Annotated in this window: 52 protein-coding genes and 1 pseudogene (1 of these 53 running past the window's edge); 30 read left to right on the plus strand and 23 right to left on the minus strand. The window is 62.7% G+C overall.

Annotated elements, in window-relative coordinates; all coding sequences use genetic code 11:
• Positions 1–66: 66 nt before the first annotated feature.
• Positions 67–159: pseudogene (locus M0D64_RS38710) on the plus strand (XRE family transcriptional regulator); the annotation flags it as partial.
• Between the two features lie 55 nt (positions 160–214).
• On the opposite strand, the gene hmpA reads toward M0D64_RS38710, so the two are convergent.
• Entirely contained in the window at positions 215–1420 is a 1206-nt protein-coding gene (gene hmpA / locus M0D64_RS38715; RefSeq protein WP_154567788.1) for an NO-inducible flavohemoprotein, read from the minus strand.
• A gap of 99 nt (positions 1421–1519) precedes the next feature.
• Positions 1520–2074, minus strand: coding sequence for a cob(I)yrinic acid a,c-diamide adenosyltransferase (locus M0D64_RS38720; RefSeq protein ID WP_171926319.1), 555 nt, complete (start codon positions 2072–2074; stop codon positions 1520–1522).
• A 239-nt stretch (positions 2075–2313) separates the two neighbouring features.
• Between M0D64_RS38720 and M0D64_RS38725 the strand changes: the two genes are divergently transcribed.
• The 6 genes from M0D64_RS38725 to proC all read left to right on the plus strand — a co-directional run bounded on the left by M0D64_RS38725 (position 2314) and on the right by proC (position 9637).
• On the plus strand, positions 2314–3729 hold the full coding sequence (locus M0D64_RS38725; protein WP_266238403.1) for an FAD-linked oxidase C-terminal domain-containing protein: 1416 nt from the start codon (positions 2314–2316) through the stop codon (positions 3727–3729).
• Between the two features lie 101 nt (positions 3730–3830).
• Positions 3831–5324: an FAD-linked oxidase C-terminal domain-containing protein gene (locus tag M0D64_RS38730; protein ID WP_266261542.1), complete on the plus strand. Its 1494-nt coding sequence runs from the start codon at positions 3831–3833 to the stop codon at positions 5322–5324.
• A 270-nt stretch (positions 5325–5594) separates the two neighbouring features.
• Complete coding sequence (gene glcE / locus M0D64_RS38735; RefSeq protein WP_154566680.1) at positions 5595–6683, plus strand: glycolate oxidase subunit GlcE; 1089 nt, start codon at positions 5595–5597, stop codon at positions 6681–6683.
• 8 nt (positions 6684–6691) lie between these two features.
• A complete protein-coding gene (glcF, locus tag M0D64_RS38740) occupies positions 6692–7918 on the plus strand; it encodes a glycolate oxidase subunit GlcF (RefSeq protein ID WP_266261543.1) in 1227 nt (408 codons plus the stop codon).
• A 151-nt stretch (positions 7919–8069) separates the two neighbouring features.
• Positions 8070–8768 (plus strand): YggS family pyridoxal phosphate-dependent enzyme, encoded by a 699-nt coding sequence (locus M0D64_RS38745; protein ID WP_200651174.1) that lies wholly within the window; start codon positions 8070–8072, stop codon positions 8766–8768.
• 53 nt (positions 8769–8821) lie between these two features.
• Complete coding sequence (gene proC, locus M0D64_RS38750) at positions 8822–9637, plus strand: pyrroline-5-carboxylate reductase (RefSeq protein WP_266261544.1); 816 nt, start codon at positions 8822–8824, stop codon at positions 9635–9637.
• 192 nt (positions 9638–9829) lie between these two features.
• Here proC and ubiA read toward each other — a convergent pair whose 3' ends face one another.
• From ubiA to recG, 7 genes are all read right to left on the minus strand, one after another.
• Entirely contained in the window at positions 9830–10693 is an 864-nt protein-coding gene (ubiA, locus tag M0D64_RS38755; RefSeq protein WP_266261545.1) for a 4-hydroxybenzoate octaprenyltransferase, read from the minus strand.
• Positions 10694–10963: 270 nt separating this feature from the next.
• Positions 10964–11452, minus strand: coding sequence for a Dps family protein (locus tag M0D64_RS38760; protein ID WP_097391341.1), 489 nt, complete (start codon positions 11450–11452; stop codon positions 10964–10966).
• Positions 11453–11606: 154 nt separating this feature from the next.
• Complete coding sequence (locus M0D64_RS38765; RefSeq protein WP_171926314.1) at positions 11607–11768, minus strand: hypothetical protein; 162 nt, start codon at positions 11766–11768, stop codon at positions 11607–11609.
• Positions 11769–11848: 80 nt separating this feature from the next.
• Positions 11849–13303, minus strand: a complete 1455-nt coding sequence (locus M0D64_RS38770) for a catalase (protein WP_266261546.1) — start codon at positions 13301–13303, stop codon at positions 11849–11851.
• 70 nt (positions 13304–13373) lie between these two features.
• Positions 13374–13523, minus strand: a complete 150-nt coding sequence (locus M0D64_RS38775; RefSeq protein ID WP_266261547.1) for a hypothetical protein — start codon at positions 13521–13523, stop codon at positions 13374–13376.
• A 182-nt stretch (positions 13524–13705) separates the two neighbouring features.
• Positions 13706–14665, minus strand: coding sequence for a hydrogen peroxide-inducible genes activator (locus M0D64_RS38780; RefSeq protein WP_054037761.1), 960 nt, complete (start codon positions 14663–14665; stop codon positions 13706–13708).
• Positions 14666–14789: 124 nt separating this feature from the next.
• Positions 14790–17096: an ATP-dependent DNA helicase RecG gene (recG, locus tag M0D64_RS38785; RefSeq protein ID WP_266261548.1), complete on the minus strand. Its 2307-nt coding sequence runs from the start codon at positions 17094–17096 to the stop codon at positions 14790–14792.
• Positions 17097–17244: 148 nt separating this feature from the next.
• Here recG and queA point away from each other — a divergent pair, with 148 nt between their 5' ends.
• The 5 genes from queA (at position 17245) to secF (ending at position 23419) form a co-directional block, all read left to right on the plus strand.
• Positions 17245–18303, plus strand: coding sequence for a tRNA preQ1(34) S-adenosylmethionine ribosyltransferase-isomerase QueA (queA, locus tag M0D64_RS38790; protein ID WP_266261549.1), 1059 nt, complete (start codon positions 17245–17247; stop codon positions 18301–18303).
• 239 nt (positions 18304–18542) lie between these two features.
• Positions 18543–19748 (plus strand): tRNA guanosine(34) transglycosylase Tgt, encoded by a 1206-nt coding sequence (gene tgt / locus M0D64_RS38795; RefSeq protein ID WP_171926310.1) that lies wholly within the window; start codon positions 18543–18545, stop codon positions 19746–19748.
• Positions 19749–19953: 205 nt separating this feature from the next.
• Entirely contained in the window at positions 19954–20283 is a 330-nt protein-coding gene (gene yajC, locus M0D64_RS38800) for a preprotein translocase subunit YajC (RefSeq protein WP_020069679.1), read from the plus strand.
• A 118-nt stretch (positions 20284–20401) separates the two neighbouring features.
• Positions 20402–22450, plus strand: a complete 2049-nt coding sequence (gene secD, locus M0D64_RS38805) for a protein translocase subunit SecD (RefSeq protein ID WP_266261550.1) — start codon at positions 20402–20404, stop codon at positions 22448–22450.
• 18 nt (positions 22451–22468) lie between these two features.
• On the plus strand, positions 22469–23419 hold the full coding sequence (gene secF, locus M0D64_RS38810) for a protein translocase subunit SecF (protein WP_154566669.1): 951 nt from the start codon (positions 22469–22471) through the stop codon (positions 23417–23419).
• 89 nt (positions 23420–23508) lie between these two features.
• Here secF and M0D64_RS38815 read toward each other — a convergent pair whose 3' ends face one another.
• The 4 genes from M0D64_RS38815 to M0D64_RS38830 form a co-directional block, all read right to left on the minus strand.
• On the minus strand, positions 23509–24786 hold the full coding sequence (locus M0D64_RS38815; RefSeq protein ID WP_171926308.1) for an MFS transporter: 1278 nt from the start codon (positions 24784–24786) through the stop codon (positions 23509–23511).
• Between the two features lie 289 nt (positions 24787–25075).
• Positions 25076–25645 (minus strand): YceI family protein, encoded by a 570-nt coding sequence (locus M0D64_RS38820; RefSeq protein WP_266261569.1) that lies wholly within the window; start codon positions 25643–25645, stop codon positions 25076–25078.
• An 84-nt stretch (positions 25646–25729) separates the two neighbouring features.
• Entirely contained in the window at positions 25730–26293 is a 564-nt protein-coding gene (locus M0D64_RS38825) for a YceI family protein (protein WP_266261551.1), read from the minus strand.
• Between the two features lie 8 nt (positions 26294–26301).
• Positions 26302–26862, minus strand: coding sequence for a cytochrome b (locus M0D64_RS38830; RefSeq protein WP_266261552.1), 561 nt, complete (start codon positions 26860–26862; stop codon positions 26302–26304).
• A gap of 449 nt (positions 26863–27311) precedes the next feature.
• On the opposite strand from M0D64_RS38830, the gene M0D64_RS38835 reads away from it, so the two are divergent.
• From M0D64_RS38835 to M0D64_RS38870, 8 genes are all read left to right on the plus strand, one after another.
• Entirely contained in the window at positions 27312–28067 is a 756-nt protein-coding gene (locus M0D64_RS38835) for a paraquat-inducible protein A (RefSeq protein WP_171926306.1), read from the plus strand.
• A gap of 7 nt (positions 28068–28074) precedes the next feature.
• Positions 28075–28725 carry a paraquat-inducible protein A gene (locus tag M0D64_RS38840; RefSeq protein WP_266261553.1) on the plus strand — a complete coding sequence of 217 codons (651 nt, stop codon included), beginning with the start codon at positions 28075–28077 and terminating at the stop codon, positions 28723–28725.
• Entirely contained in the window at positions 28718–30376 is a 1659-nt protein-coding gene (locus tag M0D64_RS38845; protein WP_266261554.1) for an intermembrane transport protein PqiB, read from the plus strand. Before M0D64_RS38840 ends, M0D64_RS38845 begins: the two co-directional genes overlap by 8 nt.
• A complete protein-coding gene (locus M0D64_RS38850; protein WP_154566662.1) occupies positions 30373–31089 on the plus strand; it encodes a membrane integrity-associated transporter subunit PqiC in 717 nt (238 codons plus the stop codon). Before M0D64_RS38845 ends, M0D64_RS38850 begins: the two co-directional genes overlap by 4 nt.
• Positions 31090–31890: 801 nt before the next feature.
• Positions 31891–34005, plus strand: coding sequence for a site-specific recombinase (locus M0D64_RS38855; protein WP_266261555.1), 2115 nt, complete (start codon positions 31891–31893; stop codon positions 34003–34005).
• 30 nt (positions 34006–34035) lie between these two features.
• Positions 34036–35331, plus strand: a complete 1296-nt coding sequence (locus tag M0D64_RS38860) for a class I SAM-dependent RNA methyltransferase (protein ID WP_266261556.1) — start codon at positions 34036–34038, stop codon at positions 35329–35331.
• Between the two features lie 332 nt (positions 35332–35663).
• Positions 35664–36047, plus strand: coding sequence for a VOC family protein (locus M0D64_RS38865; protein ID WP_266261557.1), 384 nt, complete (start codon positions 35664–35666; stop codon positions 36045–36047).
• Positions 36048–36113: 66 nt separating this feature from the next.
• Complete coding sequence (locus tag M0D64_RS38870) at positions 36114–36854, plus strand: YafY family protein (protein WP_154560587.1); 741 nt, start codon at positions 36114–36116, stop codon at positions 36852–36854.
• A 102-nt stretch (positions 36855–36956) separates the two neighbouring features.
• Here the strand turns inward: M0D64_RS38870 and M0D64_RS38875 are convergent, their stop codons facing one another.
• Genes M0D64_RS38875 through M0D64_RS38885 form a run of 3 tightly spaced genes read right to left on the minus strand, consistent with a single transcriptional unit; the run spans position 36957 to position 39892 of the window.
• Positions 36957–38411 carry an NAD(P)(+) transhydrogenase (Re/Si-specific) subunit beta gene (locus M0D64_RS38875; protein ID WP_266261558.1) on the minus strand — a complete coding sequence of 485 codons (1455 nt, stop codon included), beginning with the start codon at positions 38409–38411 and terminating at the stop codon, positions 36957–36959.
• Complete coding sequence (locus M0D64_RS38880) at positions 38411–38737, minus strand: NAD(P) transhydrogenase subunit alpha (RefSeq protein WP_097391320.1); 327 nt, start codon at positions 38735–38737, stop codon at positions 38411–38413. Before M0D64_RS38880 ends, M0D64_RS38875 begins: the two co-directional genes overlap by 1 nt.
• Before the next feature lie 12 nt (positions 38738–38749).
• Positions 38750–39892: a Re/Si-specific NAD(P)(+) transhydrogenase subunit alpha gene (locus M0D64_RS38885; protein WP_171926300.1), complete on the minus strand. Its 1143-nt coding sequence runs from the start codon at positions 39890–39892 to the stop codon at positions 38750–38752.
• 235 nt (positions 39893–40127) lie between these two features.
• Between M0D64_RS38885 and M0D64_RS38890 the strand changes: the two genes are divergently transcribed.
• The 9 genes from M0D64_RS38890 to M0D64_RS38930 all read left to right on the plus strand — a co-directional run bounded on the left by M0D64_RS38890 (position 40128) and on the right by M0D64_RS38930 (position 50348).
• Positions 40128–40610 (plus strand): NUDIX hydrolase, encoded by a 483-nt coding sequence (locus M0D64_RS38890; protein ID WP_266261559.1) that lies wholly within the window; start codon positions 40128–40130, stop codon positions 40608–40610.
• 118 nt (positions 40611–40728) lie between these two features.
• Positions 40729–41874: a tRNA 2-thiouridine(34) synthase MnmA gene (gene mnmA, locus M0D64_RS38895; RefSeq protein WP_266261560.1), complete on the plus strand. Its 1146-nt coding sequence runs from the start codon at positions 40729–40731 to the stop codon at positions 41872–41874.
• Positions 41875–42100: 226 nt separating this feature from the next.
• Positions 42101–43711 carry an FMN-binding glutamate synthase family protein gene (locus tag M0D64_RS38900; RefSeq protein ID WP_266261561.1) on the plus strand — a complete coding sequence of 537 codons (1611 nt, stop codon included), beginning with the start codon at positions 42101–42103 and terminating at the stop codon, positions 43709–43711.
• 161 nt (positions 43712–43872) lie between these two features.
• Positions 43873–44718, plus strand: a complete 846-nt coding sequence (locus M0D64_RS38905) for an FkbM family methyltransferase (protein ID WP_266261562.1) — start codon at positions 43873–43875, stop codon at positions 44716–44718.
• A 208-nt stretch (positions 44719–44926) separates the two neighbouring features.
• Entirely contained in the window at positions 44927–45934 is a 1008-nt protein-coding gene (gene glyQ / locus M0D64_RS38910; RefSeq protein WP_013088411.1) for a glycine--tRNA ligase subunit alpha, read from the plus strand.
• A 15-nt stretch (positions 45935–45949) separates the two neighbouring features.
• On the plus strand, positions 45950–48049 hold the full coding sequence (gene glyS, locus M0D64_RS38915; protein WP_266261563.1) for a glycine--tRNA ligase subunit beta: 2100 nt from the start codon (positions 45950–45952) through the stop codon (positions 48047–48049).
• Positions 48050–48059: 10 nt separating this feature from the next.
• Complete coding sequence (gene gmhB / locus M0D64_RS38920) at positions 48060–48614, plus strand: D-glycero-beta-D-manno-heptose 1,7-bisphosphate 7-phosphatase (protein ID WP_063494776.1); 555 nt, start codon at positions 48060–48062, stop codon at positions 48612–48614.
• Between the two features lie 40 nt (positions 48615–48654).
• Positions 48655–49413: a 1-acyl-sn-glycerol-3-phosphate acyltransferase gene (locus tag M0D64_RS38925; protein WP_154560580.1), complete on the plus strand. Its 759-nt coding sequence runs from the start codon at positions 48655–48657 to the stop codon at positions 49411–49413.
• 44 nt (positions 49414–49457) lie between these two features.
• Entirely contained in the window at positions 49458–50348 is an 891-nt protein-coding gene (locus M0D64_RS38930) for a M48 family metallopeptidase (protein WP_154560579.1), read from the plus strand.
• A gap of 105 nt (positions 50349–50453) precedes the next feature.
• Here the strand turns inward: M0D64_RS38930 and M0D64_RS38935 are convergent, their stop codons facing one another.
• From M0D64_RS38935 to M0D64_RS38965, 7 genes are all read right to left on the minus strand, one after another.
• Positions 50454–50852 (minus strand): hypothetical protein, encoded by a 399-nt coding sequence (locus tag M0D64_RS38935; protein ID WP_266261564.1) that lies wholly within the window; start codon positions 50850–50852, stop codon positions 50454–50456.
• Between the two features lie 26 nt (positions 50853–50878).
• A complete protein-coding gene (gene gloA, locus M0D64_RS38940; protein ID WP_097391309.1) occupies positions 50879–51265 on the minus strand; it encodes a lactoylglutathione lyase in 387 nt (128 codons plus the stop codon).
• 112 nt (positions 51266–51377) lie between these two features.
• Complete coding sequence (locus M0D64_RS38945) at positions 51378–53030, minus strand: long-chain-fatty-acid--CoA ligase (protein ID WP_266261565.1); 1653 nt, start codon at positions 53028–53030, stop codon at positions 51378–51380.
• A 78-nt stretch (positions 53031–53108) separates the two neighbouring features.
• Positions 53109–54221, minus strand: a complete 1113-nt coding sequence (locus tag M0D64_RS38950; protein ID WP_154560576.1) for an alkyl sulfatase dimerization domain-containing protein — start codon at positions 54219–54221, stop codon at positions 53109–53111.
• Between the two features lie 746 nt (positions 54222–54967).
• Positions 54968–55156 carry a CsbD family protein gene (locus M0D64_RS38955; protein WP_154560575.1) on the minus strand — a complete coding sequence of 63 codons (189 nt, stop codon included), beginning with the start codon at positions 55154–55156 and terminating at the stop codon, positions 54968–54970.
• 673 nt (positions 55157–55829) lie between these two features.
• Positions 55830–56144, minus strand: a complete 315-nt coding sequence (locus M0D64_RS38960) for a hypothetical protein (protein ID WP_233464866.1) — start codon at positions 56142–56144, stop codon at positions 55830–55832.
• Positions 56145–56554: 410 nt separating this feature from the next.
• Positions 56555–56821, minus strand: a complete 267-nt coding sequence (locus M0D64_RS38965) for a hypothetical protein (protein ID WP_154560574.1) — start codon at positions 56819–56821, stop codon at positions 56555–56557.
• A gap of 661 nt (positions 56822–57482) precedes the next feature.
• Between M0D64_RS38965 and M0D64_RS38970 the strand changes: the two genes are divergently transcribed.
• Positions 57483–57671, plus strand: partial view of a hypothetical protein gene (locus M0D64_RS38970; protein ID WP_154560573.1) — the 5' portion only. The gene runs 276 nt beyond the window's last position; the window shows 189 of its 465 coding nt (coding positions 1–189); its start codon is at positions 57483–57485; its stop codon lies beyond the right edge, outside the window.

The raw sequence follows: 57671 nt of genomic DNA on the forward strand, positions 1-57671 counted from the left end.
CTTACTGAATCCCCGGCCACTTGCTCGCGAACTATGTACCGTTAAGGTATAAGACGCTCAGGCCGGGTTTTCAACAAGAAGACCACCAAGTTCACCATCGATACCCTCGTCGAAATGATGAGCCGGATCGGCAAGCCGGTCACACTGGCTGTTGGGTAAGGTGCACGGCGCGCCCTCGCGTGCTTTCGCACTTCGCTTGCCGTGCGCCCTTGTTTCACTCCACCACGCCTGAACCGAACACTTCGGTGTGAATCCGCGCCGAATCCACGCCGAGCGAAGCCAACGCCTCGCATTGCGCGCGCATGAACGGCACCGGCCCGCAGATGTAGTAATCCGCATCGGGAACGATCACCTTGTCGGCGATTTTCGTGAGGTCGAGGCGGCCCTCGAAGTCGTAGTCGATACCAGCGCGATCGCACGCTTCAATGGCTTCGTAGAACACCGCACGCGTGACGTTGGGATGCGCTGCGACCGTATCGTTAAGCCACTGCCGGAACGCGTGCACGCGACCATTGCGGCAGGCATGCACAAAGGTCACGCTGCGCTCACTCTGGTCGGCAAGCAACGTGGACAGCATCGAAGTCATCGGGGTCACGCCCACGCCGCCACTCATCAGTACCACGGGTGTCGTCGTCTTGCGGTCCAGCGTGAAGTCGCCCGATGGTGCGCTGACATGCACCACCGCGCCCACTTCCACGCCGTCGTGCAGGAGGTTCGATACATGGCCGGGCGCCGTATCTTCGCGGCCGGCTTCGCGCTTCACCGAGATACGGAGCCACTTGCCGTTCGGCGCATCCGACAAACTGTAGTGCCGCGGCTGATCGACGCCGAGTTCATCCACGAAACGCTTCACGCTCAGATATTGGCCAGGCTCGAAGCCGCAGGCCGGTGAGCCATCGGCGGGCGAAAGATAGAACGACGTGATTTCATCGCTCTCCACCTCCTTGCGCGCAACCTTGAACGGCCGGAAGCCGCTCCACGCCGCACCTTTGTAAAGCTTGGCCTCTGTGCCGATGAAAATATCCGCGAGCTGCCCATAAGCGACTTCCCATGCGCCGAGCGTCTCCTGATCGACTGCGTCGCCGAGCACATCAACGATTGCGCCTAACAGATGGCGCCCCACGATCGGATACTGTTCCGGCCGGATATTCAGACTCACGTGCTTATGCGCGATGCGCGAGACGGTGGGACCCAGCGCGCCGAGGTTATCGATATTGGCGGCATATGCATATACCGCCTTCGCCAGCGTCTCCGGCTGATTGCCGCTCTTCTGGTGGGTCTGGTTGAACACGTTCTTCAACTCGGGATGGTGCGCGAACATGCGCTTGTAGAAGCGTTTGGTGATGGTCGTGCCGTGCACGGCAAGCACGGGAACGGTGGCTTTGACGCGGGCGATCTGGTCGGCGGTGAGTGCGGTCATAACGACTTCTCCTTAAAGATGCATTTACAATACATCTTTAAGGAGAAGTTTTGCCCCGGACAGATTGTCACAGGTGCTTAAAGGGACTGAAGCGCCGTGTTAGTCGGCGCTACGATCGTGCTGCCACAACACGTCGCTGCCACCGTCCACGCGATTGAGCACGCGTGCGAGCACGAACAGCAGGTCGGACAGCCGATTCACATACTGGCGCGGCGCCTCATTGACCGCCTCGCTTTCGCCGAGAGCGACGATCGACCGTTCGGCGCGCCGGCACACCGTGCGGCACACGTGCGCAAGTGCGGCCGCACGCGAACCGCCGGGCAGAATGAATTCCTTCAATGGCGGCAGGGTCGCGTTGTAGTCGGCCAGCCAGTCGTCGAGTTGGCCTAGATGCCTGTCGGTAATCATCGTGTGGCCGGGAATGCAGAGCTCACCGCCAAGATCGAACAGGTCGTGCTGTATCGCGACCAACGCCGCCCGCACCTTGTCGGGCAGCGTTTCGCACAGCAACACGCCGAGATTCGAATTGAGTTCATCGACGTCGCCGATTGCCGCAATGCGCGCGCTGTCTTTGCGCACGCGCCGGCCGTCGCCGAGACCGGTGCTGCCGTCGTCGCCCGTACGGGTGGCGATCTTGCTCAAGCGGTTGCCCATGATGTCTCCCATGCATGCATTCATTCAGTAACGATGCGTCTTCGCGGCGCCGGTGAATCCATCCGGTGAATCCGGTAAGTAAGCCACCAGGTTGGCCACCGGGTTATCCATATTGCGCGCATCGTGAGGTCGCCGCCATTATAGGAGCGGCAGCCGTCCGCAACGCCGACCCGCGGGTGATCGGCGTAAAATGAAGCACAAGCTGTAGAACAGCTCCGCCCCAATATCAGGAGACATGCGTGAATCATCCCGTGCCGCCGGCCCCGCTGCGCCGGCCGTTTCCCGCCGAGTTGCTGACTGCCCTCAAAGCCGTTTTCGGCGAACGCGTGTCCACCGCGGAAGCCGTGCGTACCCACCATGGCCGCGACGAATCGCCGTTCGATCCCCAACTGCCCGACGCCGTCGTATTCGCGCGCAATACGGAAGACGTGCAAACCATCGTCAGGCTGTGCGGCCAGTACAACGTACCGATCATCCCTTACGGCAACGGTTCGTCGCTCGAAGGGCATCTGCTGGCGGTTCAAGGCGGCGTGTCGATCGACCTGTCGGAAATGAACCGGGTGTTGTCGATCAACGCCGAAGACCTGACCGTCACCGTCGAACCCGGTATTTCGCGCAAGCAGTTGAACGAAGCACTCCGCGACACCGGCCTGTTTTTCCCGATTGACCCGGGTGCTGACGCGAGCATCGGCGGCATGTCGGCCACGCGCGCCTCCGGCACCAACGCCGTGCGCTACGGCACGATGCGCGAAAACGTACTCGGGCTGACGGTGGTTCTCGCCGACGGCCGCGTGATCAAAACCGGCACGCGCGCGCGCAAGTCGTCGGCGGGTTACGACCTCACGCGTCTGTTCGTCGGCTCGGAAGGCACGCTCGGCGTGATTACCGAAATCACCGTCCGGCTGTATCCGCAACCGGAAGCGGTCTCGGCGGCGGTCTGCACGTTCCCGTCGATGGGCGATGCGGTGCGCGCGGTCATCGAAACGATTCAGATGGGCGTGCCGATTGCACGCGTCGAGTTCGTCGACTCGCTCGCGATCCGCTCGATCAATCGCCATTCGAACCTGACGTTGCGTGAAGCGCCCACGCTCTTCTTCGAATTCCACGGCACCGAAGCCGGTGTGAAAGAGCAAGCCGAACTGGTGCAGGAGCTCGCCGCGCAGAATGCCGGCGAAGGCTTCGAATGGGCAACCCGCCCGGAAGACCGCAGCCGCCTGTGGAACGCGCGCCACAACGCCTATTTCGCAATGCTGCAACTGAAACCCGGCTGCCGCGCCGTCACGACCGATGTCTGCGTGCCGATCTCGCGCCTGGCGGAATGCGTGGTGGAAACCGAGCAGGATCTGAAGGCGTCGCCGCTGCCCTGCCCGATCGTCGGCCATGTCGGCGACGGCAACTTCCACGTCGCGATCCTGATCGATCCGAACAAGCCGGAAGAACTCGTCGAGGCCGAGCGCCTGAACCATCTCATCGTGCAACGCGCGCTGCGCATGGACGGCACCTGCACGGGCGAGCACGGTGTCGGTCTGCACAAGATGAACTTCCTGCTCGAAGAACACGGTGAAGTCGCCGTCGACACGATGCGCTCCATCAAACACGCGCTCGATCCGCGAAATCTGATGAACCCGGGCAAGATCTTTTCCTGGGCGGCTTGAGAGATCGTCAACGCTCAAAGGTGCGGCAGCGGCAACGCCTACTGCCGCACAACCAGGCTTGACCGGGCATGCAGCGTGAAAGACACCAGGAGACAAGTCATATGAACGCACCCGTCGAACTGACGGCCGAAGTTCTCGCCCAACGCCAGCGCGAAGTCGTGCAGGCGCTGATGGCCGTGCTGCCGAACCACTGTCTGCTGTATCGCGAAGAAGACACCGTTGCCTACGAGTGCGACGGCCTCGCCGCGTACAGGCGTCTACCGCTCGCGGTCGCATTGCCCGAGACGGAATCGCAGGTCCAGCGCATCGTGCAGATCTGTCACCGGCTCGACGTGCCGATCGTGCCGCGCGGCGCGGGCACCGGTTTGTCCGGCGGGGCAATGCCGATTCGTCACGGCGTGGTGGTGTCGCTTGCGCGCTTCCGCAAGATCGTCGAAGTCGACTCGTATGCCCGGACCGCGACCGTGCAACCGGGGGTGCGCAATCTGTCGATTTCCGAAGCCGCCGCGCCCTACGGCCTTTACTACGCGCCCGATCCGTCGTCGCAGATCGCCTGCACGATCGGCGGCAACGTCTCCGAGAATTCGGGCGGCGTGCACTGCCTCAAGTACGGCCTCACCGTGCACAACGTGCTGCGTGTTCGCGCCGTGACGATGGAAGGCGACATCGTCGAATTCGGCTCGCTCGGGCCTGACGCGCCCGGGCTCGATCTGCTCGCGGTGCTGATCGGCAGTGAAGGCATGTTCGCGATCGTCACCGAAGTCACTGTCAAGCTGATCCCGAAGCCGCAAACGGCGCAGGTCATCATGGCCAGTTTCGACGACGTCGTGAAAGGCGGCAACGCGGTCGCCGGCATCATTGCAGCAGGCATCATTCCGGCCGGTTTGGAGATGATGGACAAACCGGCTACGCGCGCCGTCGAAGAATTCGTCAACGCGGGCTACGACCTCGACGCGGCGGCGATCCTGCTGTGCGAATCCGACGGCACGGCTGAAGAGGTCGCCGACGAAATCGTGCGCATGACCGCGGTGCTGCGCGAACAGGGTGCAACCCGCATCCAGATTTCGCGCTCGGAGAACGAACGGCTGCGCTTCTGGTCCGGGCGCAAGAACGCGTTTCCCGCAGCCGGCCGCATTTCGCCTGACTACTACTGCATGGACGGCACCGTGCCGCGCCGCAGTATCGGACCGCTGCTGGCGCGCATCGAAGTCATGGAGAGGAAATACGGTCTGCGCTGCATCAATGTATTCCATGCCGGCGACGGCAACATGCATCCGCTAATCCTGTTCAACGGCAACGATATGGATGAGTGGCACCGTGCCGAAGCCTTCGGTTGTGACATTCTCGAAACCTGCGTCGAACTGGGCGGAACGGTGACCGGCGAGCACGGCGTGGGCATCGAGAAAATCAATTCGATGTGCGTGCAGTTTTCGCCCGAAGAGCGCGATGCATTCCACGCGGTCAAACGTGCCTTCGACGCGCCGGGCTTGCTCAATCCCGACAAGGGCATTCCCACCCGCGCGCGTTGCGCCGAGTACGGCAAGATGCATGTGCGCGGCGGCTTGCTGCCGCATCCGGACCTGCCGCGGTTTTAAAACGGCTTGTGACGCTGCCGGCCCAAGACGGGCCCGCAGCGTCACATGGCGCACCCGCCGCCCGGCTCTGCCCCACCTGTCCACATAGCGGGACTTCCACGCACTGCCACCCCGCTATCCTGCACGCGCGCTCCCCGCCGACGCATCCACAAGTCCCAAGCCTCAAGCGCTTCCCCGCTCCCACCCTGATTACCCGATGCGGGTCCGCTCCGGGTTGCCAGCGCGCCGCCGCCCGGTACAATCAATCGAAACACAACGAAGCAGGACACCATGGAAGAGGACGACATCGTCGCCGTTTGGTCTGAACGCGTGCGTTCAGCCAGCGCCGAAGGGCGCACACTGCGCATCCGTGGCGGCGGCACCAAAGACTGGTACGGTCAGACGCTGGAAGGTGACATCCTCGACACGCGCGCTTATCGCGGCATCATCGCCTACGACCCGGCCGAACTGGTCATCACGGCGCGCGCGGGCACGCCCCTGCTGGAGATCGAGGCCGCCCTCGCCGAACACCATCAGATGCTCGCCTTCGAGCCGCCCCACTTCGGGCCGCAGGCAACCTTCGGCGGCTGCATCGCGGCGGGCATCGCCGGCCCGCGCCGCCCGTCGGCCGGCGCGGCGCGCGACTTCGTGCTGGGCGCCGTCATCATGAACGGCCAGGGCCAGACGCTGCATTTTGGCGGCCAGGTGGTAAAGAATGTGGCCGGATACGACGTCTCCCGTTTGATGGCGGGTTCGCTGGGCACCCTTGGGCTGATCCTCGAATTGTCGGTCAAGGTACTGCCGCTGCCGCAGGCCGAAACCACGCTCAAATTCGACATGAACGGCACCGACGCGGTCCGCAAGCTCAACGAATGGGGCGGCCGCCCGCTGCCGATCACGGCGAGCGCATGGCGTCATGGCACGCTGGCCGTGCGGATGGCCGGTGCGGAAGCCGCGGTCAAATCCGCTCGCACGGCGCTCGGCGGCGAAGTCGTCGATGCCGTCGAAGCGGAGCGCTTCTGGGCCGGCCTGCGAGAACAGACCGACTCGTTCTTTGCGGCCATCCCGCCGAAGGCCGCGCTCTGGCGCCTCGCGCTGCCGTCGATCACCGAGCCGATGCAATTACCCGGTGCGCAACTGATGGAATGGGGCGGTGGCCAGCGCTGGTGGATCACCGACACCGACGCGCAAACCGTGCGCATCAGCGCCAAACAGGCCGGCGGCCACGCCACCATCTTTCGTACCGGCTATGGCTACGACCGCAGCGCCGGCGTATTCACACCGCTGCCCGCGCCGCTGATGAAAATCCATCGCGGCCTGAAAACCGCCTTCGACCCGGCCCGCATCTTCAATCGCGGCCGCCTCTACCCCGACTTCTGAGCGACGCGATGCAAACCAACCTCGCGGACTTCATTCGCAACACGCCCGATGGTGACGAAGCCGACGCCATCCTGCGTAATTGCGTGCACTGCGGCTTCTGCACCGCGACCTGCCCGACCTATCAGATACTCGGCGACGAACTTGACGGCCCACGCGGCCGCATCTATCTGATCAAACAGATGGTGGAAGGCGCGGCGGTCACGCGCAGCACCCAGGTTCACCTGGACCGCTGCCTCACTTGCCGCAACTGCGAGACGACCTGCCCCTCCGGCGTGCAATACGGCAGGCTGGTCGAGATCGGTCGCAAGATCACCGAGGAAAAGGTCACCCGCCCGTTCGGTCAGCGGATGGTGCGCCGGCTGCTCGCGAGCTTCGTGCCAAACAGCGCGCTGTTCACGCCGGCCATGCGAATCGGTCAGCATATCCGTCCGCTCCTGCCAAAGAAACTGCGCGATAAGGTGCCCGCGCGCCAACGTCCGCTCGAGTGGCCGACCGCGAAACATCCGCGCAAGATGCTGATGCTCGCGGGCTGCGTGCAACCGTCGATGATGCCGAACGTCAACGTCGCGACGGCGCGGGTGCTCGATGCGCTCGGCGTGGAAACGCTGATCGCGCCTGAAGCAGGCTGCTGCGGTGCGATCCGTCTGCACCTGGGCTACAACGACGAAGCTCTCGACGACCTGCGCGCCAACATCGACGCGTGGTGGCCGTATATCGAACAAGGTGTGGAAGCGATCGTGATGAACGCGTCCGGCTGCGGCGCGACGGTCAAGGAATACGCGCATCTGCTGCGCAACGATCCCGCGTATGCGGAGAAGGCGCGCCGCGTGACCGAACTGACGCGCGACGTCGCGGAGATCCTGCCGGAGTTCGAAGAAGCGCTCGTCGCCGTGACGCGCCGCCGCGCGATCCATACGGTGGCGTTCCATCCGCCGTGCACATTGCAGCATGGTCAGCAGATACGCGGCAAGGTCGAACATCTGCTGACGGCGCTCGGCGTGGAAGTGCGCCTGCCCGCCGACAATCATCTCTGCTGCGGCTCGGCCGGGACTTATTCGCTGACCCAGCCCAAGCTCTCGTACGCACTGCGCGACCAGAAGCTCGAGCGGTTGCAGGCGCAGGAGCCGCAGGTGATCGTATCGGCCAACGTCGGCTGCATTGCGCATCTGCAAAGCGGCACGTCCACGCCGGTCGCGCATTGGATCGAACTGGTGGAGCACATGCTGTCCGCCTGAGGCGATCGATTTTGACGAGAAGCGCGGCACGTGGCTTGCGGTACATCACCGCAAGCGCTTTCGTCTGTCCGGTGGCGGCATAAAGCGGCACGAGGTGGCGGCGTCCGTATAATTCGATCATCGCCTTTCGCCAGACTTCCGGTTCCGTTCCATGCCCGATCTGATTCACAACCTCGAAGCGGTGCAGCAGCGCATCGCCCTCGCCGCGCAGGTTGCCGGACGCGACCCGCGTTCGATCACCCTGCTCGCGGTCTCGAAGACGTTTCCGGCCGAAGACGTGCGTGCCGCCTACGCAGCCGGCCAACGCGCGTTCGGTGAGAACTACGTGCAGGAATCCATCACCAAGATCGAAGCGCTGGCCGATCTGCGGGCCGCGCTCGAATGGCATTTCATCGGACCGTTGCAATCGAACAAGACGCGCCCGGTTGCGGAAAATTTCGACTGGGTGCATTCGGTCGACCGCCTGAAGATCGCACAGCGGCTGTCGGAGCAGCGCCCGGACAACCTGCCGCCGTTGAACGTCTGCCTGCAGGTCAACATTAGCGGCGAAGCCTCGAAAAGCGGCGCGAGCATTCCCGAGGCCGTCGAGGTCGCGCAGGCAATTGCCGCGCTGCCTAAGCTGAACCTGCGCGGCCTGATGGCGATTCCGGAGCCGGCAGGCAGCATCGAAGAACAGCGCGCGCCGCATCGGCAACTGCGTGAACTGTTCGAGCGTCTGCGTAACGACGGCCTCGAACTCGATACGCTCTCGATGGGCATGTCGAGCGACCTTGAAGCCGCCGTGCTGGAAGGCGCGACGATCGTGCGCGTCGGCACCGCGATCTTCGGTGCGCGCGATTACTCTCACTGACCGTTTCAGACCTTTCCCTTCTCGACACCTCACGGCACTTCTTTCGGAACATCATGAAAATTGCTTTTATCGGCGGTGGCAATATGGCCGCCGCGTTGATCGGCGGTCTCATCAAGCGCGGCGTCGCGCCCACTGACCTGTACGCGATCGACCCCAACGGAGACGCGCGCAAACGCAATGAGCAGCAATTCGGCATCAAGACCGGCGCCGCCGCGGACGCCGCGCTCGCCTCGTACGACGCCGTCGTGCTGGCGGTGAAGCCGCAGATCCTGAAGAGCGTTGCTGAGGCACTGGCGCCGCATCTGCAGGCGTCGCAACTGGCAATCAGCATCGTCGCGGGCATTCGCATGGATGACATGTCGCGCTGGCTGAACGGCCACGCGCGCATCGTGCGCGTGATGCCGAATACGCCGGCGCTGATCGGCATGGGCGTAACAGGCCTCGTCGCGACCGGCAGCGTCGACGAAGCCGGCCGCGCGCTCGCGTCGCAGGTGCTGGGCGCAGTCGGCGAAACCGTCTGGTTCGACGACGAAGCGAAAATCGACGCTGTCACCGCGATCTCGGGCAGTGGTCCCGCGTACGTGTTTTATTTCATCGAGGCGCTGCAGGAAGCCGCGCGCCAACTCGGTATGGATGAAGCGCAAGGCCGCGCGCTGGCGGTCGCGACCTTTACCGGCGCGGCACAATTGGCCGCGAACTCGGACGAGCCGCCGAGTCTGTTGCGCGAGCGTGTGACGTCGAAGGGCGGCACGACGGCGGCCGCGCTGGCCTCGTTCGATGCGAGCGGGATCAAGGATGCGATCGTACGCGGCGCGCTTGCCGCCAATGCGCGCGCCAAGGAAATGGGCGACGAGTTCGGCAAGCTGTAAGGGCGATCAACTGGCAATTGCCAGCACGGCAGGAAAGTAGAAAGTACGCCAAAGGACGCTGCGCCTCGACTTAATCCGAGGCTGCGTCCGCGGCGCAAACAAAAACTCTGTACGAGACCAGCCGCGGCATAACAGCAACGCAAGAGAAGCGCCGTCGAATCGCAGCGGCGGCGCAACAGAACCGCAGAAGAATTAAAACGAAGCCGCCGCGTAATGCGCTGCGATACCGGCAAACAACGCACCGCCCAACCAGTTGTTATGACGGAACGCCGCGAAGCACGCCATGCGCTCGCGATTGCGGATCAGCGTGTAGTGATAGATCGCGCAGCCCACCGCCGCCGCCCATCCCAACCAATACAACACGCCGAAGCCGAGCATCACGCCGATGCCGACGTAAATCCCCAGCGTCACCGCATAGCACAGCATGATCGCCGCCACGTCGAAGCGGCCGAAGGTCAGCGCCGACGTGCGGATACCGATCTTGATGTCGTCGTCGCGATCGACCATCGCGTATTCAGTGTCGTACGCAACCGACCAGAACACGTTGGCCAACAGCATGACCCAGGCGAGCATCGGAACGTGATCCTGGATCGCGGCGAACGCCATCGGAATGCCGAAACCGAACGCGATGCCCAGATAAGCCTGAGGAATCGCAAAGAAGCGCTTCGTGAACGGATACGAACCGGCGACGAACAGTGCCGCCACCGACAACTCCTTCGTCAACGTGTTCAGCGGCAGAATCAGCAGAAACGCTAGCAGCGACAAGCTGGCCGCCAGCGCCACCGCTTCCCATGCCTTGATCTTGCCTGATGTGATCGGCCGGTTTTCCGTGCGTTTCACGTAGCGATCGAAGTCGCGATCCGCATAGTCGTTGATCGCGCAGCCCGCCGAGCGCATCAGCACGGTACCCACCGTGAAAATCACCAGCAGCGGCCACGACGGATGACCGTCGGAGGCAATCCACAGCGCATTGAGCGTCGGCCATAGCAGCAGCAGGCTGCCGATCGGCTTGTCCATGCGCACGAGGCGCAGATACAGGGGAAGTCGGGCGAACATGGGCGGATTCGGTGAAGTGCAGACGGTGCCGCTATTTTACGGGATGCGGACGGAAGGCGGCCTTCGGGCGGGCGAAGCTGACCCGCTGGGAGCCAGAACCGAGGCCACAACCGCAGTCGCGCCTTGAGCTACAGCTGAATCCGGATCCGGCACCGCAAAAAACAAAGCCTCCCGCAAAGGGAGGCTTTGATTGTTTTGTCACTCAACTCAACGCAACGGCTCAAGCGCCAAGCTGAAATCCCGGGCACAACACCCGAAACGCTAAAGCATTTAAGCCAGCATCGAGCGCAGCATCCACGCAGTCTTTTCGTGCGTTTGCATGCGTTGCGTCAGCAGGTCGGCGGTCGGCTCGTCGTTGGCGGCTTCCGTCGACGGGAAAATCGCGCGCGCGGTACGCACCACGGCTTCCTGGCCCTCCACCAACTGGCGGATCATGTCTTCCGCCGCCGGCACGCCGTCAGCTTCCGGAATCGACGACAGCTTCGCGAATTCCTTGTAGCTGCCCGGCGCATGCACGCCCAGCGCGCGAATACGTTCAGCGATCGAATCGACCGCGAGCGACAGCTCGTTGTACTGCGTTTCGAACATCAGATGCAGCGTGTTGAACATCGGACCCGTCACGTTCCAGTGAAAGTTGTGGGTCTTCAGATAGAGCGTGTAAGTGTCGGCGAGCAAGCGCGACAGACCTTCTGCAATCTTCTTGCGATCTTTGTCGCTGATTCCGATATTGACGTGCTGTACGGCTTCTTTCTTGGCCATGATGACTCCTTTGAAGAGTGATACGAACCGGTCGGTAGAGTGACGGCGTGCGGATAGCAAACCCGGCACGTCGAACGCCCGCCAGTTTAGCTTAGAAAGCCGCTGCGTTCGTGTGACGCGTGGTCGCTTGCCGCACCCGCAGCCTCGCGTTCAATCACGCACCCAATGCATGTTGCACGGCTTGCGCAACGATCACCACGAGTCCGCTCGAGACGATCGCGAACCCCACTGCCTTGCGCAGCATCGACGCGTACTGCCGTTGCTTGCCGCGAGCGGCCGGCGAGCCGCCAATGGTGGACATCATCATCTGGATCATGATCGTGCTTCCTCGGTTCGTATCAATACCGGCGGGGCGCCGATGCGCCCCGCCCTGCTGCATCAACTCATTTCAACTGCTTACTTCTTGCCGCCTTCGGCGAGCTCGGCCATTGCGGCGATCACGCCTTGCGCATAGGCCGGATCGGCGCGGCGGAAATGCTCGATCTGACGTGCGACGATCTCCTGCGGCACACCGTTGATATGGCGTGCGATGTTGCCGAACAGACGCTGGCGCTGTGCCGTATCGAAGAGCGCAAACAACATGCCCGGCTGGGTGTAGTAGTCCTCGTCCTCGCGATGGTCGTAACGATCGACCGTCCCCGCTGCGAGCGGCGGCTCCGCCGCGTTGGTGTCCTGCGCGAAATCACCGAAGCGATTCGGCTCGTAGTTCACGTTGCCGCCGAGGTTGCCGTCCGTGCGCATCGCGCCGTCGCGATGGAACGAATGGTGGACCGGGCAGCGCGGGGCATTCACCGGAATCTGATGGTGATTGATACCGAGGCGATAGCGCTGCGTGTCGCCATACGAGAACAAACGGCCTTGCAACAGACGATCCGGCGAGAAGCCAATACCCGGCACCACGTTGGCGGGCGTGAACGCTGCCTGCTCCACATCCGCGAAATAGTTCGCCGCGTTGCGATTCAACTCGATCGTGCCGACGTCGATCAACGGGTAGTCCTTTTGCGACCACACCTTGGTGATGTCGAACGGATTGAAGCGGTACTTCGCGGCCTCCGCTTCCGGCATCACCTGAATCGCAAAACGCCATTTCGGGAAGTTGCCTGCGTCAATGCTCGTGAGCAGATCCTGTTGCGCGCTTTCACGGTTCTGTGCGACCACTTGTGCCGCTTCGGCATCGGTAAAGTTCTCAATGCCTTGCATCGACTTGAAGTGGAACTTCACCCAGAAACGCTCATTGTTCGCGTTGATGAACGAGTACGTGTGCGAGCCGAAGCCGTGCATCTGGCGGAAGTTCTGCGGAATGCCACGATCGCTCATCAGGATGGTGACCTGATGCAACGACTCCGGATGACGCGACCAGAAATCCCATGCCGCGATATTGCTGCGCATATTGGTGTACGGGTCGCGCTTTTGCGTGTGGATGAAATCCGGGAACTTCAGCGGATCGCGGATGAAGAACACCGGCGTGTTGTTGCCAACCACGTCCCAGTTGCCTTCTTCCGTGTAGAACTTGATCGAGAAACCGCGCACGTCGCGTTCCGCGTCGGCGGCGCCGCGTTCGCCCGCCACCGTCGAGAAGCGCATGAAGAGCGGCGTGTCCTTGCCGACCTGGGCGAACACTTTCGCCTTCGTGAAACGCGAGATGTCGTGCGTGACTTTCAGCGTGCCGAATGCGCCCGAACCTTTGGCGTGAACGCGGCGCTCCGGAATCACTTCGCGGTCGAAGTGGGCGAGTTTTTCGAGCAGCCAGACGTCTTGCAGGACGACCGGACCGCGCGCGCCGGCGGTCATCGAGTTCTGGTTGTCGGCGATGGGTGCGCCGGCTGCATTGGTGAGCTTACGTTCGGACATGCGGGACTCCTGAGTGGCTTTGATCGGAAACGGAATGCGGGGAGAGGTGCGGCGCGCTGATGCCTACGGCTTATGCGGACAGGGCCCGATCGACCAGCAAGGACAATGCAACCGTGCCCATGCCGCGCACCGACGCGGCGAAGGTGCCGGTGCTGCCAGTGGTCATGCGGGCGGCTTGAACGGCGACGGTTTGGACTTGCTGCGAGTTCGGCTGCGTCATGATTTCCTCCGGGTCTGATGGGATCGGGCGATCCATGGAGGAAACTATAACAATGCTATCGAATTAACGTGTTTGATTAATTATATCTATTCGATAGGGAGTGCAACTATCGGCGCCTTAAGTGCCGCCGGGCCGGCCGCACAGGGTGCGCGGCGGGCCGGCTTGGGCGCAGGCGTCGCCGCTCAGTTGACGGCGACAGGCAGATCGAGCTTTTTGACGCCCGTCAGATCGCAGGCGTTGATGGCGTCGCAGATGGCGTCGATCGCGGGCGTCCGCGTGAAGCTCTTGCGCCAGGCAAGCACGACACGGCGATCCGGCACAGGTTCGTCGAAGGCGACGTAGCTGAGCAGACCGGCGTCGATACCGCCGGCGTGCGGCTTGACCTCCTGCACCGACATGCGCGGCAGCACGGTAATGCCGACGCCGCTCGCCACCATATGACGGATGGTTTCCAGCGACGAACCTTCGAAGGTCTTCTGGATGCCGTCCGCGTTCTGCGAGAAGCGCATCAGTTCCGGGCAGACGCCCAGCACATGGTCGCGGAAGCAGTGGCCGCTACCGAGCAGCAACATGGTTTCCTGCTTCAGATCCTCGGCGTCGATCTTCGCGCGGTTTTCCCACGCGTGACCTGACGGCAGTGCGACGACAAACGGCTCGTCATAGAGCGGACGTTGCATGAGACCCGTTTCCGGGAACGGCAGCGCCATGATGGCGACGTCGATTTCACCCTGCTTGAGCAGCTCGATCAGCTTGACCGTGTAATTTTCCTGCAGCATCAGCGGCATCTGCGGAACGCGCTTGATCATCTGTTTGACGAGCGTAGGCAGCAGATACGGCCCGATCGTATAGATGACGCCGAGGCGCAGCGGCCCGACCAGCGGGTCTTTGCCCTGTTTCGCGATCTCTTTGATGGCGAGCGTTTGTTCGAGGACGCGCTGCGCCTGCGTGACAATCTGTTCGCCGATCGGCGTGACACTGACTTCGCTGGTGCCGCGCTCGAAGATCTGCACGTTGAGCTCGTCTTCGAGCTTTTTGATGGCCACCGACAGGGTCGGCTGGCTAACGAAACACGCTTCGGCGGCCCGGCCGAAGTGCCGTTCGCGGGCAACCGCGACGATGTATTTCAATTCGGTGAGCGTCATTGGGGGACCAATCAGTGCGATGAGTTCGATAGGTTCTAGTTATACACCTATAGGGTCGGTTCGCCAACTTTTTGGTCCTTTGCCGGCCTGGCTGATGGACGTCCCTGCCGTCAAGAACCCGTCCTCAAGCCTTCAGATACTGCTCCCGCGCTCCGAGCCAGCGGGCCAGATGCTGCAGCACCACCTCCGGATACGTCGCGAGCAAAGCCGCGGCGGCCTCTCTGGCCGGCTCGATGAGCCACTGGTCATTCTGGAGATCGGCAAACCTCAACATGGCCGCGCCGGACTGCCGGGCGCCCAGAAACTCTCCCGGACCGCGAATCTCGAGGTCGCGCCGGGCGATTTCGAAGCCGTCAGTCGTCTCCCGCATGGTCTGCAAACGCGCCCGCGCCGTCATCGACAGCGGTCCGGTATAGAGCAACACGCAGACCGAAGCCGCACTCCCACGCCCCACCCGCCCGCGCAACTGATGCAACTGCGCGAGACCGAAGCGCTCGGCATGCTCAATCACCATCAGCGACGCATTCGGCACATCGACACCCACTTCGATCACCGTCGTCGCCACCAGAAGCTGCACTTCGTTGCGCGTGAACGCATCCATTACCGCGGCCTTCTCCGCCGGCGCGAGACGTCCGTGCACCAGCCCGACGTTCAATTCGGGCAACGCGGCCACCAGCGTCTCGTAGGTCTCCACCGCGGTCTGCAACTGCAAGGTCTCGCTTTCCTCGATCAGCGGACACACCCAGTACACCTGGCGACCCGTCAACGCAGCCTCGCGCACGCGGCCGATCACCTCTTCGCGCCGCGCGTCGGAAACGAGTTTGGTCAGAATCGGCGTGCGCCCAGGCGGCAATTCGTCGATGGTCGAGACGTCGAGGTCGGCGTAATAGGTCATCGCCAGCGTGCGTGGAATCGGCGTCGCCGACATCATCAATTGGTGCGGCTGGAAATCGCGCGCCCCGTCGGCGGCGTTCTGCGCCTTGGCGCGCAAGGCGAGGCGCTGCGCCACGCCGAAGCGATGCTGTTCGTCGACGATCACCAACCCCAGCCGCGCAAACTCGACCGCGTCCTGGATGATCGCGTGCGTGCCGATGACGAGTTGCGCCGTACCAAGCGCCGCTGCTTCGATCGCGGCGCGCTTTTCCTTCGTCTTCAGACTGCCGGCGAGCCACGTGACGCTTACTCCGAGCGGCTCCAGCCAGCCGCGCAATTTGCGCGCGTGCTGTTCAGCGAGGATTTCGGTCGGCGCCATCAGCGCGGCCTGGTAGCCGGCGTCGATCGCTTGCGCGGCGGCCAAAGCGGCCACGATCGTCTTACCACTGCCGACGTCGCCCTGCAGCAACCGCTGCATCGGATGAGGCTGCGTCAAATCGAGCGCGATCTCGCCGCCCACGCGCTCCTGCGCCGCGGTCAACGAAAACGGCAGCGCCTTTAGCAAACGCGCCACCAGCGCCGCTTCGTCGCCCAGCTTGCGGCGCGGCATGGCCGGCGCCGCACGCGTGCGGCGCTCGTCATGGGCGCGCTTCAACGACATCTGCTGCGCCAGCAATTCTTCGAACTTGATCCGCACCCACGCCGGATGCGTGCCATCCATCAGCGCGGTTTCATCGGCCTGCACGCCCGGGTGATGCAGCGTGCGCACAGCCTCCATCAGCGCCGGCACGCCGAGTGGCTGCAAATAAGCTTGCGCGATCGGCTCGGGCAGCAACTCCGGCAACGAGGTGCGCGACAACGCGTTGTCGATCGATTTGCGCAGATACGCCTGCGTCACGCCCGCAGTGCTCGGATAGACCGGTGTCAGCGCCTGCGGCAGCGGCGTGTCTTCGTCGACCACGCGCACCGCCGGGTGCACCATCTCCATGCCGAAGAAACCGCCGCGGACATCGCCGCGCACGCGCAGCCGCGCGCCGATCGCCATCTGCTTGACCTGCGAGCCGTAGAAATTCAGAAAGCGGAGGACGAGTTCGTCGCCGGCGTCGTCGCGCAGTTTCACCAGCAACTGGCGGCGCGGACGATAGGCAATTTCGTTGTCGAACACCACGCCTTCCGTTTGCGAGATACCACCCGGCAGCAGATGCCCGATCGGCGTCAGCGAGGTCTCGTCTTCGTAGCGCATCGGCAGATGCAACACCAGATCGATGTCGCGCGTGAGACCGAGTTTGGCGAGCTTGTCGACGGGTTTGGCCGCGGGCTTGGCGCCGGCTTCGGCAGCAGGCTTCCTGGCGGCTTTGCCCGCGGGTTTGCCGGCAGGCTTGTCACCGAATGGGTCAACCATTTCACCTTCACGCGCGGCCTTGTCGCTCTCCGGCGCGACACCCCCGCCAAGGTCGTTCTGGTCGGCCGCCGCTGCTTTGCCCCGCGAGATGCGGCGCTTCGGCTCGGCGCTCACTTCATCGGTAGCGGAGGGCAATCGGCGTTCGGACAAAGGCATGGGTTGCTTCGCAAGTACAATATCGGCTGTCAAAGGTGTCGCCGCCAAGCAGCGCGCGGGCTCGCGGGCCGCTCCGGCGTCCCGCAATCATAGCCGCCCGGCTCCGGCTTCGGCTCAATTCAGTCCCAATTCGCTTCCAGTCGTCCGCATGTTTACGCTTTCCGATTTCGATTTCGATCTGCCGCCCGAGCTGATCGCGCAAGTCGCGCTGCCCGAGCGCAGCGCCAGCCGTCTGCTCGAAGTGGCCAACACGGCCGACGCAACCGACGCCGCGCGCCTGATCGACCGCCGCTTTGCTGAATTACCCGAGTGCATCGCGCCCGGCGATCTGCTGGTCTTCAACGATACCAAAGTCCTGAAGGCGCGCTTCCTCGGCCAGAAGGCCAGTGGCGGCAAGATCGAAGTGCTGGTAGAGCGCCTCACGGGCGAGCGCACGGCGCTTGCGCAGATCCGCGCGAGCAAGAGCCCGCAGCCGGGCACCACAATTCGCCTCGCCGACGCGTTCGATGTGACGGTCGGCGAACGCGTCGAGCCGTTCTACACGCTGCATTTCCCCGACGACTGTCTGACGCTCATCGAGCAATTCGGCCGCCTGCCGCTGCCGCCATACATCGAGCACGACCCCGACGCGACCGACGAAACCCGCTACCAGACGGTGTTCGCGCAAAACCCGGGCGCGGTGGCCGCACCCACGGCCGGCCTGCATTTCGACGACGCGCTGCTCGCGCGGCTCGACGCCCGCGGCGTAGAGCGCGCGACGCTGACGCTGCATGTCGGCGCCGGTACTTTCCAGCCGGTGCGGGTGGAGAATCTGGCCGAGCACAAGATGCACAGCGAGTGGTACCACCTGCCGCAATCGCTCGCCGACAAGATCGCGGCAACGCGTGCGCGCGGCAACCGCGTGATCGCCGTGGGCACGACGTCGATGCGCGCGCTCGAAGCCGCCGCGCGCGATGCGGATGCTGCCGGACGCCCGCTCGGCGCGGCCAGCACGGAAACCGACATCTTCATCACGCCGGGCTATAAATTCCGCGTGGTCGACCGGCTTGTGACCAACTTCCATTTGCCGAAGTCGACATTGCTGATGCTGGTGTCGGCGTTCGCGGGCGTCGAAACGATTCGCGAGGCTTACCGCCACGCGATCGAACAGCGTTACCGCTTCTTTAGCTATGGCGACGCGATGCTGCTCACGCGCCGCGACGCTTGAGCCGTTTCATGTCGCACGGCGATATCCCGTGCGATGGCGTTGCGCGCCAGCAGCGCGCGCGGTAGTCTGCCGCTCCTTGCTACGTTGATGTAGCGGCAGGTGTTGCTGACCTCTCCTGCACCCACGTGCAGCGGCAGATCGGCGCCGCATCTCAAGTTTTCTTTACCCAGCCGCCGTGGCCTACCCGGCGGCGTTCATCATTTGCGCCGGACTGTTTTCCGGTAGCACAGGAGTCCCCCATGACCGACGGTCATACCCACGATACAAGCGGTACCTGCACTACCTGCGCGAGCCACGGCGAGCGCCCTGACAACGGCCTCAAATTCGAACTGCTCGGCACCGACGGCCAGGCACGCCGCGGCCGCGTCACGCTCAATCACGGCGTGGTCGAAACGCCGATCTTCATGCCGGTCGGCACCTACGGCACGGTGAAGGCGGTCCAGCCGCGTGAACTCGAAGAAATGCACGCGCAGATCATCCTCGGCAATACCTTCCACCTGTGGCTGCGCCCGGGCCTGGAGACGATCGAGGCGCACGGCGGCCTGCACGGCTTCATGGGCTGGAAGAAGCCGATCCTGACGGACTCGGGTGGTTTTCAGGTGTTTTCGCTCGGCGATCTGCGCAAAATCACCGAAGATGGCGTCACGTTCGCATCACCCATCAACGGCGACAAGCTCTTCCTGTCGCCGGAAGTGTCGATGCAGATCCAGAAGGTGCTGAACTCGGACATCGTCATGCAGTTCGACGAATGCACGCCGTACGCGACCAACAACGTGCCGACTTCGCATCAGGAAGCCGCCGATTCGATGCGCATGTCGATGCGCTGGGCCAAACGGTCGATCGACGAATTCAACCGCCTCGGCAACCCGAACGCGTTGTTCGGCATCGTCCAGGGTGGCATGTTCGAAGACCTGCGCGACGAATCGCTGGCGGGTCTCGCGGAGATGGATTTCCACGGTCTCGCAATCGGCGGCCTGTCAGTCGGCGAGCCGAAAGAAGACATGATGCGCGTGCTGAACCATATCGGCCCCAAGCTGCCGGCCGACAAGCCGCACTACCTGATGGGCGTCGGCACGCCGGAAGACCTGGTGGCAGGCGTGGCGGCCGGCGTCGACATGTTCGACTGCGTGATGCCGACCCGCAACGCGCGCAACGGCTGGCTCTTCACCCGTTTCGGCGACATCAAGATCCGCAACGCCGCGCACAAGAACTCGCTGCGCCCGCTCGACGAGCAGTGCGGCTGCTACACCTGCCGAAATTTCACCCGCGGCTACCTGCATCATCTGCATCGTGTAGGGGAAATCCTCGGTGCACAGTTGAACACGATCCACAACCTGCACTACTACCTCGAGTTGATGCAGGAAATGCGCGACGCGATCGACGCAAAACTGTTCGAGCCTTTCCGCAAGCGCTTCCACGAGGACCGCGCACGCGGCATCGATTAGCCCGCATTTGGGAATCAACTGACGAATTTGCCGGAGGAATCCGTTGGCGTCCCGCGGAAAACCTTACAATTAACTTTCGCGCACGGTAAAAAGGCTTTAAACGTTTGATCGGAAAGCCGATTCGCCGCGCCGACCCCTATCAGGCCAGTGGTAGAATAACCGGCTGATTTTTTCGATCGTTTTGACTTATAACGGAGAGACCAACGTGTCGTTCATTTCCAATGCCTTCGCCCAAGGCACAGCAGCAGGTGGCATTGAATCGAACTTGATGAGCTTCCTGCCGCTGATCCTGATGTTCGGCGTGCTGTACTTCATCATGATTCGCCCGCAAATGAAGCGCCAGAAGGAACATCGCAACATGCTCGCCGCCATGGCCAAGGGCGATGAAGTGGTGACGAATGGCGGCATCGTCGGCAAGGTGACCAAGGTGGGTGAGGCTTACGTCGGCGTCGAAATCTCGGAAGGCACGGAAATCACCGTGCAAAAGGCGTCGGTTACGACGATTCTCCCGAAGGGCACGATCAAGTCGCTGTAAGGCCTGCTCTCTCGCGTCCGGCGCGGCCTCGCCGGCAGTTCTCGCAGCACAACGCTGAACTGCCCGCGCTCATCGCCGGACGCATCGCTTCCAAGCCAACCTTCCCGTTGGACCACTCATGAATCGCTACCCCCTCTGGAAATACGCCGTGATGCTGGTGGCTCTGGTCATCGGCCTCGTCTACACGCTGCCCAATCTGTTCGGCGAAGCGCCGGCGGTGCAGGTGTCGAGCGGCAAGGCAACGGTCAAGCTCGACTCGACCACGCTGTCGGCAGTCGAAACGGCGCTTGCCGCCAATCAGATCAAGCCTGACGAAGTCACGTTCGACAACTCGTCGACCAACGCGAACATCCGCGTGCGGCTCCTCGACACCGACACGCAATTGCGCGTGAAGGACCTGCTGCAGAAGTCGCTGAACAGCGACCCGACCGACCCGCAATTCATCGTTGCGCTGAACCTGCAAAGCGCGTCGCCGCGCTGGCTGACCGCCCTGCATGCGCTGCCGATGTACCTCGGTCTGGACTTGCGCGGTGGCGTGCACTTCCTGCTGCAGGTCGACATGGCCGGCGCGCTCAACAAGAAGCTCGACTCCGACGCCTCGGATGCACGCACCATGCTGCGTGACAACAACATCCGCGACGGCGGCGTGAACCGCGTCAACCAGACGGTGGTGATCAATTTCGCCGACCAGGCCACGGCAGACGCGGCATCCAAGCAACTGGGCCGCGGCATCGGCGAACTCCAGTGGGCCTCGCAAGCGAACCCGGACGGCAGTGTGCAACTGGTCGGCACGTTCACGCCGGCGGTGCAGAAAGCCGTGCAGGACGCCGCGCTCAAGCAGAACATCACCACGCTGCATAACCGCGTGAACGAACTCGGCGTGGCCGAGCCGGTGATCCAGCAGCAAGGCTCGGACCGTATCGTCGTCGAACTGCCGGGTGTGCAGGACACGGCGAAGGCAAAGGACATCATCGGCCGTACAGCAACGCTCGAAGCGCGCCTCGCCGACCCGGTCAATACGCATCCGAATCCGTCCGATCCGGTGCCGCCGGGTGACGAACTGTTCACGCAAGGCAACCAGACGCCGGTGCTGCTGCGCAAGCAGATCATCTTCACGGGTGACCGCATCATCGACGCGTCGGCAGGCTTCGACGAACATCAGCGTCCGTCGGTCAACATCCGCCTCGACTCGGCCGGTGGCCGCGCGGTGCGCAGTGTCTCGCGCGACAACATCGGCAAGCCGATGGCCATGGTGCTGTTCGAAAAGGGCAAGGGCGAAGTGCTGACGGTGGCGACCATCCAGTCGGAACTGGGCGACCGTTTCCAGATCACCGGCCAGGCTACGCCGCAAGGCGCCGCCGACCTCGCGCTGCTGTTGCGCGCCGGTTCGCTCGCCGCACCGATGGACATCATCGAAGAACGCACGATCGGCCCGAGCCTCGGCGCGGACAACATCAAGAAGGGCTTCCACTCGGTGGTGTGGGGCTTCGTGGCAATCGCCGTCTTCATGATCGCGTACTACATGCTGTTCGGCGTGATCTCGATGATCGGCCTGTCGGTCAACCTGCTGCTGCTGATCGCCGTGCTGTCCATGTTGCAGGCCACGCTCACCTTGCCGGGTATCGCCGCTATCGCGCTCGCGCTCGGTATGGCGATCGACGCAAACGTGCTGATCAATGAGCGCGTGCGCGAAGAACTGCGCCACGGCGCGCCGCCGCAACTGGCGATCCAGAACGGCTACGCGCATGCATGGGCGACGATTCTCGACTCGAACGTCACCACGCTGATCGCCGGCCTCGCGCTGCTCGCCTTCGGCTCCGGCCCGGTGCGCGGCTTCGCGATGGTCCACTGTATCGGCATCTTGACTTCGATGTTCTCGGCTGTGTTCTTCTCGCGCGGTATCGTCAACCTCTGGTACGGCGGCAAGAAGAAGCTCAAGTCGCTGGCTATTGGCCAGGTGTGGCGTCCGCAACCGGAAGGTATCGACGGCGCCGCCGCTTACCTCGGTAACGAAGATGCTGCGACCGACACGGCACGTGCCGTCGCCGCGGCAAGCGCCAAGCCCAAGGCCAAAGCTGCGGCCCAGACGCGTACCAAGCCGACCGTGCGCCGCCGCGATGCGTCGGGTTCGTCGAACACGCCGCAGAAACCGGGTTCATCCCGCTGAGTCCCGGAGAACAAGACCATGGAATTTTTCCGTTTTCGCAAAGACATTCCGTTCATGCAGCGTGCGTTGCTGTTCAACGCAATCTCGCTGCTGACGTTCGTCGCTGCTGTGTTTTTCCTGCTGCATCGCGGGCTGCATCTGTCGGTGGAATTCACCGGCGGTACCGTCATCGAAGTGCAGTATCCGGGTGCCGCGCCGCTCGAACCAGTGCGCGGCACGCTCAACAAGCTCGGCTATCCCGATGCGCAAGTGCAGAACTTCGGCACCTCGCGCGACGTGCTGATCCGTCTGCCGCTCAAGCAGGGCTACACGTCGGCGCAACAGAGCGACCAGGTGATGGGCGCGCTGAAGGGCGAGGACCCGCAGGTGCAATTGCAGCGTGTCGAGTTCGTCGGCCCGCAGGTCGGCAAGGAACTCGCGACCGACGGCCTGCTCGCGCTGGCCTGTGTGGTGGTCGGCATCGTGATCTACCTGTCGTTCCGCTTTGAGTGGAAATACGCAGTAGCCGGCGTGATCGCTAACTTGCACGACGTGATCATCATTCTCGGCTTCTTCGCGTTCTTCCAGTGGGAGTTCTCGCTGTCGGTGCTGGCCGCGGTGCTCGCGGTGCTCGGCTACTCGGTGAACGAATCCGTCGTTATCTTCGACCGGATTCGTGAGACCTTCCGCCGCGAACGCAAGCTGACCGTGATCGAGGTGATCAACCACGCAATCACCAGCACGATGTCGCGCACGATCATCACCCACGGCTGTACGCAGATGATGGTGCTGTCGATGTTCCTGTTTGGCGGTCCCACGCTGCACTACTTCGCCCTGGCACTGACGGTCGGTATTCTGTTCGGTATCTACTCGTCGGTGTTCGTGGCCGCGGCGCTCGCCATGTGGCTCGGCGTGAAGCGCGAAGATCTGGTGAAGGACAAGAAGGAACGTACCGATCCGGACGATCCAAACGCAGGCGCGCAAGTTTGAGCTTGCTGTAGGCAGACCTCGCAATAAGAAAGGCCGGTTCTCTCGAACCGGCCTTTTGCGTTTACCGCATTTACCGCCTTTACCGCGCGTTAGCGAAACCCGAGCTTGCGCCGCGCCGCCATCAGTGCCACCAGGCTCACGGCCGCAGCAAAAATCATGTAATAGCTCGGCGCGGCCTTCGACCCCGTGAAGCTGATCAGCCACGCGATGATGAACGGCCCAAAGCCGCCGAAGATCGTCACGGCAATGTTATAGGCCAGCGACATACCGGTCGTACGCGTCTGCACCGGGAACATCTCCGAGAGCAAACCCGGCAGCGCCGCAAAGTAGCCCGTCATCAGAAAGCCGAACACGACCTGCAGCGCGATTAGCGTGCCGAAGGTCGGATGCGCGACCAGATACACGAACGCCGGATTGATCAGCACGAGAAGCAACAGCGCCGAGATCAGCATGATCGTGGTGCGTCCGTGACGGTCCGACAGATGGCCGACCAGTGGCGAAAACACCATCTGGATCACACCGGTCAGCGCAATCGCCGCGAACGCGACCGAAGGCGCCAGCCCCAATTGCTTCACGCCATAAGTCGGCATGAACAGCACCAGATAGGTCGACACGGTACCGAGCACCACCACGCCGATCGCAATCACGAGGCGCAGCTTCTGGCTCGCGAACGTGTCGCGCAGCGGCGTCGTGGTGGTTTCCGCCGCGAGGAACTCAGGCGTTTCGTCGAGTTTGGTCCGGATGTACCACGCGACCGGCCCGATCAGGAGACCAAAGAAGAACGGCACGCGCCAGCCCCACGAGGCCATCTGCTCAGGCGACAGCTTGCCGGTCAACAGCACGCCGAAACCGGCGGCGAGCAACGTGGTGAGCCCCTGGCTCGCAACCTGCCAGCTCGCGAAGAAACCGCGCCGCCCCGGCACGTGTTCCGCGAGAAAAGCCGTGGCGCTGCCGAACTCGCCGCCCGCCGAAAAGCCTTGCATCAGGCGCGCCACCACGAGAATCACGGGCGCGGCAATGCCGATGCTCTGATACGTCGGCAGAAGCGCGATGATCAACGTGCCGCACATCATCAGCAGGATCGACAGCGTAAGCGCCGCTTTGCGTCCGGCGCGGTCGGCGTAAGCACCGATCACGATCGCGCCGAGCGGCCGCATGAAGAACGACACGCCGAAGGTGCCGAGCGTCAGCAGCAGCGAGACCGTGTCGTTACCCGCCGGGAAAAACAGCTTCGCGATGGTGACCGCGAAAAAGCCGTACACCACCAGATCGAACCATTCCAGCGCGTTGCCGATCGAGGCGGCGACCACCGCGCGCCACGAATTCCGCCGGCTCCCCGCCAGGCTTGCCGCTGTCGTTGCATTCATGCAGATCTCCAATGCGCGCGAAATATTATTAACGTAGGTTTTACGCCGGATCTTGCCGAACTGGGTGCGCGCACAACCAATGCGGTGTCAGCGCTCTATGTACCTGAAAAATTAAAACGGCGCGAGCGGCAATTCGCTCGTGGCCATTGCACAAGGCTTCCGGCGTTTCAGGCAGGCAATAAAAAACCGCTTCATCGCAAAAGCGAACGAAGCGGTTTTTTTGTTGCGGCGCAACGGCGACGACGCCTGTGTCATTCAATACGAACAGGCGAAAGGCTCGCTAAAGCGCTTATTGCTTGATGCCTTCGGCCTGAATATGCAGCTTGGTATCCATGCTGAAGCCGTACTTGGCGCCGAAATCCAAGCCGTAATCGCTACGGTTGAAATGGGCGCTCGCTTCCACGCCGCACACTTCGCGCTTGAGCACCGGATGCGGCATGCACTTGAACGATTCGATCGTCAGATTCAGCGGCTTGGTCACGCCGTGGATCGTCAGGCTGCCGACCACCTGGACCGGCTTGTCGCCGTCGAACTTGATATCGGTACCCTTGTAGGTCACCGACGGATACTTGGTCACATCGAAAAATTCGTCCGTCTTCAGATGCTCGTCGAGCTTGGTGTTGCCGGTTTCGACCGAAGCCGGGTCAACCGTGACGTCCACCGTGCCGGTCTTGGCTGCGCGGTCGAGCGTGACCGTGCCCGAGCTCTTGATGAACTTGCCGCGCCACACCGAGAGGCCACCGAAGTGATCCGCCTCGAAGCTCGGAAACGTGTGGGTCGGGTCGAGCTGATAGGTGTCCGCTGCAGCAAACGCGCCGAGCGAGAAAGAAGAAGCCAGTGCGCCGACGGCGATCAACAGGGATGTTTTCAATTCATGCTCCTTATGTTTTTCGGAATTCCTGACTTGAAGGAAAGCGGCCGCGCCCGGAGAGCGCGGCGAACGTCACTTGTGTGCTGCAACGAGATGAAACTTGATCACCACGTCATCGGCCACTACCGAGGTGTCTTTCCATTCGCCGGTACCGATGTCGAATTGCGAGCGTTTGATCGGCAGAGCGCCGTCGAACGTCTGGGTTGCGCCCTGCTGGGTGACCGCGACCGGCACCACGACGGTCTGCGATTTACCCTTGATGGTCAGCTTGCCGGTGACCTTGAACTGATTGCCGCCGGCCGGCGCAATCGCGCTCGACACGAAGGTAGCAGTCGGATATGTCTTCGCGTCGAACCAGTCCTTGCCGCGCACCTGGTCGTTGTAGCTTTCGTCGCCGAGATCGTAGCTGGCCACGTCGATGCTGAACTGCGCACTGCCGTCGGCCGGTTTTGCCGGGTCGAACTTGACTTGCGCGGTGAACTTGCCGAATTTGCCTTCCACCGGCACGTTCATCTGCTTCGAAGTTGCCGTCACCGAACTCTTCGTGACGTCGACCTGGGCGAGCGCACTGCCGGCCGCGGTCAGCGAGGCCGCAGCAAACGCGGCGAGCATGTAGCGATAAAACGAAACTTTCATGGTTATCCTTATTTGATGAAAGGGAGCATGCGCGACAGCAGGCCGTCGCGGTCCAACCATTGATGCTTGAGCGCCGCCGCGACGTGCAACGCGACCAGCACGAGCAACGTGTAATTCAGCGCGATATGCACGTTCTTCAGCAGTTCCTTGAGATGCGGGTCCGGTGCGATCAGGCGCGGCAGCGGAATCAGGCCGAGGTACACCACCGGTATGTTGGCCGCCGAGCTATACAGATAGCCGGAGGCGGGAATCGCGATCATCAGCACGTACAGCAGCAGATGCGTGAGATGCGCGGCGCCGCGCTGCCAGGCCGGCATGCGCCGCGGCATCGGCGGGGCAGCATGGGTGGCGCGCCACAGAATGCGCGGCACGGCGATCGCGAACACCGTCACGCCGATCCATTTGTGCCAGGAGAAGTAGCGCAGCTTGGTGGGCGTGAAGCCGGGGATGTCGGTCATCACCCAACCAAGCGCGAAGCCGCACACGATCAGTAGCGCGATCAGCCAGTGAAAGGCAATGGCCGTCCGCGTGTACGACTCCCGGCCACCGAAAGAAGGATTGAGTGCCATGACAGGTCAACGCAAGCTAAGAAAGGTTAACGGAGCAGCCGGCCCTGCTATTCCACGCCGCCAATGCATGCAGCATCGTGCGGCGCGATAGAAAACATGGCGGCTGCGGCACAGGCCAAGGCCGCCATGCTACCGCAAGCGGAAAAAGCTGGCTGTGTCGACCGGAGTTAGCGCTTCAGCGCTTACTCCGGTCCCATGCAAAGCCGGCACCCGGAAGTTTTCCCGCGTGCAGAACGGCATTGAACAATTGGGGCCGGACAATGTCAGAAGCAGGTATTTTTGTGTAAGACTATTCCTGATTCCGACGCCACCGGGTTCACTGCTTGCATAGGGTGCAATGGCCTGCCCCGCGGCGAAGCGCGTTTGGTACTATTGCTCCACGCTTTCTGCAGCCCCGCCCTGAAACGGGCATTGCACGCCTCCCATCACGTCGTTAGCCCTTCTGCCGTATGGACCATGACAACCTGATCGCGTGCCATGAATGCGATACGCTGTTCCGCAAGCCCCCGCTTGTGGGGCGCGTGGTCGCGCGCTGTCCGCGCTGCGGCGCGACGCTCTATCGCGGCGTCTCCCGCAAACTCGACAGCATCTGTGCGATGACGCTGGCCGCGCTGATCACCTTCGTCATCGCCCAGGCCTTCCCGATCGTCGAACTCGATGCCAACGGCATCACCTCGCAAACCACGCTGTTCGGCGCGCTCGTCGCGCTATGGGGCGAGGACATGCAGATCGTCGCGGTCATGGTGTTCTGCTCGACCATCCTGTTCCCGCTGACCGAGCTGGTCGCGCTGCTCTACGTGCTGATCCCGCTGCGCGCCGGCTATGTGCCGCCCGCCTTCAACCGCGTGTTGCGCGCCATTCAATTCGTGCGGCCGTGGGGCATGATCGAAGTGTTCATGCTCGGGGTGCTGATCACCATCGTGAAGATGGTGAGTCTCGCGCGCGTGATTCCCGAAGCGGCGCTATTCGCGTTCGGCGTGCTGACGCTGATGATCGCGGTAGTCCTCACGTTCGATCCGCGCGTGCTGTGGGATGTTGCCGACGAAATGGACGACCGCGGCCCGCGGCCGTTGCCGCGCACCTCCGCCGACAGCGCGGCGGCTGCCGTCAGTTCGGTCGCCGGGCCGCCCGCGCCACCGGAGGTGCAAGCCGGGTCGCAATCCACATTGCCGCCAGGCGTGCCGCCGGCCCCGCATCAGGGATGAGCGCACGATGAAATACGTCACCGCGAAGCGCGCGGGTCTGGTCTCCTGCCATGCATGCGGACGCGTCGAGCCGCGCATCCGCTCCGTCACGCCGCAGCACTGCAGCCGTTGCGGCGCGGTGCTGCACCGGCGCAACCCCGACAGCCTGATGCGCACGTGGGCGCTGCTGATCGCCGCCGCCTTGCTGTATATTCCCGCGAATCTGCTGCCGGTGATGCATACCTCGTCGCTCCTCGGTTCGGAGGACGACACCATCATGAGCGGTGTCGTGTATTTCTGGACCTCAGGCGACTGGCCGCTGGCCGTGATCGTGTTCATCGCCAGCATCATGGTGCCGATGCTCAAGCTCAGTGTGCTGGTGCTGCTCACCGCCACCGCGCAGCGCCGCTCGCGCTGGCGGCCGGAGCAACGCACCACGTTGTACCGCATGGTCGAACGGATCGGGCGCTGGTCGATGCTCGACGTCTTCGTCGTCACGCTGACCGTCGCGCTGGTCCGTTTCAAGTCGCTTGCTGTGATCACGGCCGGCCCGGGCGCGATCGCCTTCGGTTCGGTGGTGATTCTGACGATGATGGCATCCATGCAATTCGATCCACGGCTCATCTGGGACAACGTGGAAGGCAGTACTCCAAAACCTCAGGACATCGACCATGACTAGCCCGCAAGGACCGACGCCCGCCTCCGATGCGCCGCGCAACGATTCGAACGGACCGAAGCTGCCACCCCAACTGCCAGACCCCGACATCGAGCCGAAGAGCCGCTGGCTGCCCTCGCTCGTCTGGGTGATTCCGCTGATCGCCGCGCTGATCGGCGTCGCGCTCGTGATCAAGTCGGTAACCGAAAGAGGCCCGACCATCACGATCACGTTCACCAGCGCCGAAGGCCTCGAGCCCGGCAAGACCAAGGTCAAGTACAAGGACGTCGACGTCGGCTCGGTGAAGACCATCACGCTCTCGAAAGATCTGTCGCACGTGCTGGTTCAGGTGCAACTCACCAAGGAAGGCGAAGACTTCGCGGTCAAGGATTCGCGCTTCTGGGTGGTGCGCCCTCGCGTCGGCGCGAGCGGCGTGTCCGGACTGACCACGTTGCTCTCGGGTGCGTACATCGGCGCGGACGCCGGCCATTCGCCGGACACCGAAAGAGACTTCGTCGGCCTCGAAACGCCGCCACCTATTACAGGCGACCAGAAGGGCCACCAGTTCATTCTGCACGGCGACTCGCTCGGCTCGATCGACATCGGCTCGCCGATTTTCTACCGGCGCGTGCAGGTCGGCCAGGTGGTCGGCTTTTCGCTCGACAAGGACGGCACCGGTGTGACGATGCAGGTGTTCGTGTCGGCGCCGTTCGACCAGTACGTCGGCACCAATTCGCGCTGGTGGCATGCGAGCGGCGTCGATCTGCGGCTCGACTCGAGCGGCTTCAAGCTGAATACGCAGTCGCTTGCGACGGTGATCGTCGGCGGCTTGTCGTTCCAGTCGCCGACGGGCCAGGGCGTGGGCGCGCAGGCGCCGAACAACATGACGTTCCGCCTCGGTTCGGATGAACAGGACGCGATGCGCGAGCCGGACGGCGTGCCGTTGCGCGTGGTGATGAACTTCAATCAGTCGCTGCGTGGGCTGTCGGTCGGCGCGACGGTCGACTTCCGCGGCATCGTGCTGGGCCAGGTGACCAACATCGGCATCGACTACGATCCGAAGACCCGTAGCTTCACGATGCCGGTGACGATGAACCTGTACCCGGACCGCCTCGGCAAGCGCTTCCGCGAAACTGCACCGACACCGGGAACCCTCGCAGGTCAGGCCTTGCTGCAACAGCTCGTCAAGCATGGCCTGCGCGGCCAGTTGCGCACCGGCAATCTGATTACGAGCCAGTTGTACGTGGCGCTCGATATCTTCCCGAAAGCGCCGCCGGCCACGGTCGACGTCACAGGCGATCCGCTCGAGTTGCCGACCATCCCGAATTCGCTCGACGAGCTGCAGGTGCAAGTTGCCGACATTGCGAAGAAGCTCGACAAGGTGCCGTTCGACCAGATCGGTTCGAACCTGAACAGCGCGTTGAAGAATGCCGACCAGCTATTCACGCGACTCGACAAGGAAGTCGTGCCGGAGGCACGCGACACGCTGGCCGCGGCGAAGCAGACCTTCGGTTCGGCCGAGGCGACGTTGCAGCAGGACTCGCCGTTGCAGTCGGATGTTCATCAGGCGTTGCAGGAACTGACGCGCACGTTGCAGTCGCTGAATGCGTTGTCGGATTATCTGGAGCGTCATCCGGAATCGCTGTTGCGCGGTAAAACAGGAGATAAACCATGATGTTTGCCCGGCTCCCCCGCCCGCCGCGCGGGCTCGTGCGCGGCGCTGTTTATATCGGCGCTCTGGCCGGACTGGTGGCGATGGCGGCGTGTTCGTCGCCGAGCAGCCGCTTTTATACGCTCGGCGCGGAGGGTACGCCTGCCGGCTCCGCGGCGCCGGTTAGCGCCAGGACTTCGGCTGCGCCAGCGTGGCTGATTGAAGTCGCGCCAATCGATGTGCCGCCGCAAGTGGCGAAGAATCAGCTTGTGGTGCAGACGGGACCGACGCAGGTCCAGGTGCTCGAGCAGGAGCGTTGGGCTTCGTTGCCGGGTGACGAGATTCGTCGAGCTTTGTCGACTAGTCTTACGCAGCAGCTGGGCACAATCGATGTGTATGGCACTGCTTATCCGGATACGACGCCGGTGTATCGGGTCAGCATGAATGTGCAGCGGTTCGAGTCGTGGCCGGGGTCGCATGCGTTGATCGATGCGGTTTGGAGTGTGCGGGCTGTACGTGGTGCTGCGGTGATGACCTGTCGGAGTGTGGTGAGTGAGCCGGTGAGCGGCGGCTACGATGCGCTTGTTAATGGGCATCGCGTCGCGTTGCAGCGGATTGCTGTGCAGGTGGCTGCTGCTGTGCAGGGGATGGCGGCTGCTTATCCTAAGGGGGGCTCCGCCGGGAAGGGGGTTGCTATTGCTGTGCCGGCTTGTCCTTCTGCTGTTGTGAGTAGTTGAGGGAGGTTTTTGCCTGCGCGGCGCTTTTGTCAGTGTTCTTGTGGTGTTGGCCTTTCCTTGAATTGTTAGTGGTCTATTAGCGTTGCCCCTGTGCGGGGCGGCACCTACTTTTCTTTGCATGCCGCAAAGAAAAGTAGGCAAAAGAAAGCGGCTCAAACCGCTCATGCTAAGTGGGCACCGTGGTTTGCAACGGGTAGTGGTGCATCTGGAATCTGTGTTCTCGCACATTCCGCGTTAGTGACAAAGGACTCATCAGCTCCCACTCCGCACTACGTGCGTCGCGGACGGGTCTGCTTGGGAAACCAGCGGCTTCGGTTGAGCACGGTGGGGGCCGTCGGCTTCGCCTCGGCGACGCACCTCAACACTCGTCCGGGAACACCAACTTCATAATGATTTGTCGGTGTACTGCAATCACAGGCACAGTTGCAGTCACAATCGCGATGGCGGTGCAAAGGCAAGCCACGGTTCGGTGGCGAGACGCGAGCGTCAAAACGTAGCGGGTGGTTTTCTGAAGTACTCTTCGGCGCGCGCAGCGCCGCCGGAAGTATGACGCCCTTGTCACAAGCCTATGCAGGTGCACGAACCCAGATTCCAGATGCACCACTATCCGTTGCAAACCACGGTGCCCACTTAGCAGTAGCGGTTTGAGCTGCTTTCTCTTGCCTACTTCTCTTTGCAGCCGGCAAAGAGAAGTAGGTGCCGCCCCGCACAGGGGCAACGCTAATAGACCACTAACAATTCAAGGAAAGGCCAAAGCCCTAAGAACACTGACAATAAGCGCCGCAGGCAAAAAAACCCCAAATGCTCACCTCAATCAAAAGACTCCTAAAGAAATGGCGCGCCTCCCGCGACAGCGGCCACCAGCTCGACGCGCTGCTAGCGATCGCCGACAAGACGGCACCGTATCCAGACCGTAGCGAATGGCTGATCGAACTCGCCCATTGGATCCACCGCGACCGCGCAGTCCACCCCGAGCAACCAGGCACCGCCAGCCCCACCCCAGCACACACAAGAATCCGCTACATGCTCAACGTGCTGGACCGCAACCCAGCCTGGAAGAGCAACGTCGCCGGCATTCTCCGTGCGCTACTGCGCGAAAGCGACGGCCTTTCGCTTCTCTGCGATGCAGGCATGCCCGTGCACTCAGGCTTCTTCGGCGCACTCTTCGAGCGCCTCGAAGCCTCCCTGATCCCGCCCGCGCCAAACCGCCGCGATCTGCGAGCAATCGTCACGCTGATGTTCAGCCAGGACCGCGACGCCGATTGGATCGCCAATCTGCCCACCGATCTGCTCACCCGCATCCGCGCGCTCTTCGATTACGAACAGGACGACAGCAAACAACGCGACACCACCCCGTTTTCGCTCGACCTGCTGGCCGCCCTGCACAACCTCACCTGCCAGATCAGCTCGACCGGTCTGTCGCAAACCGTTCGCAGTCGCCTCGGTGAAGTCGACCTCGGCGATGCCGGCGGCGTGCGCGTCGCCATGGAAAAGCAGCCGTTCTACCGGCTCACGCGCGCCATGCTCGCCGTCGAAGCGGCCCATCAGGCAGTCAGCGAAGGCGCCCCGCAGGAGAAGCTGCTGCATGAGGTCAACTATCTGCGCCTGCTGCTCGACGAATGCCGCAGCGCCACCGACAACGTCTTCGCCCATCTCTATCGCAACGGCGTCAGTGTCGATATCGTGTTCCAGGTCGAACGGATGCGCATGCGCATCGTGCGCGCGGAACACCTGCTGAACGCCTGGATGGCGCAGGACGATCCGCATGCCGGCGCACGTCTCACCGCCGAACTGGTGGACGCGAATCACGCGAGCCAGAGCGTGGCGCATCTCGTGCGCAGCAATTTCTCGTTGCTGGCGCGCAAGGTCGTCGAATACAGCGCCGATACCGGCGAACACTACATCGCCCGCGATCGCGTCGAATACCTGAAGATGCTGCGCATGGCGGCCGGCGGCGGGCTCGTGACCGTCGTCACGGTCTGCGTGAAATTCGCCATCACCGGCGCGCATCTGCAATCGATGTTCGAAGGCCTGCTCGCCGGCATCAACTACGCGGCCAGCTTCCTGCTGATGCACTTCCTGCACTTCTCGCTCGCCACCAAACAACCGGCGATGACCGCGCCTACGCTCGCCCGCGAACTCGACGGCACCGGTACGCCGGCAGGCGTCGACAGCTTCGTGAGTTCGGTGACCGCGTTGATGCGCACGCAGGCAGCCGCGGTGCTCGGCAACGTGCTGCTGGTGTTTCCAGTGTGCTTCGGCGTGCAATGGGTGTGGCACGCGCTCTTCAACGCCAACATCATTTCGCCCGAGAAGGCCCACGCCACGCTGCACTCGTTCTCGCTCTTGGGACCGACGCCGTTCTACGCCGCGCTGACCGGCGTGCTGCTATGGTCGTCGAGCTTGCTGTCAGGATGGGCGGACAACTGGTTCGTCCTGCATCGCGTGGCGGATGCGCTCGCCTACAACCGGCGCCTGCGCATGACGCTCGGCGCGGCCGGCACCGCCCGGCTCGCTGCCTTCTGCCGCTCGAATGTGGCGGGCGTCGTGGGCAACATCACGCTCGGCCTGATGCTCGGGCTCGTGCCGGCGATCCTCACCGCCTTCGCCTTCACTTTCGAGGTGCGTCACGTGACACTGAGCGCCGGCTCGATCGGCATCGCGCTCGGTGTGCTCGGCAAGGACGCGTTGAAGTTGCCGGAGCTGTGGTGGGCGGTTGCGGGTGTCGGCAGCATGGCGATCCTCAACGTGGCCGTGAGTTTCGCGCTCGCCTTCTACATGGCGGTGAAATCGCGCGATTTGCGGCGCAATGCGGTGCGCTCGCTGCGCGGCGCGATCTGGCAGCGGGTGTTCAGGCATCCGCTGGAGCTGGTATGGCCGGCCAAAGCGGCGCCGCACCCCGACCGCGTACAATAGCGCCTTATCTAACGCCTTCCGGCAACCTCAATGTCCTTCGATTTCTTCCTTCCCTGTCCGCGTGGCCTTGAAGCCTCGCTCGCCGCCGAACTCGCGGAAATTGCCGCGAAGCACCTGAACGGCGCGCCGTTCACGGCCGGCGCGCAAGTGCCCGGCGGTGTGCATTTCCGCGGCGGCTGGGCCGCCGGCATGGCCGCCAACCTGCACTCGCGCCTCGCGAGCCGCGTGCTGCTGAAAATCGCGCATCGGCCGTATCGCAGTGAACAGGACGTTTACGCGCTCGCGGTCGAACAGCGTTGGGAGCAGTGGTTCTCGGCAAACGAAACGCTGCGCGTGGATGTCACCGCCATCAAGTCGCCGCTGCGCAGCCTCGAATTCACGACGCTGCGTGTCAAGGACGCGATCTGCGACCGTCTTCGTGAAGTGAGCGGCGCGCGTCCGAACATCGATACCGCCGCGCCCGACGTGCGCGTGTTCGCGTTCCTCACCGCCACCGAATGCACGCTCTACCTCGACACGTCCGGTGATCCGCTCTTCAAGCGCGGCTGGCGGCTGGACAAGGGCGCGGCGCCGCTCCGCGAGAACCTCGCGGCGGGCATCCTGCGTCTGACCGGCTGGACCGCCGGCACGCCGCTGTACGACCCGATGTGCGGCAGCGGCACCTTCCTCGCGGAAGCCGCGCAAGTGGCGCTGAATATCGCGCCGGGCGCGGAGCGCCGCTTCGGCTTCGAGAAGCTCAAGCAATTCGACGCCAAGACCTGGCAAACGCTGAAGGCCACCGCGCTCGACGCCAAGCACGCCGCCCGCACCTCGCGCGTCGATCTGCAGATCTTCGGCAGCGATATTTCCGGCGACATGCTCGACAAGGCGCGTGCGAACTTCCAGCGCGCCGGTCTGCCGTCGATTCCGCTCAAGCAGGTCGATGCGCGCGGCATGACGGCGCCGTCGGCTGAGCCTGGCATCCTCGTCGCGAATCCGCCGTATGGCGAGCGGATCGAAGTGCGCGGCCGCAACGCGCGTGGTGAAATCCGCGAAGGCCGCGCTACGCGCGAAGGTCGCGACGACGACAGCTTCCACCGCGCCCAGGAAGAGGCACCGGACAGCGAGTTTTTCCAGTCGCTCGGCGATGCGCTGAAGCAGCGCTTCACCGGCTGGCATGCGTTCATCCTGACGTCGGATCGCAAACTGCCGGGCCAACTGCGCCTGCGTGAATCGACCAAGACCCCGCTCTTCAACGGCGCGCTCGAATGCCGGTTGTTCCGTTTCGATCTGATCGCGGGCAGCGTTCGCCAGCGGCCGCAGAACAACGACACACCGGCAGCGTAAGCCGGAGCAGAGCAACATCGAAAAAACCGCGGATTCTGGTCCGCGGTTTTTTTTTCGCCGGTAGCTCGGCGATCGGCCGGGGTTGGGTCCCACCTGTTGTCACACCAGCTTCTCCGTTCATCCGTTCGCGGCCGCCTCGCCCCGCCATTCGGCCATCCCGCGCGCTCTGCCGCTTTACCATCCCGCCACGGCTGCCGGCTCATCGACCACTGCGTCCTTTTGCTACGCCCGCCACTCCCTACTGACACTACGCTGTCAGTAGCCCCCCCGCACACTCCTTCTCACGCCATCTGGCGCTTTGCACGGCTTACCGCCATCCCCAGGAGAGTGTCATGTCCGCATCATCCAAAGTTGTTGCATGGTTTGAGATTCCGTCCGTCGATTTCGAGCGCGCCGTTCGCTTTTACGAAGCCGGGCTCGACGTCAAACTGACTCGCGAGGAAATCGGCGGCCAGCCGATCGCCATCTTCGGCTACGAGGAACCGGCCACCGGCGGTGCGATCATCCATAGCCCGTCGATGACGCCCTCCGACGACGGCGTGCTCGTCTATCTGAACGCCCGGCCGACCGTCGACGCCACCCTCGCCCGCATCGAAAAGGTCGGTGGCAAGACCGATGGTCCGGTGATCAAGTTGCCGCAGGACATCGGCTACATCGCGTTCTTCACCGACACGGAGGGCAACCGCCTCGGCCTGCATTCGCTGACCAACGGCTAACAGCCGACGCGGCGCACAAGCGCGGCGGCCAGCAGGCGCCGCGCAGAACGCCGACCGGAGCGCGGCATGCGGCGCTATCATCGCGGGACTGTTCCTGTCCTTTTCTACAAGACGCCCACGATGACGCGCCGCGCCGACCGTCTGTTCCAGATCGCCGAACTGTTGCGCGGACGGCGTCTGACCACCGCGCAACAACTCGCCGACTGGCTGCATATCTCGCTGCGCACGGTCTATCGCGACGTGCGCGATCTGCAACTGTCAGGCGTGCCAATCGAAGGCGAAGCGGGCATCGGCTACCGGTTGAGCCGCGCGGCGAGCCTGCCGCCGCTCACCTTCACCGCCGATGAACTGGCCGCGCTCGCCGCAGGCGCGCGGATGCTCGAATCGTGGGGCGGCGCCGGCTTCGCGAGCGGCGCACGCGGGGCGTTGGCGAAGATTGCCTCGGCGATGCCGGCCGACAAGCGCGCAACGATCGAACGTCTGGCGATCTTCGCGCCGTCGTTTCACATCAAGGCGGAGTTTTCAGCGAAGGTGGATGTGCTGCATCGGGCGATCGATGCACGTCAGGTGGTGAGTTTTGCCTATACCGATGCGAATAGCGCAGAGACCGAGCGGCGCGTGTGGCCGCTGTCGCTGGCTTATTGGGGCGCGCGCTGGACGCTCGGCGCGTGGTGCGAATTGCGCAGCGATTTCCGCAATTTCGGGTTGGAGCGGATCCGGGATCTTGAGGTGCTCGAAACGTATCCGGATCAGGAAGGACGACGATTGGCGGATTGGCTGCGGCATGTGAATGCGAAGCCGCGGTGAATCACGAAGCGCTTTGCCTCGGCCCGATTTCGCGCACGCGTCAGCCGCGTGTCTGGCGGTTCGCGGCCTGCCGCGAGGCAGGCCGCGTAGCACAGTGGCGCGTTATTCCACCGCCTTCACCATATCCTCAATCACCTTCTTCGCGTCGCCGAACACCATCATCGTCTTGTCCATGTAGAACAGGTCGTTGTCGAGGCCGGCGTAACCCGCCGCCATCGAACGCTTGTTCACGATCACCGTGCGCGCCTTGTACGCCTCGATGATCGGCATGCCCGCGATCGGCGACTTCGGATCGTTCTTCGCGGCCGGGTTCACCACGTCGTTCGCGCCAAGCACCAGCACCACGTCGACCTGACCGAACTCACCGTTGATATCGTCCATTTCGTAGACCATGTCGTACGGCACTTCGGCTTCGGCGAGCAGCACGTTCATGTGTCCTGGCATCCGTCCGGCCACAGGGTGAATCGCGTACTTCACCTCGATGCCCTTCTCCACCAGCTTGTCGGTGAGTTCCTTCAACGCATGCTGGGCGCGAGCCACTGCAAGACCATAACCCGGCACGATCACCACGGTTTCAGCATTGCCGAGCATGAACGAAGCATCGTCAGCCGAACCGGATTTCACCGGACGCTGCTCCGCAGACCCACCTGCCGCCGCCGCACCCGCCTCGTTACCGAAGCCGCCGAGAATCACGTTGAAGAACGAGCGGTTCATCGCACGACACATGATGTACGACAGGATCGCACCCGACGAGCCCACCAGCGAGCCCGCGATGATCAGCATCGGATTGTTCAGCGAGAAGCCGATGCCCGCCGCCGCCCAGCCCGAGTACGAGTTCAGCATCGACACGACCACCGGCATATCCGCGCCGCCGATCGGGATGATGATCAGCACGCCGAGCACGAAGGCGATGATCGTCATGATGATGAACGGCAACCACGACTGCGTGAGGAAGAAAATCACGCCGAAGCCGAGCATCCCGATCGCAAGGAACAGGTTGATCAGGTGCTGCCCTGCATAGACCACCGGTGCGCCCTGAAACAGCCGGAACTTGTACTTGCCCGACAGCTTGCCGAACGCGATCACCGACCCGGAGAACGTAATCGCGCCGACGAACGTACCGATGAACAGCTCGACGCGATTGCCGTACGGCAGGAAGCCCGGCACCGGATTCTCCGGATCAACCAGACCAAAAGCCGACGGCTCCGACACCACCGCATACGCGATACACACGGCCGCAAGACCGATCAGCGAGTGCATCGCCGCGACCAGTTCCGGCATCTTGGTCATCTCGACGCGCGCCGCGACGAACGCGCCGATCGCGCCGCCGATCACCAGCGCGACCAGCAGCAGGCCGAGCCCTAGCCCGAGGTTCGAGCCGAGCGCATTCGCCTGTTTGACGATCAGCGCGATGGTGGTGAGGATCGCAATCGCCATCCCGACCATGCCGAAGGTGTTGCCGGTGCGCGCCGTCTTCGGATTCGACAGCCCTTTGAGCGCCTGGATGAAGCAGACCGACGCAACCAGATAAAGCAGCGTGACGACGTTCAGACTCATTACGCGTTCTCCTTGGCAGCTGCGGGGAGCTTCTTCGGCTCTTTCTTCCTGAACATCTCCAGCATTCGCCTTGTCACCAGGAATCCGCCGAACACGTTCACCGCCGCGAGCGCGACGGCCAGCGTGCCGAAGAACTTGCCGGTGTCGCCCACGGTGAGGCCAGCTGCAAGCATCGCGCCGACGATCACGATCGCCGAAATCGCGTTGGTCACGGCCATCAGCGGCGTGTGCAGCGCGGGCGTGACGTTCCAGACGACGTGGTAGCCGACGTAGATCGCCAGCACGAAGATGATCAGGTTGATGACGGTGTGGTTGATGACTTCCATCGCCGTTCTCCTCTATGCCTTGCGCGTGACTTCGCCGTCACGGGCCAGCAGCGTGGCCGCGACGATGTCGTCTGCGAGATCGATGTTCAGGGCGCCTTCCTTGGTGATGATCAGCTTGAGGAAGTCGAGCAGGTTGCGTGCGTAGAGCGATGACGCGTCGGCGGGCACCATCGAGGCCAGATTCGTATAACCGACGATCTGCACGCCATGTTTCAGGACGACCTGATCCGCTTCGGTGAGCGGGCAGTTGCCACCGCGCCGGCCTTCGTATTCGGCGCCGCGGCCTGCCGCGAGGTCGACCAGCACGGAGCCGGGTTTCATTGCCTGCACGGTCTCCACCGAGATCAGCGTCGGTGCGGCCCGGCCCGGGATCAGGGCGGTCGAGATCACCACGTCAGCCTGCTTCGCGCGTTCGTGAACCAATGCCGACTGGCGCGCAAGCCAGGAAGGCGGCATCGGCCGCGCATAGCCGCCAACGCCCTGCGCGGCTTCGCGTTCCTCATCGGTTTCGTAAGGCACGTCGAGAAACTTGGCGCCGAGCGATTCGATCTGCTCTTTCACCGCCGGACGCACGTCCGAGGCTTCGATCACGGCGCCAAGGCGCTTGGCGGTCGCGATGGCCTGCAGACCCGCCACACCGGCGCCGAGAATCAGCACGCGGGCCGCCTTCACGGTGCCGGCCGCGGTCATCAGCATCGGCATGAACCGCGGGTAGAGCGTGGCCGCAAGCAGCACCGCCTTGTACCCGGCGATGTTCGCCTGCGATGACAGCACGTCAAGGCTCTGCGCGCGGGTGGTTCTTGGCGCGGCTTCCAGAGCGAACGCAGTTATGCCCGCGGCCGCCAGCTTTGATGAGTTTTCGGTATTAAACGGATCAAGCATGCCGACCAGCGTCGCGCCGCGCTTCAGAAGCGGCAACTCGGCATCGGTCGGCGACTGGACCTTGAGGACCAGATCAGCCCCAAAAGCAGTAGCCGCGTCGACGATTTCAGCGCCGGCGGCTGTAAAAGCTTCGTCAGGAAAGCTTGCGCCGGTGCCGGCGCCGCTCTGGATCGTGACCCGGTGGCCCTGGGTCACATACTTCTTGACCGTTTCGGGCGTCGCGGCGACGCGGGTTTCGTGCGCGCGCGTCTCGGCTGGCACTCCGATGTGCATCTTTTCTCCTCCTCGACTTCCTGTTTTACGACAGAGCTGCCGACGAGGCACGCCGGCTTGCAAGTGCAACGGCTAACGGCGTCACTTTAACCGAAACCTGGGGGTGCGCAGAAATCGGGGACAATCCGGGGGTGCCCGGCGGGCGACGCGGCTCGTTGGCTGGGGCTGAGCGGCCCTCGCAGCCGCCCGCCCGCTTCCAGGCAGCCCAGGCCCATAAACGGTAAAATGCGCACCCATGAAACCGGAAACCTGGCTGCCGCACGTCACCGTTGCGGCCATCGTCGAGCGTGACGGGCGTTTTCTCGTGGTCGAGGAACATACCGCCGACGGCCTGCGCCTGAATCAGCCCGCCGGCCATCTGGAAGCGGGCGAAACGCTTCTGGAAGCGGTCATCCGCGAAACGCTCGAGGAAACCGCGCAACCGTTCACGCCCGAGGCGCTGGTCGGCATGTATATGACGCATTTCGAGCGGCCCGGCAGTGAGGGCGTGACGTATCTGCGCTTCACCTATTGCGGCACGAGCGGCAAAGCGGATATCGAGCGCGCGCTCGATCCCGACATCGTCCGCACACTGTGGATGAGCGCCGACGAACTACGCGCCTGCCCCGAACGGCATCGCACGCCGCTTGTCATGCAATGTCTCGACGATTACCTCGCGGGACGGCGTTTCCCGCTCGACTTCGTGCACACGCATTCGGTCGGGCGAAAACAGGCGTAAATAGACGTACGTAACCCGTCACAAGCGGACCTGATCCGTCACGAGCGGCCAGGCAGACGACAGGGCAACACGGTCAACCCACGATCAACGAAGTCACGCAGTACCCAGTGAGCACCTTATGAGCAAGCAGAAAGTCGTAGTAGGCATGTCGGGCGGCGTCGATTCGTCGGTCACCGCGTGGCTGCTGAAGGAACAGGGCTACGACGTAGTCGGCCTGTTCATGAAAAACTGGGAAGACGATGACGACAGCGAGTACTGCTCGACGCGGCAGGACTGGATCGACGTCGTCTCGGTGGCGGACTTGATCGGCATCGACGTGGAAGCGGTCAACTTCGCCGCCGAATACAAAGACCGCGTGTTCGCCGAATTCCTGCGTGAATATTCGGCTGGCCGCACGCCGAATCCGGACGTGCTGTGCAACGCCGAAATCAAGTTCAAGGCCTTCCTCGATCACGCGATGTCGCTCGGCGCGGAAACCATCGCGACCGGCCACTATGCGCGCGTGCGCGAGAACAACGGCCGCTTCGAACTGCTGAAGGCCTTCGATCATACGAAGGACCAGTCGTACTTCCTGCATCGGCTGAACCAGGCGCAGTTGTCGAAAACGCTGTTTCCGCTCGGCGAGATTCCGAAAACCAAAGTCCGCGAGATCGCCGAACAGATCGCGCTGCCCAATGCGAAGAAGAAAGATTCGACCGGCATCTGCTTCATCGGCGAACGACCGTTCCGCGACTTCCTGAACCGCTATCTGCCGACCAAACCCGGTCCGATGAAAACCACCGACGGCAAAGTGGTCGGCGAACACATCGGCCTCGCGTTTTACACCTTCGGGCAGCGCAAGGGCATCGGCCTCGGCGGCAGCAAGGAAGGCAGCGGCGAGCCGTGGTTCGTCGCCGGCAAGGATATTGCGTCGAACACGCTGTATGTCGCGCAAGGCCATGACCATCCGTGGCTGCTGAGCCATACGCTTTCCGCAGGCAATACGAGCTGGGTCGCGGGCGAACCGCCGGCTGACGGTTTCGCGTGCGGCGCGAAAACCCGCTACCGGCAAGCGGACGCACCGTGCTCCTTCAGCGCGGCAGGTGCCAGCGAAGGCCTTTTCGAGCTGAATTTCGACGCCGCGCAATGGGCTGTCACACCGGGGCAATCTGCGGTGCTCTACGATGGCGACGTGTGTCTCGGCGGCGGCATCATCGAACACGCTGTGACCGGGCAGCCAACGGCACGCCAGCCGCAACAGGCAGCCCTGCTCACCGCCCGTTGAACCATGAGTTCAATCGTGCGGCAACGCTTCGGCACCGCCGCACGCGCTTAACCTGCATGCCTTATCTTCAAGCTTCAGACTTCACGCTTCACCCATACGTTTCACCTTCGAGCCGCAGCTAGCTTCACCATAACAAACAGGTGTTCGTTCCCCTCGCGGCAGACTCCGTCTGCGCCGACAGCGTTGACGATCCCTCCGCGACGATCCTCACTGCACTGGAGTCCCCATGTTTTCTCGACGTTATCTGGCGATGTGGTGCGCAGTCGTGCTGTTCGCAGCCTGCGCTCTGCTTGGCGCGACGCAGCACATTTCGTGGTTCTGGATCATCGTGCCGGTGGCGCTCGTCGCGCTCGGCCTGTTCGATCTGACGCAGCAGCATCACGCAATTCTGCGTAACTATCCGCTGTGGGGCCACTTCCGTTTCCTGTTCGAATTCATCCGCCCGGAGATCCGCCAGTATTTCGTCGAGGACGACACCGACGAGAAACCGTTCTCGCGCGCGCAACGCAGCATCGTCTATCAGCGCGCGAAGAACGACGTGGATAGCCGTCCTTACGGCACCGAGCTCGACGTCAAAGCCATTGCGCACGAATGGATCAGCCACTCGCTCGCGCCGACCACGCTCGATAACCACGACTTCCGTATCGTCGTCGGCCCGGACCGCGCACAGCCCTACTCGATGTCGATCTTCAATGTCTCCGCGATGAGCTTCGGCTCGTTGTCGGCGAACGCGATCATGGCGCTGAACCTCGGCGCGAAGAAAGGCAATTTCGCGCACGACACCGGCGAAGGTTCGATGTCGAAATACCACCGCGAGCATGGCGGCGACATCATCTGGGAAATCGCTTCGGGCTACTTCGGTTGCCGTAACGACGACGGTACCTTCAGCGCGGAGAAGTTCGCGAAGCAGGCCGCCGAGCCGCAAGTGAAGATGATCGAGGTGAAGCTCTCGCAAGGCGCGAAGCCCGGTCACGGCGGCGTGCTGCCGGCGGCGAAAATCACGCCCGAGATTGCGGAAACGCGCGGCGTGCCGATGGGCCGCGATTGCATCTCGCCCGCCACCCACTCCGAATTCTCGTCGCCGCGCGGTCTGCTCGAATTCGTCGACCGTTTGCGCACGCTGTCCGGCGGCAAGCCGACCGGGTTCAAGCTGTGCATCGGGCATCCGTGGGAATTTTTTGGCATTGCCAAGGCGATGCTGGAGACGGGGATTCTGCCGGACTTTATCGTGGTCGACGGTGCGGAAGGCGGCACGGGCGCAGCGCCATTGGAGTTCACCGATCACGTCGGCGTGCCGTTGCAGGAAGGGTTGCTGCTGGTACACAACACGCTGGTCGGCATCGGCTTGCGTCAGCGCATCCGCATCGGCGCGAGCGGCAAGATGATTACCGCATTCGATATCACCAAGACTTTGGCGATTGGCGCGGATTGGGTCAACGCGGCGCGTGGCTTCATGTTCGCGGTCGGTTGCATTCAGGCCCAGACCTGCCACACCGGCCGCTGCCCAACGGGCGTCGCGACGCAGGACCCGGTGCGTCAGCGTGCTTTGGTGGTGCCGGACAAGGCCGAGCGCGTGTTCAACTTCCATCACAACACGCTGCATGCCCTGAAGGAAATCATTCAGGCGGCGGGGCTCAAGCATCCGGCGGAACTGCGCGCGCATCACATCGTGCGGCGCGTGTCGTCGCATGAAGTGCGGTTGATGTCCGACCTGTTGAAGTATCTCGATCCGAACGATCTGCTGAAGGGCAACTATCGCTACACGTTGTACGAGAAATATTGGCCGATGGCGCAAAGCGATTCGTTTGCGCCGAAAGTTGAACTGGCCGCGACGTAAGGCTGTTGTGGCGGCGATTGGCTCGTGAGCCGATCGCTGCGTAGGTCTTAGATTTTGACGGCGAGTTCTTGCAGAAAGATAAGAATCCTTGAAAGCTCGTCTCATATACAAGGACAGCGGCGAATCGTACATTTGCGTGATCTATTTCCCGCTCAATGTCCATGGTTACGCGCCCTCCTGCTCCGCTGCCGCTCAGCGAACACACGCAACTCGTCCAGACCCGTCATGGCTGGATGCTCGCCAATCCGAACGACTTCTATCTCGGCCGCGCGCTCATCGAATACGGTGAATGCAGCGAACTCGAATCTGCCGTGTTGCGGCAGTTGCTGGTGCAGCCGGGCATCGTCGTGGAAGTGGGTGCGAATATCGGCGTGCATACGATCATGCTGGCGCGTGAGTCGCAGGCGCGTCGCCAGGTGCTCGTCGCGTTCGAGCCTCAGCCGGTGATCTTTCAGAACCTCTGTGCGAATCTCGCGGCCAACAGCATGCGCAATGTGCTCGCGTGGCCGTATGCGTGCGGGGCCACAGCCGGGACGCTGTATTTCGCGCAGCCGGACTACGATGCGCTGGGCAACTTTGGCGGCGTGTCGATGCAGACCGAGGCTGCGGCGAATACGCTCCCGGTTCCGTGCGTGCGGCTGGACGATGCGCTGCGCTCACATACCGTGGGACTGCTGAAGCTCGACGTGGAAGGGTTCGAGTTGAACGCGCTGCTGGGCGCGCAGGAAACCATCGCCCGCTCGCGACCGGTGATTTATGTGGAGAACGACCGGTTCGATCGGTCGCAGGCGTTGATTGAGTGGTTGTGGTCGAAGGAATATCGGTTGTGGTGGCACTTGCCGCTTTTGTTCAATCCGGCCAATTTCTTTGGACGAACGGAGAATATCTACGGCCGCGTGGTGTCGTGCAATATGCTGGCGCTTCCGCGGGAACTGGCGATGGAGATTGACGGGTTCGTCGAAGTGACGGATTCCGCCGCGCATGCGTTGATGAGTTTGAGCAGGTAGCGGACGGGACACGTTCCGACAAAACAAACGACCATCGGCCGCCTGAAGCGGCCTTTTTTCGTTTGAAGAACACTTCAGTCCCCGTCCGACCCCGCAAAACGGACACCCCCCTCCCTTTCCGTTAAAATCTACGGTTTAGCACTTCGCTCCACGGCCAGCTCGCGCGCTCCGGCGTTTGCGGCGCGGCCCTATGCCCGAAAGGCACTTCATGCTCACGTTTCAGCAAATCATCCTGACACTGCAGTCCTACTGGGACAAGCAGGGTTGCGCGTTGCTCCAGCCGATCGACATGGAAGTCGGCGCGGGCACGTCCCACGTCCATACTTTCCTGCGCGCAATCGGTCCGGAACCGTGGCGAGCCGCCTATGTGCAGCCGTCGCGCCGCCCGAAAGACGGCCGCTACGGCGAGAACCCGAACCGCCTGCAGCATTACTACCAGTATCAGGTCGTGCTGAAGCCGGCGCCGGAAAACATCCTCGACCTGTACCTCGGCTCGCTCGAAGCCCTCGGTTTCGACCTGAAGCAGAACGACGTGCGCTTCGTCGAAGACGACTGGGAAAACCCCACGCTCGGCGCCTGGGGTCTCGGCTGGGAAGTGTGGCTGAACGGCATGGAAGTCACCCAGTTCACCTACTTCCAGCAAGTCGGCGGTCTGGATTGCAAGCCGGTGCTGGGCGAAATCACCTACGGTCTCGAACGTCTCGCGATGTATCTGCAGAAGGTCGAGAACGTCTACGACCTCGTCTGGACCGAGTGGGAAGAGCAAGGCCCGAACGGCCCGGAACTTCGTCGCCTGACGTACGGCGACGTGTACCACCAGAACGAAGTCGAACAGTCGACCTACAACTTCGAGCATGCAAACGTCGATCTGCTGTTCACGTTCTTCAACAGCTACGAAGCGGAAGCCAAGCGCATGATCGACGCACAGATCGCGCTGCCTGCTTATGAACTGGTGCTGAAGGCCGGCCACACGTTCAACCTGCTGGACGCCCGCGGGGCGATCTCGGTCACGGAACGTGCCGCGTATATCGGCCGGATTCGCGCGCTGTCGCGTCTGGTCGCCCAGGCTTACTACGACTCGCGCGAAAAGCTCGGTTTCCCGATGCTCGGCAATCCGGTGCACGGCGTGCCCGGCCTCACGACCGACGAACAGGATGCCGCCATGCCCGCGTGGGCGCCGCCGCTGAAAGTCGAACGCAAGATCGACCAGGACTGACGAGAACATCAAGAAATGACTCAACCCCATCAAGCTACCCTGCTCGTCGAGCTGCTGACCGAAGAACTGCCGCCGAAAGCGCTCGCGCGTCTGGGCGACGCCTTCGCCGAAGGCATTGCGCAGCGCCTCGCGGCGCGCGACCTGGTCGAAGGCGAACTGTCGTTCGAACGTTATGCGACGCCGCGCCGTCTCGCCGTCACGATCAAGAACGTGCGTTCGGTCGCGCCGGAAAAACACGTGCGAGAAAAAGTGCTGCCGGTTTCCGTCGCGCTGGATAAAGACGGCCAGCCCACCGCGCCGCTCGCCAAGAAACTGGCCGCGCTCGGCTTCCCCGATTTTTCGGTGAACGACCTGGAGCGCGCACAGGACGGTAAGGCCGAAGCCTTCTTCCTGCTCTACGCCGCGCCGGGCGCCACGCTCGCCGAAGGCCTGCAAAGCGCGCTCGACGAAACGATCGCCAAGTTGCCGATTCCGAAGCCGATGACGTATCAGCGCCCGGACGGCACCAGTGTGCAGTTCGTGCGCCCGGCGCACCGTCTGACCACGTTGCACGGCGAACAGGTCGTGCCTGTCACGGCACTGGGCGTCGATGCCGACGACACCACGCTCGGCCACCGCTTCCTGTCTGAAGGTTTCGTGCAGATCCAGCACGCGGATTCGTACGCCGATACGCTGATGCACAAGGGCCGTGTGGTCGCGAATTTCGCCGACCGCAAGGAAACCATCCGCACTCATCTGCTCGCGCAAGCCGATGGCGATCAGGTCGTGATGCCGGAATCGCTGCTGGATGAAGTGAATTCGCTGGTCGAATGGCCCGTGGTCTACGCCTGCCGTTTCGAGGACGAATTCCTGCAAGTGCCGCAGGAATGCCTGATCCTGACAATGCAGACGAACCAGAAATACTTCGCGTTGACGGATGCGAACGGCAAGCTGCGCTCGCGCTTCCTGATCGTGTCGAACATCGAAACGAAGACGCCTGGCGATATCGTCGAAGGCAACGAACGCGTGGTGCGTCCGCGTCTGGCCGATGCGAAGTTCTTCTTCGAGCAGGACAAGAAGAAGCCGCTCGCCGAGCGCGTACCGCTGCTCGCGAACGTCGTGTATCACAACAAGCTGGGGTCGGCGCTGCAACGCGTCGAGCGCGTCGAAGCCCTGGCGGGTGCAATTGCCTCGCTGATCGGTGCAGATGTCGCGCTCGCCAAGCGCGCTGCACGTCTGGCCAAGGCCGACCTGATCACCGACATGGTCGGCGAATTCCCCGAGCTGCAAGGCACGATGGGCACGTACTACGCGCGCCACGACGGCGAGCCGGAAGAAGTCGCGCTGGCATGCTCGGAACACTATCAGCCGCGTTTCTCCGGCGATGCCTTGCCGGCCACGGCAACCGGCACCGTCGTCGCGCTGGCCGACAAGCTCGAAACGCTGGTCGGCATCTGGGGCATCGGCCTGCAACCCACCGGCGAGAAAGACCCGTTCGCGCTGCGCCGTCATGCGCTTGGCGTGCTGCGGATTCTGGTCGAGAAGCAATTGCCGGTCGACCTGATCGAACTGTTGCGCACTGCTTACGCGCAATTCGCCGCCGTGCCGGGCGTCGCCGATTCGACGCAAGCGATCTACGAATTCAGCATGGACCGCCTGCGTGGTCTGCTGCGCGAACGCGGCTACGCGCCGGGTGAAATCGACGCGGTGCTGGCACTGAACCCGACGCGCCTCGACGACATCGTCGCGCGCCTGGATGCAGTCCGCGAGTTCGCTGCACTGCCTGAAGCAGCATCGCTCGCAGCGGCCAACAAGCGGATTTCGAACATCCTGAAGAAATCGGAAGGTTCGACGACCGGCGGCGTGCAGGTTGCACTGCTGACCGAAGTTGCCGAAAAAGCCTTGCACGCGCAACTCGAACAGGTTGCACCGCGCGTGCAATCGCAACTCGCCGTACGCGACTACACGGGCGCACTCACCGCGCTCGCCGCGCTACGCGAACCGGTCGACACGTTCTTCAACGACGTGATGGTCAACGCCGAAGATCCGGCGTTGCGCGCCAACCGTCTGGCCTTGCTCGGCGCACTGCATCAGCAGATGAATTGCGTCGCCGACATTTCCCGACTCGCCGCCTGAGCCCCGCGCCATGCCAACCAAAAAGGTGGTGATTCTCGACCGCGACGGCGTGATCAACGTCGATTCCGACGCGTTCATCAAGTCGCCGGACGAATGGGTTGCCCTGCCCGGTTCGCTCGAAGCGATCGCGCGGCTGAACCAGGCGGGTTATCGCGTGGCAATCGCAACCAACCAGTCGGGCATCGGCCGCGGTCTCTTCGACATGAACGCGCTCAACGCCATGCATCTGAAAATGCATCGCATGGCGGCGGCGGTCGGTGGGCGCATCGACGCCGTGTTCTTCTGCCCGCACACGGCGCAAGATCAATGCGAATGCCGCAAACCGAAGCCCGGCATGCTGAAGATGATCGCCGAACGTTTCGAAGTCGATCCGCACCATACGCCGGTGGTCGGCGACGCGATGCGTGATCTGCAAGCGGGCGCCTCGCTCGGCCATCCGACGCATCTGGTGCTGACCGGCAAGGGCCGCAAGACGCTCGCAGCCGGCGGCCTGCCCGAGGGCACCCGTGTGCACGACGACCTGCGCGCGTTCGCACTCGACTTCCTTTCCGACGCTCACGAGTGACGCGCACCACGCGCGTCCTCAACCCTCACTGACCACGCCGATGCGCTTCATTCGTTCTTTGCTGCTGCTGATCTACTTCGTGCTCTTCACGGTGCCGTACGCAACCGCGTGCTTCATCGCGTTTCCGTTCATGCGCGCCGACAATCGCTACTGGATGGCGGCCGGCTGGTGCCGCGCCACGCTTCACACGGTGCGTTGGCTGAATGGCATCCGCTACAAGATCGAGGGCTATGAGAACCTGCCTAACGGTCCGGCCGTGCTGCTGTCGAAGCATCAATCGGCATGGGAAACGCTGGCGTTTCCGGCGCTGATGCCGCGGCCGCTGTGCTACGTGTTCAAGCGCGAGCTGCTGTACGTGCCGTTCTTCGGCTGGGCATTGGGCATGCTGAAGATGGTCCACATCGACCGCAAGGAAGGCAAGTACGCGTTCGAATCCGTCATCAAGCAAGGCAAGCAGCGCATGGCGGAAGGCGCGTGGGTCATCATGTTTCCGGAAGGCACACGTACGCCGACCGGCAAGCAAGGCAAGTACAAAACCGGCGGCGCGCGTTTTGCGATTGCTACCGGCGCGCCGGTCGTGCCGATCGCACACAACGCCGGACGTGTGTGGCCGCGCAACTCGTTTCTCAAATATGCGGGTATAGTCACAGTGTCGATCGGCAAGCCGATCGACACGACGGGGCTCACGCCCGATGAAGTGAACACGCGCGTCGAAAAGTGGATCGAAGCTGAAATGCGTCGCATCGATCCTACCGCGTACCGCGCGGCGGAAAGCAGCTCCGCCGCCGCACCAATCTGACGCGCCCGCGCCCTCGAAGGCGCATTTGCGCGAAGCCGAATCCGATGCAGAAGTCTCCTACGTCGCAGCCCGCTGCGGCGCTCGATAACCGGCAGCTCGATCTCCCGCTCTTCGCCGAGCCGGGGTCGACGTCGTCGTCCCCAACACCCTCCGCACCAACGGCGGGCTCGCAGAGCGGGCAGCAGCCGGCCGTGCCGCTCGCACCGGACGGCACCAAGCTGCGCAGCCTCACCATTGGTTCGCGCACGCTGCACTATGCGCTCAAGCGCTCGGCACGCCGCTCGATCGGCTTTGCGATCGACAGCACCGGCCTGATGATTACCGCACCACGTTGGGTCACGCTCGCGGATATCGAAACCGCGATCACCGAAAAGCAGCGCTGGATTTTTACGAAGCTGATCGAATGGCAAACGCGGGTCGAACAGCGCGCGTTGCCCAAGGTCGACTGGAAAGATGGTGCGGAAGTGCCGTATCTCGGCCAGCCGGTGCGCGTGAAACTCGGCTCGCCGCAAGGCACGCTCGCGTTCAACGCGGATGAAGCCGCACTGCAAGTGCCGCTGCCGTTGCAAGCGGACCCGCAGCAGATCAAGGATCGCGTGCAAGGCTGGCTGCAAGGCGAAGCAAAGCGCCTGTTCGGCGAACGCCTCGCAATCTACGCGGAGAAGCTGGGCGTCAACTATCGCGCGTATGCACTCTCTTCGGCGGCCACGCGTTGGGGCAGTTGTTCGAGCGATGGAAAAATCCGCCTGAACTGGCGGCTGATTCACTTCCCGCTGTCGATTATCGATTACGTCGTGGCGCACGAACTCGCGCATCTGCGCGAGATGAATCACAGTCCGCGCTTCTGGGAGACTGTTGAATCGATTTTTCCGGAATTCCGCGAGGCGCGGCAGACGTTGAAGTCGCATCCGCCGGAATTGCTGCCGACGCTTTAAGGCCTTCAGATCCTCTTTGGCCTTCTTCGGCCCTTCAGGACTTCGGCCATGCAGACTTAAAGCCGGCGCCTCAGCGCGAAGCGCCAGCCTTCTAAAACCCGCCACTCACTCCGTACAGAAAGTTTCCTGCAAGTGACGCCAAGTCACCTTGCCGTGCGCGTCCAGGTCCATCACCGCTGTCGAGCGCCGCACGTTCGCATTGCCCGCGTTGTCGCGCTGATACTCCCGATATTTCACCACCGCACCCGACGGATACTCAGACACGATCTCCATATCGCGAATCGTGATCTGCGAGCCGGGGCGCGCACCGTTCAGCTTCGCAAAAATCTCGCGCAGGCCCGCGTGGTCCAGTGCGAGACCGGACGGCATGACCAGCGTGAATTGCGGAGCGAAGCGCGCCATGATGCGATCCAGCGCGCCGTGGTCCGCGGAGCCGTCGAACAAAGTCTGGATTTCGACGTGGATGTCATCGAGTTCTTTGAAGTAGGGATTGCTGTCATTCATAGCTTGTCCTCACCCCGCCGCTTACGTCACTTTTTCTTCTGGATGAATTCGATCTTGTAGCCGTCCGGATCTTCGACGAAAGCGATCACGGTGGTGCCGTGTTTCATCGGGCCGGCTTCGCGCACAACCTTGCCGCCCTGGGCCTTGATCTTGTCGCACGCCGCATACGCGTCTGCGACTTCGACGGCGAGGTGCCCAAAACCGGTGCCGAGGTCGTACGACGGCGTGTCCCAGTTGTGCGTGAGTTCGAGAACGGTGCCGTCACGTTCGTCTTCATAGCCCACGAAAGCCAGCGTGAATTTACCGTCCGGATAGTCATCGCGGCGCAGCAATTTCATCCCGAGCAGCTCGGTGTAGAAGGCAATCGAACGGTCCAGGTCGCCGACCCGGAGCATGGTGTGAAGCAGGCGCATCGTGTACTCCCTAGTGCGTGATGTCGAGAACGACAATGTACCCGGAATCACGCCGCGCTGCAGGGCGCGCCACACGTGCCGACATGTTGCAAAACACGTGGCGCGCCCGCTTTCAGCCCGCGCTTTTCACCTCGTCGCGCAATGCGCGCCGCAGAATCTTGCCGACATTGGTCTTCGGCAGCTCATTGCGGAACTCGATGATCTTGGGACGCTTGTAACCCGTCAGTTGCTCCTTGCAGAATGCAAGAATGTCCGTGTCGGTGAGCGCCGGGTCCTTCTTCACGACGTAAAGCTTCACCACTTCACCCGCCTCCGCGTCCGGCACGCCCACCGCCACCACTTCGAACACGCCCGGGTGCTTGGCCACCACGTCCTCGATTTCGTTCGGATAGACGTTGAAACCCGACACCAGAATCATGTCCTTCTTGCGATCGACGATCTTCACGAAACCTTCTTCCGTCATCACGCCGATGTCGCCGGATTTGAAGAAGCCGTCCGGCGTCATCACCTTCGCGGTTTCGTCGGGACGGTTCCAGTAGCCGGCCATCACCTGCGGCCCGCGAATGCAGATTTCGCCGCGCTCGCCGAGCGGCACGTCATTGCCGGCGTCGTCGCGAATCGTAATTTCCGTGGACGGCAACGGCAAGCCGACGGTCCCGGTGAACGCGGTGGACGTCGGCAGATTGGTTGTGGCGCACGGCGAGGTTTCCGAGAGCCCATAGCCTTCGACGATCGGCACACCGGTCAGCGCCTGCCAGCGTTGCGCGACGGCTTGCTGTACCGCCATGCCGCCGCCGTTCGATTGCACCAGCTTCGAGAAGTCGAGCGTCTTGAAGTCCGGCTCGTTCAGCAGCGCGTTGTACATCGTGTTCACGCCGGGGAACGAGTTGATCGCGTAGCCTCGCAAGGCGTTGATCAGCCCCGGCAGATCGCGCGGATTCGGAATCAGGATGCCCATGCCGCCACAACGCATCGTCAGCAAACCGCAGACCGTCAGCCCGAAGATGTGATACAGCGGCAGCGCGACGACCGTGATGTACTGCTTGATGTCGGTGCGCCCACGATAAACCGGTTCGCGCCACAACTCCGATTGCAGGACGTTGGCGATCAGGTTGCCGTGCAGCAAGGTGGCGCCCTTCGAGACGCCGGTGGTGCCACCGGTATATTGCAGCACCGCCACATCGCTTTGCGTGAGCGTGACGGGTGTAAAGCCCGCGTCCGAACCGCGTGCGATCGCATCGTTCAGCGCAATACACGAAGTCGGCGGCACATTCTCTGCAACCTCTGGACTACCCGCGCCGAGCATCTCGCCGATCGACGTCAGCACGACATGCCTGATCGACGTTTGCGCTTGCACCGTCTCGAGCGTCTTCGCGAACGGTTCGAGCAGCACGATCGCTTCCGCGCCGCTGTCGTTCAACTGATGCTCGAGTTCTCGCGGCGTGTACAGCGGATTGACGTTCACCACCACGTAACCGGCACGCAGGATGGCCGCCATGACCACCGGATACTGCAATACGTTCGGCAGCATCACGGCGATGCGCGCGCCGCGCGCGAGGCCTAGCCATTGAAACCACGCCGCAAGGTGACGCGACTTCGCATCGAGTTCGCCGTAGGTCAACTCGTGTCCCATGCAAACGAACGCGCGCTCTGCGGCGTGCGCCTGGAAACTCTGCTCCAGCAAGTCGCCGACAGAACTGAACTGCGTAGTGTCGATCTCCGCCGGCACGCCTGGCGGATAGGACTTCAACCAGATTTTTTCCATGTCTCCTCCTTGGGTTTCGCATCGCGATGCGCCAATACACGATGTGCCGCTGCGCCAACACACCGATGCGAGTCGCTTCTATCGCGTAGTAAGTGCGGGCATACGCCGCGCGGGCCGGTCGAAGCAATCGAAGAATCTGCGCAACTGCTCGGCCGTGCCACGCTCCAGCACTACTGTGCCGTTCTCGAGGCACGCCGGCAACTGCGACACCATGTCGCGCAACATGCCGTACAGGGTGCTGGTTTCCAGCGCGAGTTGAACATCGATCGCCGACGGAGTGCGCTCGTGAATCTGCAACACGCCACGCCGCAATTCGAGCGCATGCGTTTCATTGCGATCCGTCACGCGGAATGCGAGTGTCATCTGCACATCGGCGCAACGTTCCGGATCGACGTTCACGCTAAAGCGCTGAAACACATTGCGCAACGGTTGGGCGCGCAATACATCCGTCGAGGCGAGGCTCGAGCTGCCGGCGAACGGCAGTTCGTCGTAGGCGTGTTCGAGTTCGCGCGCCGCGCTCAGGTACCAATTGCGCCAGTTGGTGTTCACCGTGCGGTAGCCCAGCTCGCGCAACACGCTCGCCTTGATGTTGCGGGCTTCGACGTCGCTTGTATCGAGGCGCACCAGCAGCGTGGCCAGTTCCGCAGCCCAACGCCAGTCGCCGTCACCCAGCGCGATACGCGCAGCGGCACGCACCGCCTCCACGCCGCCCATCATCTTGACCATGCGCTGCGAACGTTCAGCACGCGGCAACGGATCGAGCGATGCCGGATCGCCATCGAACCAGCCGAGCTGACCGCTGTACACCTGCCGCACCGAATGCTTGACCGTGCCGTAGTACTCGCCGAGCCACGCGTGCTCCGCGAGGTGCGGCGGCAACGCGGGAATGGCCTCAGCGAGTTCGTCCGGGCTCAGGCCGAAGTTCATGTGGCGAATGGTCTGATCGTGGATGAACTGGATGGCGTCGCGATACACGCACAGCACCTCGGCGACATACTGCGCGCCCGATACCGGACGGCCATGCGCCGGCACCATGTGCGCCGCGTTGAAGCCGCGCATCATGTCGATGGTCTGATACCAGCGCACCATCCATGGCGGATGCGCAATGGGGCGCCACGGTCCATCACTACTACAACCGGGACCGTACTCGTCTCCTACCCGTGCTGCTAGCGAAGGAAACGTGACTGACATTTAAAAGTTGTGTCCCTGACAGGCGCAAACGAAGCGGCCGCCGCCCGCCGGATAGCAGCACACGCAGCACCCAGTCCGTCTGGGTCGCTGCTTCCCTCACGGAGGAAACCATGACGAATCATCGAAAGAGAAAGACACGCGACACGGGCCGCGATGATGGTAAAGATGAGCGACCAGGAGACACCCCGAACTCGTCTGGCCCGCCAGTGCCCGACAGCGCTGCTCCGGTCTTGCAGTCAGAGGACGAAGACGCATTGGTCGACGAAGACGCGCCGGGATGAGATGCGACGGAGCGAGGCGTTGCGCCGAAAGGGAACATTTCCAGGAGGGACGCAGCGAGTGGAGATTGCTGCGATGGACAACTGATTTGACGGACAAGAACTGCTGCTTCACCTCGCGAACATGCTCGAACTTTTGAGCTGTTTGGGCCCGGACAGGTTCGCCAGACGCGCTGGTGGTCCAGCTTGCGAAGGACCAGGATTTGTTACAGGACTTCGAGTTTCTCCAGGCGCGTGCCGCCAAGATGACTGTGGCCGATTTCAGTGCACGCGTCACCAGCGCGTTCTTCCTGTGGCCAAAGGAACTGCTCGAGACGGAGGGATGCGGGGGCCGAGCCGTTGCACGATGTCGCGCAGGAAGTGAATCAGGTCGGGGTCGCGCCGGGCGCGATGAGGCACCCAATCACCGCCGGCACCGGCGACCAACTTCCCGAGTCGGCCGCCTGATAAGGCCCCAGAGGCATGCGGTTAATGGTGACGCGTCGTGCGGTCCTTCGCCGCTTCCCTGGCGTCCCCGACGTCTTTCCTGGCTTGTCCCGCGGCTTGCTCAACATCGCCTTTCAGTTCCCGGGCCGGCCTGCCCGTGACCTTGCCCATGGCCTCGTTAAACTTGCCCTTCATCTTTTGAGCAACGCCTTTGACCTGGTCCTTGTTCATGATGTCTTCCTCCAAGTATGCGACCGACGTCGCGTTACCAGATTGCGACAAAAACAGTATAGGAAAAGCGGGGCGTTCGTGAAGCAGAGGGCGCGAACGAACCAGGTTGCACGATTCGCGTATGGTAAATCGCCGGGGACAAGACGCCCGGGAGCTAGCGCTCGCGATATGCATCCTGCGGCCGCCGGACGGTTGAAGCAATATGACGTTCCAGGTGCGCTCGACAAACGCGATGCTCGCCAACCCCTGCCTTCGCGCGGCGTGCCCCCTTCACCAACACAACGCCTGCGTTGTTCTGCCGACGCAACGAACAGTGAGCTCCGTGGGAACTTGTTCTGAAATCAGGCGGAACCGCAATCACTACGGCCCCCTACAGCAGAGCCGCCCGGTAACCCTCGTCCCGCTTCGTTCGGCCAGACGGGAAACGGGTCGAGAGGTCTCCTGATAGCAGGACATCGAGCCCTTCGCCCGGTCCTCAGTTCCAGCATTGCGCAACGAATCGCGAGTTGCACGAGTCGAAAATTGTCGATTTCATGTCTCCGCGCGGTAAGCGATGACGAAGCCGTGTGCAACCCGCTGTTATCGCGTCGGTGGCAATTCAAGACGTAGCCTATACACGATTACCGAGTCAGCAAGTGGGATACCACTGGCATCGTGACGAGGAAGCTGCGTACTACTGGCCCTTTTGCCTTGAGCCGCCAGGTCCGCTTTTGACGTCGCTGTTCGCGCCGCTATTTGTACCCTTATTCAGACCGTTGGTCTTGCCCCTATTGGAACGCTCCGTCCTGGGGATACTGCGCGCCGCGCCGACGCCACTGCCCGTAACGTCGGGAGAACCGTAGCCGGTCTCGTTCGGGGTCTTCATCGAACCGGCACCGGCGCCGGGTGTTGGGACCCCGCCAGCGCTGCCGCCGGCCTGTGCGTATGTTATTGCCGACAGTGCCATCGCGAGAGCCGAAGCGAAAAACGTCCTGGTTATATTTTTCATGGCTCACCTCCGGAGAAGATATCTCATGCAAGCGTCTGCCGCTCACGAATGAAGTGCAGCAAGGTGCGTGCCTCGTGTCGCTCATTCGTCTCCTTTGTAGCGGCAGGTAGGCGACAAAATCGACAACGGAGGCTCCCGCAACGCAGTCATGTCCGAAAAATGCCGCGCTCACGGCGGTCCTTCGCAATGCCTGGCGCTCCGCCGCGCCCTGCAGTGCAGCGGGCTGTTCGTGCGCTCTCGACTCTCGTCGATTTCTGGTATGGATTCGCGCGTGCTTCGTAGGAATCGGCCCGTCATTTCGGCGGGCCGATTCCTATGTACAACACGAGAAGAATCGCGACAGAGATTTCCGGTTTAGTCGTTGACGAGAAAGTTGGCCGCGTTCACACGCTCTCAATCGGGAGTTCAAACTAGGGCCCGCTCAGCTCGCCTTCCAGAATCCATTGACGCTCGCTTTCCGACAACCGGTCAATCCGGAGTGTGCCGGAATCCGGGAGCCCGTTGAATTTTTCTGTCGCTCCGCTGACTTCCCACAGGCCGTTGAAAGCAGAAGGTGACTCGCCGCGTTTGCCTGGCAAGGTTGTCTGTCGCAGTTGCGTTTTCAGATAGAGTATGCCGCCGGGGCCACAAGTGATGACAAGATAGCGGGTTCCTCGACCATTGGTTTCGGGTCTCAATGTCACCTCGTGGAATCTCCACTCCTGCCCCCGTCGCGGCGCGAAGCATGCCCTCGCTCATCACCTTGCCTGAGCGACGCACAAGCGCGGCATCTCGATTGTTGCCGTCTGCAAACACCAGTTTCGTGTATTCATTGGGCGACCCGGGTTCACCGTTCTTGATGTCAAACCGGATTTCGGCTGTAAACGGCTTTGCTTCAGTCAATGATTGGGTCCCGGCCACGCCGCCTGCGGACGACCCCTGAGTCAACTGGCTCAATTGCAACTGAATTTGCTATTGCTCGTCTTCCGTCGCCTGCGCGCGCACAGCGCCCAGCGAAAAGCGCGCCGACGATGAACACCGGACGGCCTGGCGAGTCCAATCAAATACCGACGAAAACACCTCCTATTCCGAAGAAAGAAGACCACTGAAGAGGACCAGAAACCAATTTCCGGGCATCTCAAATTTGCGGACGAGCCGTGCGACGTGGGGTTTCTCCTCCCTTCTCTGCTCGGATTCTCAAAGGTGTACGCGCCAACGGATATGCGTGCGCAGGGACCAATTTGAGGGTTGGCACCGTTCGCTGATTGCGCAGACAGGGGCTGCCGCCTACGCTTGAGCGCGTCAGCAAACTGGCGGTCCTCGAGGTTCGTGGCTGCGGGACAGACCAAGGAGCGGCAGATGGACGTTGCTCAATATCTGCAGGCGATGAAGCAACTTGAACGCGCGACGGAAAGCATCTGGAAGAATGCGCCGGAGCCATTCAAAACCCAGGCATTCAAGTGCGGCTGGGCGCTCGACGATACGAAGAAGCGCCTTCGCTCATGGGGTTACGATTTGCTTCGAGACCGCGACCGAATGTTGCTGGCT

This window comes from Paraburkholderia sp. WS6 (assembly GCF_030464835.1).
Taxonomy (GTDB): domain Bacteria; phylum Pseudomonadota; class Gammaproteobacteria; order Burkholderiales; family Burkholderiaceae; genus Paraburkholderia; species Paraburkholderia madseniana.

What these genes read in the sequence shown, in the direction of transcription:
- M0D64_RS38950 (WP_154560576.1), bottom strand. Translation starts at nt 54,221, where the DNA reads ATGTCAGTCACGTTTCCTTCGCTAGCAGCACGGGTAGGAGACGAGTAC.
- M0D64_RS38825 (WP_266261551.1), bottom strand. Translation starts at nt 26,293, where the DNA reads ATGAAAGTTTCGTTTTATCGCTACATGCTCGCCGCGTTTGCTGCGGCC.
- M0D64_RS38830 (WP_266261552.1), bottom strand. Translation starts at nt 26,862, where the DNA reads ATGGCACTCAATCCTTCTTTCGGTGGCCGGGAGTCGTACACGCGGACG.
- M0D64_RS38885 (WP_171926300.1), bottom strand. Translation starts at nt 39,892, where the DNA reads ATGCACATCGGAGTGCCAGCCGAGACGCGCGCGCACGAAACCCGCGTC.
- gmhB (WP_063494776.1), top strand. Translation starts at nt 48,060, where the DNA reads ATGCCAACCAAAAAGGTGGTGATTCTCGACCGCGACGGCGTGATCAAC.
- gloA (WP_097391309.1), bottom strand. Translation starts at nt 51,265, where the DNA reads ATGCGCCTGCTTCACACCATGCTCCGGGTCGGCGACCTGGACCGTTCG.
- M0D64_RS38730 (WP_266261542.1), top strand. Translation starts at nt 3,831, where the DNA reads ATGAACGCACCCGTCGAACTGACGGCCGAAGTTCTCGCCCAACGCCAG.
- M0D64_RS38945 (WP_266261565.1), bottom strand. Translation starts at nt 53,030, where the DNA reads ATGGAAAAAATCTGGTTGAAGTCCTATCCGCCAGGCGTGCCGGCGGAG.
- M0D64_RS38865 (WP_266261557.1), top strand. Translation starts at nt 35,664, where the DNA reads ATGTCCGCATCATCCAAAGTTGTTGCATGGTTTGAGATTCCGTCCGTC.
- M0D64_RS38855 (WP_266261555.1), top strand. Translation starts at nt 31,891, where the DNA reads ATGCTCACCTCAATCAAAAGACTCCTAAAGAAATGGCGCGCCTCCCGC.
- M0D64_RS38780 (WP_054037761.1), bottom strand. Translation starts at nt 14,665, where the DNA reads ATGACGCTCACCGAATTGAAATACATCGTCGCGGTTGCCCGCGAACGG.
- M0D64_RS38935 (WP_266261564.1), bottom strand. Translation starts at nt 50,852, where the DNA reads ATGAATGACAGCAATCCCTACTTCAAAGAACTCGATGACATCCACGTC.
- glcE (WP_154566680.1), top strand. Translation starts at nt 5,595, where the DNA reads ATGGAAGAGGACGACATCGTCGCCGTTTGGTCTGAACGCGTGCGTTCA.
- M0D64_RS38890 (WP_266261559.1), top strand. Translation starts at nt 40,128, where the DNA reads ATGAAACCGGAAACCTGGCTGCCGCACGTCACCGTTGCGGCCATCGTC.
- proC (WP_266261544.1), top strand. Translation starts at nt 8,822, where the DNA reads ATGAAAATTGCTTTTATCGGCGGTGGCAATATGGCCGCCGCGTTGATC.
- M0D64_RS38930 (WP_154560579.1), top strand. Translation starts at nt 49,458, where the DNA reads ATGCAGAAGTCTCCTACGTCGCAGCCCGCTGCGGCGCTCGATAACCGG.
- M0D64_RS38905 (WP_266261562.1), top strand. Translation starts at nt 43,873, where the DNA reads ATGGTTACGCGCCCTCCTGCTCCGCTGCCGCTCAGCGAACACACGCAA.
- M0D64_RS38765 (WP_171926314.1), bottom strand. Translation starts at nt 11,768, where the DNA reads ATGATCCAGATGATGATGTCCACCATTGGCGGCTCGCCGGCCGCTCGC.
- M0D64_RS38880 (WP_097391320.1), bottom strand. Translation starts at nt 38,737, where the DNA reads ATGGAAGTCATCAACCACACCGTCATCAACCTGATCATCTTCGTGCTG.
- M0D64_RS38760 (WP_097391341.1), bottom strand. Translation starts at nt 11,452, where the DNA reads ATGGCCAAGAAAGAAGCCGTACAGCACGTCAATATCGGAATCAGCGAC.
- hmpA (WP_154567788.1), bottom strand. Translation starts at nt 1,420, where the DNA reads ATGACCGCACTCACCGCCGACCAGATCGCCCGCGTCAAAGCCACCGTT.
- glcF (WP_266261543.1), top strand. Translation starts at nt 6,692, where the DNA reads ATGCAAACCAACCTCGCGGACTTCATTCGCAACACGCCCGATGGTGAC.
- M0D64_RS38870 (WP_154560587.1), top strand. Translation starts at nt 36,114, where the DNA reads ATGCGGCGCTATCATCGCGGGACTGTTCCTGTCCTTTTCTACAAGACG.
- M0D64_RS38925 (WP_154560580.1), top strand. Translation starts at nt 48,655, where the DNA reads ATGCGCTTCATTCGTTCTTTGCTGCTGCTGATCTACTTCGTGCTCTTC.
- tgt (WP_171926310.1), top strand. Translation starts at nt 18,543, where the DNA reads ATGACCGACGGTCATACCCACGATACAAGCGGTACCTGCACTACCTGC.
- glyQ (WP_013088411.1), top strand. Translation starts at nt 44,927, where the DNA reads ATGCTCACGTTTCAGCAAATCATCCTGACACTGCAGTCCTACTGGGAC.
- glyS (WP_266261563.1), top strand. Translation starts at nt 45,950, where the DNA reads ATGACTCAACCCCATCAAGCTACCCTGCTCGTCGAGCTGCTGACCGAA.
- mnmA (WP_266261560.1), top strand. Translation starts at nt 40,729, where the DNA reads ATGAGCAAGCAGAAAGTCGTAGTAGGCATGTCGGGCGGCGTCGATTCG.
- secD (WP_266261550.1), top strand. Translation starts at nt 20,402, where the DNA reads ATGAATCGCTACCCCCTCTGGAAATACGCCGTGATGCTGGTGGCTCTG.
- secF (WP_154566669.1), top strand. Translation starts at nt 22,469, where the DNA reads ATGGAATTTTTCCGTTTTCGCAAAGACATTCCGTTCATGCAGCGTGCG.
- M0D64_RS38875 (WP_266261558.1), bottom strand. Translation starts at nt 38,411, where the DNA reads ATGAGTCTGAACGTCGTCACGCTGCTTTATCTGGTTGCGTCGGTCTGC.
- M0D64_RS38720 (WP_171926319.1), bottom strand. Translation starts at nt 2,074, where the DNA reads ATGGGCAACCGCTTGAGCAAGATCGCCACCCGTACGGGCGACGACGGC.
- M0D64_RS38775 (WP_266261547.1), bottom strand. Translation starts at nt 13,523, where the DNA reads ATGACGCAGCCGAACTCGCAGCAAGTCCAAACCGTCGCCGTTCAAGCC.
- M0D64_RS38815 (WP_171926308.1), bottom strand. Translation starts at nt 24,786, where the DNA reads ATGAATGCAACGACAGCGGCAAGCCTGGCGGGGAGCCGGCGGAATTCG.
- M0D64_RS38840 (WP_266261553.1), top strand. Translation starts at nt 28,075, where the DNA reads ATGAAATACGTCACCGCGAAGCGCGCGGGTCTGGTCTCCTGCCATGCA.
- M0D64_RS38900 (WP_266261561.1), top strand. Translation starts at nt 42,101, where the DNA reads ATGTTTTCTCGACGTTATCTGGCGATGTGGTGCGCAGTCGTGCTGTTC.
- queA (WP_266261549.1), top strand. Translation starts at nt 17,245, where the DNA reads ATGTTTACGCTTTCCGATTTCGATTTCGATCTGCCGCCCGAGCTGATC.
- ubiA (WP_266261545.1), bottom strand. Translation starts at nt 10,693, where the DNA reads ATGTTCGCCCGACTTCCCCTGTATCTGCGCCTCGTGCGCATGGACAAG.
- M0D64_RS38835 (WP_171926306.1), top strand. Translation starts at nt 27,312, where the DNA reads ATGGACCATGACAACCTGATCGCGTGCCATGAATGCGATACGCTGTTC.
- M0D64_RS38845 (WP_266261554.1), top strand. Translation starts at nt 28,718, where the DNA reads ATGACTAGCCCGCAAGGACCGACGCCCGCCTCCGATGCGCCGCGCAAC.
- recG (WP_266261548.1), bottom strand. Translation starts at nt 17,096, where the DNA reads ATGCCTTTGTCCGAACGCCGATTGCCCTCCGCTACCGATGAAGTGAGC.
- M0D64_RS38955 (WP_154560575.1), bottom strand. Translation starts at nt 55,156, where the DNA reads ATGAACAAGGACCAGGTCAAAGGCGTTGCTCAAAAGATGAAGGGCAAG.
- M0D64_RS38770 (WP_266261546.1), bottom strand. Translation starts at nt 13,303, where the DNA reads ATGTCCGAACGTAAGCTCACCAATGCAGCCGGCGCACCCATCGCCGAC.
- M0D64_RS38860 (WP_266261556.1), top strand. Translation starts at nt 34,036, where the DNA reads ATGTCCTTCGATTTCTTCCTTCCCTGTCCGCGTGGCCTTGAAGCCTCG.
- M0D64_RS38960 (WP_233464866.1), bottom strand. Translation starts at nt 56,144, where the DNA reads ATGAAAAATATAACCAGGACGTTTTTCGCTTCGGCTCTCGCGATGGCA.
- M0D64_RS38745 (WP_200651174.1), top strand. Translation starts at nt 8,070, where the DNA reads ATGCCCGATCTGATTCACAACCTCGAAGCGGTGCAGCAGCGCATCGCC.
- M0D64_RS38850 (WP_154566662.1), top strand. Translation starts at nt 30,373, where the DNA reads ATGATGTTTGCCCGGCTCCCCCGCCCGCCGCGCGGGCTCGTGCGCGGC.